Genomic DNA, 57,671 nt, shown 5'->3' on the forward strand with positions numbered 1-57,671 from the left:
TTTAAGGGTGTTTGAGGTAAAATTTATAATAACTTAGCAAATGGGTGGAAAGTTTTTAACCCTTATGAGGTAAGGCTTACAAGGCTTTTTTTGAATAACTTAGCAGACTTAGCAGACTTTTGGGGTGTGTTTTTAAATTCATCCTTGAAAAGGTGTGAATATATTGATAATAAAAACAAGCACGCAAACACCAGCCCCACCACCTAGATATAGCCATCAACAAAGATAGCACCAGTACCGACCGAACCGACCACCAGCACCGAACCGCTCCAGCATGGGCAAGCATACCAGCACCGAACAGCAGGCGTGAGCCGTGCTGGCTGGTATGTGATGGGGTAGGTTTAAAGTAAAAATCCCTTGTCTTTAGAGACCGCCACCCTAATACTTTTTTCGTGTGGGCAAAATTCCATAGGGGTATACCCACCACCGAAACCAGTCGGGGGGTGTGCAAAAAATGCCAAACACCACACCAGCGGACACCACACCCCGAGTCGTGTATAAAAAAATTCTGTTTTGAAAAAAACTTCCGAAAAGACGGAGAAAGTAGGGGCTGTAACAAAGTTACATAAAGTTACATAAAACCGCCCTGCTTTTCGCCAATTTTCGCACGCCATCAAAAGGGGTGATGACCCTACTAAAAATCGCAACCAAACACCCACAGGCGTTGTTATCGGTGTTGTAGAAATTCGCCTATTTGGAATGGTTAAAAAAAGAGCTTTGTGAGCATGATTTTTAGCCAAAAATGGGGGTTACTTTGAATTTTGTTGGTATTATTGTTGGTATTGAAAAAAAATTTAAAAAATAAATATAATAAAATCAATCATTTAAATTACCTGTTTGTAGTACGCCACTTTATAATCTAGGGCTATCCACAATCGTGCGACAGCCCTTGGTTTTATGGGTGGGGTAGCTTTTGAAAGATTTATTTTTCATCTTTATCCTCCCAACTTGCTAAGCGTTTAATCACTTGATAAAACAGCGTGCCTTTTTTGTAACTACCTTTTTTATTTTTGTCATTGACTGGCATATCGGTTAATAATTGCAATGCCTCATAAATATTGTCCACTGCATAAATGGCAAATTCCCCATTTTTGACAGCTGTGATTACATCATCGTTGAGCATCAGATTATTTAGGTTTGCTCTTGGGATAATGACTCCTTGTTTGCCTGTCAAGCCATGCTCTTGGCATACTTCAAAAAAACCGGTAATTTTGGCATTGACCCCACCTATTGCTTGAGCCTCCCCCAGTTGATTCATGGAGCCTGTGATGGCAAGCGATTGATTGATGGGGATATTTGCTAGGGCGGATAGTAATGCACAACACTCAGCAAGGGTGGCACTATCGCCGTCAATCTGCCCATAACTTTGTTCAAAAGCAAGACTTGCTGAAAAATTCATTTGCCCAAACTGGCTAAATACCGACCGCAAAAAACTGGTCATGATCATCATTCCCTTGGCGTGTAAACTACCACCCAGTTCCACATCTCGCTCAATGTCTAAGATTTCGCCTGTTCCAAACTTAGGGGCGATGACAGCGGTTAGGCGAGCTGGCATTCCAAACTCGCTATCAGCATAGCTAACCACAGTTAAAGCGTTAACTTGTCCAACTTTTGTCCCTGTGGTGCTAATGAGTTGCTGTCCATTTTTGATTTCTTGCCAATACAGCTCTTTTAGTAGCCCAAGCCTATCTTTTATGTCATTTAGGGTGCTTTTGATGTGTTTGTCGGTAATGACTTTTTGTTTGTCTAATAATGCGTTACGATGACTTTCTAGTAAAAGTTGGGTTAATCGGTCGCTATGTAAATCTAGTTTATATTGGTCATCGCAATATAATGATAAGATATCAATGAGTTTGGCATGGGCGGTATTATCAAATGGCAATAACTGATGTTTTTGACCAATGTCATTGATTTTAGCAATCATTTGACATTCGTGATCAACATTGCGTGCGACCATATCATTAAAATCGGCTCTAATTTTAAAAACGGCATTAAATTCAGGCTCAAATTCTAATAACTCATAATATAAATCTAGCTCTCCAAGCAAGATAACTTTAACTGATAATGGCACACTCATTGGTTCTAGTGATAAAGAACCTGTCAAGGTGAGCATTTGTTCTAGGCTAGACAATCTAATCTGTCCTGACTGCAAGGCACGCTTTAGCCCCTGCCATGCGTAAGGATGCTCCAATAAACTTAATGCTTCTAAAATCAAATACCCACCATTTGCCTGCATTAATGCACCTGCTCGTATCATGGATACATCGCTATATGCTGTGCCAAGCTCGGTGGTGTACTCAATATGTCCAAGTAGATTAAGATGTGTAGGAAGCTCCTCAAATACAATCGGTGCTCCGCTATCTGGTGTGTGTGATACTAAGACATTAATGCTGTATTTGGCAGGGGTATTAGAGCCACTAAATTCCCCTTCTTTATCTACAATCTCCAAAGAATACATAACCATATCGGCTAGCGTATTTTTTAGGTGGGTTAAAACTTTGTTTTTTTCATTTTTATCTTTAATGATGCCTTGATATTTGCTCAGTAATGGTTCAAATAATGGTATTAATAATTTATTGGCAAGGCTTTCGTTTAGAGCGTCAATTTTATCATTGGTGGTGTTTTCTAGCTCATCTAGGGTAAAATTAAGATTGATGAGTTTTTTGTGTAGTTTATTTTGAGCCTTATCATCTATGGGTTTTTGATGGTCTAGTGGGGCGAAGGCAGGAGTTTTTTCATCATGTAAAATGGCGGAAGTTAATACGATGTTAAAAGGTGCAGCAAGGATATTAAATTCACGAATGAGTGCTTTTTCTTGCTCTTGAGATTGCTCTTTTAGAGTGGCAAGCTGTTTTTGATAATTAAGGCTGTTGAATTTTTGGTAAAGTTTTTTTTGGCAGGCTTGCCAAAGTTTGTTGATGTCGTGATGTAATGTCTTGCCAAGCCCTGTGGGAAGCTGTATGGCAATAGGTAGGCGTGGATTGTCAAAATTATGCACAAATACAAGGTCACATGGGGTCGGTTCGTTTTTGGCTCGTTCACGCAAAAGGCGAGTGATGAGTGTGCGTTTGCCTAGCCCATTCTCGCCCACAGCAAAGATATGATAACCACTGGCTTTAATATCAAGAGCAGTCCGTATGGCTTTGACGGCACGATTCTGTCCAAAATAAGGGTCAAAGACAGGGGGTGTGTCTGGCAGGGTTTGGGGGTTGGTGGTGTGAGTAAGAGCGGTGTGAGGTAAGTGGTAGGGGTATTGATTGGTCATTGGTGCTATTATCTAATCCAAAAAAGTATATTTTAACAGATAATCCTGCGACAAAATAGGGACTTGATGAAATGGGCTAGCAATTGATTGTTATTCCCTGCACTACTGGCGAATATCAATCGCATTTTTTAGCGGTTGTTGTTTGGAATAATGGCAAAGTGGTACAATGATTGTTCATTTAATGTTAAAATAATCAAAAAAAGATTTATGATAATTCAGTTGGGTTTTTCGCTGTGTTGTTAGGCATGTTAATGATGTACTAAGGCTATAATTAACGCACATAAAGGGTAAGGTAAGTAAATATAGGTGTTTTACCTACTGCCTTATTGGGCGAATTGGCGGTCGTTATAGAGACATCAAGGCATGAAAAATTTGCCCTTGTTCGTCAATCGATGGCATAAAACCTGTTTAAAAATTAAAAATTTGATAAACTTCACCTTTTACCACAACCATTTAATGATGTCATGAACAATACCTACCATAAAATATTTAACCATGCTGATGGCTTTATTGCAGAATTGCAGCAAAGTGCCAAGGCTCTTAACTTGACTTTTAGTCAGACACAACTCCATCAGCTTTTGGCATACTTGGATAATTTATTGCTTTGGACGAAGGTGTACAACCTGACCGCCATCACCGTACCAAAAGAAGCCTTTATTAAGCATATATTAGACTGTTTGGCAATCATTGCCGGCTTGCCATTTGCCGACAAATCAGATGTCAGTGTGCTAGATATTGGCACAGGGGCAGGCTTACCAGCGGTAATCATTGCCATCATGCGACCTGATTGGCAGGTTGTTGCACTTGATAGTAATGGCAAAAAAGTGCGTTTTATCCGTCAGATGGCAGGTGAGCTGGGGCTTGATAATATCACGCCTGTGGCAAGGCGTATTGAAGATTTTGAAGGTGTGTTTGATGTTATTACTTCTCGAGCCTTTGCCAGTCTTGATGACTTTACACAGCTTGCCAATCCCTATCTAAAGGTGGGCGGTGTTTTATATGCCATGAAAGGCAAGATGCCAACCGATGATGAGGTGGCACGCTTGGTTGATTGGCAGGTTCAGATTGAGCCCATCAGTGTGCCACAGATGAGCGATGAGCGGTGTGTGGTGTATCTAAGCAGGGTATAATACCAAGTCATTTTAAAGTTGCATCATATCAAAAATTAAACAGCATCAGCTTAATAATACAACAGGTAGATTTTAAGGTATCGTATGGAAATTATCGCAATTGCCAATCAAAAAGGCGGAGTGGGTAAAACCACTACGGCGGTCAATTTGGCAGCGGCATTGTCCGTGATTGGTAAATACAAAGTATTGCTCATTGACTTAGACCCGCAAGGCAATGCCACTACAGGGGCAGGGCTTGATAAGAATGAGTTGGAGGCGAGTATTGTTGATGTGTTGCTTGATGGTGTAAAACTACATAAAGTCATACAAAAAAATGCACCAGCAGGCTTTGATGTCGTGGGATCAAACCGTGATTTGGCAGGTATTGATGTATCGCTTGCTGATGTGGAAGATGCACCGTTTTTATTAAAAAAAGCCTTTAAAGCCGCTAAAAAAAGTGGAAAATTTGGCTATGATTATGTGATTATGGACTGTGCTCCAAGCCTTAGCATGCTGACGATTAACGCCTTTGCTGTCGCTAAGAATGTCATCATTCCCATGCAGTGTGAGTATTATGCTCTTGAGGGTGTGGTGGATTTGATTGACACCATCAAACGACTTAAAGATATCAATCCTGATTTGAAGGTGCGTGGTGTGGTTCGCACCATGTATGATGGGCGAAATACGCTTGCTCAAGATGTTTCTGTAGAACTTGAAAATTATTTTGGTGAGCTTTTATATAAAACGGCAATCCCAAGAAGCGTGCGTCTTGCTGAAGCACCAAGTTTTGGACAGTCAATTTTTGGCTACGAAAAGTCGTCAAAAGGGGCAATCGCTTATCATCATCTGATGAATGAAGTGGTGGAGCAGACACAAGAACCTGAACGGTTCCAAGCTAAAGTACGAGCCCAGTTTGACTGGTAAATGACAAACAGCCAAAAACTGTGCTAGAATATCAACTTTGGGCTGATTTTAGTAGTGGCATCGTAGGCGTGCCATGTGGTTTGACTTGGAAAATAGCATGAAAAAACGCGGACTTAGTACAGGGCGTGGATTAGATGTCCTGATGGGCAAGATTAAGCAAGAACGGCAGATTATTGAATCTGCACCTACTACAGCCACGCCTAATCAAGAGCAAGTTACGGATAAAGTAGATTTTAGCTTGCTTGATGATGAGACGAAGGGCAAATCCGCTGGTTTGAATAAAATCAAAAAATCCAAGAAAAAAGCCAAGGCTAAAAAAAGTGGCATAACCGATGATATTGAGCGAGTCGCCTTAATTCAAATCAACCCTGCTTGTTTGCAATCAGGCAAATATCAGCCACGCCAAAAGATGAACGAAGAGACGCTAAGCGAGCTTACCAATTCTATTCGTCAACATGGTATCATGCAGCCCATTGTCATTCGTCCATTGTTGGCAGGTGAGCAAAAAAAGCAGGGCGTTACCCATGAGATTATTGCAGGCGAACGCCGGTGGCGAGCTTCAAAAATGGCAGGGCTTGATAGCATTCCTGCCATTGAGCGGGTGCTGTCTGATGAGGTGGCGATTGCTTTAGCACTGATTGAAAATATTCAGCGTGAAGACCTAAATGTCCTAGAGCAAGCCGCTGCTTTACAGAGATTTCATACCGAATTTGGCATGAGCCATGCAATGATTGCTGATGTGGTCGGCAAAGCTCGTGCTACTGTATCTAATTTACTGCGATTGAACAACCTGCACGACACAGTCAAAGAATATATGCAAGAAGGTCTGCTTGATATGGGTCATGCACGCACTTTATTGTCATTGTCTGCCAAACAACAGCCCATCATCGCCAAAAAAATTATTGATGCTAAGATGACGGTTCGTGATGCTGAAAGATTAGTCAAATCCATCTTAAACCCAGAGCCTGCTAAGCCTGCCAATGCTGATAATCATGAGATTATCCTACTCAATCAAAAGCTGTCTGAGGTATTAGGGGCAATGGTCAAACTCAAACAAAGCAAAAATGGTGGTGGTAGCGTGGAAATATTTTTCCATGACGATGATGAATTACAAGGATTATTAACCCATTTTGGCTTACAGTAATTGTCATCTTATGCCACTGCCTTAATCGGTCGCCTGCGACTTTTTTATGTTCTTGTCTGGTTGGCTTGGGTCAGCTGAGTTAATAAATTTATCCCAAGCCAGTTGGTCAACCCTACCTAAATCCATCGCCTAATCAAGCAAACATACCATGAATACTGCCTTAGAAAAATCCGCTAAACCGCAAGTTTTTGAGCGTGCTGATAAGTTTGCCATCTTTGTCCGACTGATGTCGTATCTAAAACCATATTGGTGGGCATTTGTTTTGGTGGTGATTGGTTTTGCCATTGGTGCGGGTAGTGAGGTGGCGAGTGCCAAGCTTTTTGAATACATTATTGAGGCGATTAATAACAACGATAATGTACGCAAGTTTTGGTTTCCGTTTTTGGTAATTTTATTGTTTGTATTTCGTGGGGTTGGGGCATTTTTGGGTGGTTATTATGCAGCGGTAATGGCAAGGAGTTTGGTATATAGTCTGCGAGTGGAAGTATTTAAAAAGCTACTCAAGCTACCTGCTGATTTTTATCTAAAAAACCCTGTTGGTACAATTTCTTCTAAACTCATCTTTGATGTGGAACAGGTAACTGCGGCCACCACCGAATCCATCACAACGCTATTAAAAGATGGTCTAACAGTTATTGCTTTGTTTGGCTTTTTATTTTATACCAATTGGCGACTTACGCTGGTGTTAATGGTGATTGTTCCGCCGATTTTTTGGTTGATTAAGCAAGTCTCTAGGCGTTTTGCTACTTTATCTATAGACATTCAAGATACGATGAGTGCAGTCAGCCACATCACCAATGAAGCCATTACAGGTTATCAGGTGGTCAAAAACTATGGCGGTCAGGCTTATGAATCTAAGCGATTTGAGAAGGCTTCTTTAGAAAACTTAAATAAGGGGCTAAAAATCACCATTTTAGCTGCCATTAACACACCGCTTATCCAGTTACTCATGGCGGTGGGTATGTGCTTTGTTATCTGGCTATCCTTGCGTCCACAAGTGTTGGGTGATACCAGTGCAGGTGAGTTTGCATCATACTTAGTAGCAGCAGGACTATTGGCTCGCCCTGTCAAGGCTTTGACTGATGTCAACCAAAAACTTCAGAGGGGTATTGCTGCAGGACTGTCTATCTTTGAATTATTAGATACTCCAGAAGAGCATGATGCAGGGTTATTAACCCCTGCCATTGTGGGTGATATAGATTTTTGTGATGTTAATTTAACTTATGACAGTGGTACGCAGGCGATTAAAAACTTAAATCTATCTATTAAGGCAGGTGAGACGGTGGCGGTTGTGGGGCGGTCAGGTTCTGGCAAAACCACACTGGTGAATTTACTGACTCGTACGCTTAGTCCTACAAGTGGTCAGGTTTTGATAGATGGCATACCCATTGACGAGATTAAGCTGTCTGTTTTGCGCGAGCAGGTTGCGACAGTCAATCAGCAAGTTACGCTATTTTTGGACAGTATCGCTCACAACATTGCTTATGGCTTGCTCGCTGATAAGCCACTTGATGACATAGTGCAGGCGAGTAAAGATGCTTATGCTCATGATTTTATTATGGCACTGCCTAACGGCTACGACAGTTTTATTGGTGCCGATGGTCTTCAGCTCTCTGGTGGTCAGCGTCAACGACTTTCTATCGCACGGGCTTTATTAAAAGATGCTCCGATTCTTATTTTAGATGAAGCGACATCTGCTTTGGATAACGAATCTGAATACTACATCCAAAAGGCACTGCAGACAGTCATGGCAGGGCGGACAACTCTGGTCATTGCCCATCGCTTATCTACCATTGCCAATGCTGACCGCATTGTTGTCATGGATAATGGGCAGATTGTGGAGATGGGTACGCATGATGAGCTGTTTGCTAAAGGTGGTATGTATCGCACCATGTATGAACGCACCTTTGATGAGCAAATAAGCGAAGTGAATCAGGGCGGTCTGGCATGAAAAAAGCCGAACTTCTTATCACGCAGGCGTGGCAGACTCAGTCCCCATGGTTAAATACTCTTGCCCCCCTGTCGTCATTGTATGGCGTGGTGGGTCGTGTGCGTAAGTCCTTGTATGATAATCATACACTTACCAAATATCACGCCCCAATTCCTGTGATGGTGATTGGGAATATCACAGTAGGCGGTAGTGGTAAGACTCCACTGATTATCGCACTTGTGCGTTATTTGCAACAAAAAGGCATAAAGGTGGGTGTGATTAGTCGTGGCTATGGGCGAGAATCTAAGAATCCCACCCTTGTGCAAAAAAACAGCACCCCTAAAGAGGTGGGCGATGAACCATGTTTGATTGTGAATGAAACCTTTGTGCCGATGGTGGTGGGGGCAAATCGTGGACAGGCGATTGACTTACTGATGGAAAGTTATCCTGATTTACAGCTGATTATCAGTGATGATGGCTTACAGCATTATGCCTTACACCGTGATGTGGAATGGATTGTGGTTGATGGCATGCGTGGGTTTGGTAATGGCAAACTCTTTCCACAGGGATTTTTGCGTGAACCGCTTGACCGACTGACAGGAGCGACCATTATCTATCATGATAGCCGAGCCGAGCGGTATGCTGACGATGCTCTACTCATGCACCTAATCTCTGGTCGTCCCATACCACTATTGGCGAGCGATACATCTTTAATGCCCCAAAAAATCTATGCTGTGAGTGGTATTGGTTATCCTGTACGATTTTTTAAAACCTTGTCAGATTTGGGTTTTGAAGTGGTAGAGAAGCCATTTGGTGACCATCACGCCTTTGATATTGATGACCTGTTGGATTTGACTGATTTACCGATTATCACCACCACCAAAGACGCTGTCAAACTGCGTGAACTTGCCAAAGATATCCCCCATGCTATTTTTGATAATATCTGGGTGTTGCCTGTGCAAATGGTGCTATCGGAGAGTGTCTATCGGCAGATGGATGCGGTATTGGATAGATTTGATATTGCATGATTATGATAAAAGGTGGCTTTTAAATCAAAAGTTGTACGCATTTTTATCAAGAGCTGTCATCATAAGTTATCCTTATAAAAAAATACACTGTCTTAAAAACAACGCCCAATTCAATTCATCAAATCTTTTAAAAGATAGCCGTAATACACATGATCAAAAGTTGTTTTAAACAAAATCTAACATGACTTTAAGGAGTTATTCGTGCAAGCCAATCCAAAAACCCATATTGTCATTCCTGCTCGCTATCAATCGACTCGCCTGCCTGCCAAACCTTTACTAGAAATCCATGGTAGACCAATGATTTTGTGGACGGTGGATAAAGCGGTGAAGGCGACTTTTGCTGATAGCGTGTGTGTGGCGACTGATGATGAGCGGATTTATCAAGTGTGTCAAGATGCAGGCGTACCTGTTGTGATGACAGGTGAGCACGCATCAGGCACGGACAGATTAAGCGAGGTGGCAGAGCTTTTGGGTCTGGCAGATGATGACATTGTGGTGAATATGCAAGGTGATGAACCGCTTGTTCCACCTTTACTCTTAGAGCAAACCAAAAATCTTTTATTAAAAAATCCTGATTGTATGATGGCAACTTTGTGCGAGGTCATTGATAATCTTGAGAATTTTTATAAAAATTCAGTGGTTAAAGTGGTTAAGGCGGGTAATCAAGCCTTGTATTTTAGTCGCAGTCCCATTCCGTACGATAGAGATGGTAGTTTGACAGGTGAGCTTGGCAATGTGCCAAAAAACGCCTATCGCCATTTGGGGTTGTATGCCTATCGTGTCAGACTGCTAAAAGAATTTAGCGGATGGGAGCAAGGCAAACTTGAAAAGTTAGAAAGTCTAGAGCAGTTGCGTATTTTAGAAAATGGGGGGCGAATTGCCATTGATGTTGCCAAAGTTGCCCTGCCATTAGGGGTTGATACAAAAGAGGATTTGGACAGGTTAAATGCGATGGCGGTAGATGAGCTTTTGAAGTTTTAAGGAGTGGGGTAATGATGTTTGACTTTAAGAGTGTGATATTAAGATTTCATCAAGAAACCTATATGGATGTCATCTCATGAATGAGCAGGAACAGCTACCTTATTTTACCCCATTACTTGCTTGGCAAAAACAGGCTTGGGAACAAGCTACTCGCCAGTTTTATGATGGTAAACTGCCACACGGACTTTTAGCAAGTGGTATGGCAGGCATTGGTAAGCGTGCATTTGTCTGGCGATTTATGGCATGGCTACTTTGTCAAAATAAGCATGAAAGTGGGGCGTGCGGGCTATGTGAGAGCTGTACTTGGCTTGTTGCTGGTACGCACCCTGATTTGATGGTGCTTCCATCAGGGAGCTTGCCAACAAGTGAGGAGGTGGATGGAGCTTCTATTAAGATTGATGAGGTGCGAGACTTACAAGAGTATAGCCATATCAAAGGTCAAGGTGTGAGACTTATTGTACTTGACCATGCAGAAAGCCTGTCAGTGGGGGCGGCTAATGCCCTGCTTAAAACCTTAGAAGAACCACGAGCTGGCGTACATTTAATGTTAATTAGCGACAATCCTGCCAGATTGCTACCCACCATCAAAAGCCGTGTGCAAAATCTGCCATTAAATCGTATTGATTATGGACAGGCATTGGAGTTTGTAACTGATGAATTGGGTGATGAATCACTCTCACGCTTATGTCTGGATTTGGCAGATGGGGCGGTGTTAAAGGCGGTAAAATTGCCACAGACGGCATGGTTTAATCAACGGACGCTTTGGTTAAAAACTTGGCTTGCTCTTAGAAGTGGAACAAGAACGCCCATTGCAGCAAGTGATTATTGGCAGGGTGTGATGGGTTTTGGTGATTTTGTGGCGCTGACACGACTGATGCTAAATGACTTAGTGCGATTAGGCTTGGGTTTGGACAGTCGCCACACTGATATTGATGTTCAAGCCTTGATGAGTCAGCAGGTGTTAAACTTGCCTGCAATAGAGGTGTTTTTAGCCAGTCTTGATGAGATGATGGTGGCTGTGGGGCAAAATGTGCAAGAAAAGATGGCATATGATACACTGTGTTGTCGGTTGGTGGGGTTGTGATGTTAGAAATTTTATATCAAGATGACGAGTTGGTTGTTGTCAATAAGCCTGCCGGCATGCTTGTGCATCGCTCTTGGTTGGATAAACATGAGACCGTCTTTGTGATGACAACTTTGCGTGATATGTTGGGGCAGTATGTTTATCCTGTGCACCGCCTAGATCGCCCAACATCGGGGGTGTTACTGTTTGCCAAATCTAGCGAGACGGCACGAGTGCTATCGGCACAGTTTGAGACTCATACAGTGGATAAATCCTACTTAGCGGTGGTGCGTGGTCATCTGACGGGTAACGGACGGATTGACTATCCCTTAAAGGTGCGACTGGATAAAATTGCTGATAAATTTGCTAAGATGGATAAAGTCGCAGAGGTGGCAATCACAGATTATGAATGTTTGGCAACCACTCAGATGCCCTTTGTTTCTACGCCACGCTACTCAACTTCTCGCTATTCACTCATGAAACTTTCTCCCATTACGGGGCGTAAGCATCAGCTAAGACGGCACATGACTCACCTATTTCACCCCATTGTGGGCGATACTACGCATGGCGATACCGCCCAAAATCGTGCGGTGGCAGCATTTACTGGCGTATCACGGTTGTTGCTTCACGCTCATCGTTTGGCATTTGATGACATGAGGGGAAATAGGGTAGAAGTGGTCGCTCCACTTGATGATGGATTTGGTAGGGTACTAGTGGATTTTGGGTGGAATTGCCCTTAATAAAAACAAAAATTCATAATAATGATAATTTTTTAACAAAAAATAACCTAATAAACTCTCATGAACCGCTTTAATTCATGAGTGCTGATACCCATTTATGGTAATAAGTAATCATCTTGTATCGCACAGGTATGTATCAAGTGATGACGATGGTGCAATGATAATAATAAAATTTCAAATATCAAACATAACATAATTTTTAGTTCAGCAATTAGAATAATAGCCAATAAATCCATGAATCATATCCGTATCGAAGAAAAATTATCCATTCTTGCCGATGCTGCCAAATATGATGTCTCATGCTCATCAAGTGGTGGCAATCGTAAAAATCAAGGTGGCTTGGGAAATGCTTCAAAGTCAGGTATTTGCCACAGCTATACAGAAGATGGGCGATGTGTGTCTTTATTAAAAATTTTGTTCACTAATTACTGCATATATGACTGTGCCTACTGCACTTCTAGGCGTAGCCATGACACCCCTAGAGCTGCTTTTACGGTGGAGGAGGTTGTAGATTTAACCATGCAGTTTTATCGGCGAAATTATATCGAAGGGCTATTTTTAAGTTCTGGTATTTTTAAGAGTGCGGATTATACAATGGAGCGGTTGGTGCGTGTCGCCAAGACTTTGCGTACCGAGCATGGCTTTCATGGATATATTCATTTAAAGACCATTCCAGGGGCATCTGATGAATTGATGAAAGAGGCTGGGTTGTATGCCGATAGATTGTCAGTGAATATGGAAATCCCCACCAAGTCAGGCTTGGCATTGCTTGCTCCTGAAAAAAACCATGACGACATGAAAGCACCCATGCAAACCGTCCAAGAACAAATCGTACAGTTCAAGGATTCACGCAAGGTACATAAACATGCCCCAAAATTCACCCCAGCAGGGCAGTCCACACAGTTCATCATCGGAGCAACAGGCGAGACAGACCATCAAATCATCCGACTATCAAGCCATTTTTATCAAAAATATGATTTAAAACGAGTGTACTACTCAGGTTATGTACCGATGCTTGCTGATGACAGATTGCCTGCTGTCAATACGCCTGTACCATTGGTTCGGGAAAATCGTCTGTATCAGGCAGATTGGCTCATGCGATTTTATGGCTTTGAGGCAGATGAGATTGTTGATGCCGGTCAGCCTTTTTTGGATTTACAATTTGACCCAAAGCTGGCATGGGCAATTCGTCATCGTGAACACTTCCCTGTCAATATCCAAACAGCACCCTATCAGATGGTTGTGCGTGTGCCAGGCATTGGGGTGTGTACCGCCAAAAAAATCATTAAGGCTCGTAAGTTTACTTCGCTTACCCTTGAACATCTCAAACAAATGGGAGCGTCGGTCAATCGTGCCAGATATTTTGTGGCATTAAATACGCCCAATCCTTATTTAAACGAACTGACTCGTGAGAATTTTCGAGAGATTCTGATGGGGCAGACCACCACAAAATTTGGTGAACAGCGTACTGGGCAGTTGTCTTTATTTTAAGGTGTGGCTGTGGTTGATTTGTTCGGTGATGATGGCGTAGCGTTGGTCTTTGATGGGAGTTTTGAGGGTTGGCTGTCGGTGGTGTTTTATGCTTATGAGCATAGATTGATTGGGCGACATATTACTGTTGTTGCAAAGCATGATGAGATACCCCATCTTTTTTTGACCACGCTACAAGTACCAAGAGATGAAAAGAAAGCTTTGCGTGTACTGGATAAAATTCGGCAAATTTTAGATTTAAGGCAAGTGATTTGGGCATTTTTATCAGAAGATGCGACAATCTACACACATCTTTTATCAGTGGTAGTGCATCAGCTTGACCATCCCAACAAAAATGTCATGCAAAATTATGCTCACCCAGATGTCTTGGCGGTTCATCAGTGCATCAAGAAAGTTGGGCGGGAGAGGCATCGTATGCAAGCATTCGTACGATTTGAATGTACGGATAATGATGTGTATTTTGCTAAGGTTAATCCTGATTTTAATGTCTTGCCGTTAATTGGGGATTTTTTTGCTAAACGGTTTGCTGATCAAAGCTGGCTAATCTTTGATGTGGTGAGAGGCTATGGGATATTTTATGACCACACCAATCCTAAGGCAGGTGTGCGTGAGGTGGTAGATATTGATCAAAGGCTTTTAGACGATTCAAGCACCATTCATGGCGAAAAAGAGCCAATTTACCAAAGGTTATGGCAGGCATATTTTCGCCATGTTACCATCAAAGAGCGTATCAACACCAAGCACCACATCGCCCAAATGCCACGCCGTTATTGGCAGTATCTTACCGAGAAAAAAGGGTTTTGACTACAACCATCCGGCACGGCGGAATTTAGAGTAAAGATAAATACAGATGAGTAAAATCGCCCCAATGACGATAAAATAACCATATTGCCAAGTCAATTCAGGCATGAACTTAAAGTTCATGCCATAGATGCCTGCCACTGCTGTTGGTACGGCAGCGATACCCGCCCATGCAGCAAGTTTACGCACGACATCGTTCTGTCCCATGGTTACCATCGTGGTATAGGTATTCATGGCGACAGAGAGCATTTCATTTAATCCGTTTACCGCATCAAGTGAGCGTAGTAGGTGGTCGTTGACATCACGAAAATAGGGCTGAGCAGCAACAGGGAATGCTGAGATAAGTTCGTTTTTTTTGTGATTGATAAAAAAGTTGCAGACATCTTGCACGGGCAAAATGACCGCACGCATATGGACGAGCTGAGATTTTAATTCGTATAAACTTTTTAGTGTTTCTCGGCTAAATTCTGATGAAAAAATATTTCTTTCTTGTTCACGCAAATAATTCCCCAGTCGGTCAGTGATTGGTAAATAATTATCAACAATGAAGTCTAAGATGGCGTGCAAGACGAAAATCGGTCCTAATCTTAGGCGTTCTGGGCGGCGATGATAATGCTCACGCACAGGTGCGTAAGAGTTGGAAGCACCACGGCGAATACTAATGATGAAATTTTTTCCCATAAATATGGCTGTTGTGCCATAGCGGATTTGATTGTCCTCAAGTTTTGCGGTACGCACCACCACAAAAATCATATCATGACCATAGCTTTCAACCTTTGGGCGTTGGTGTTCAGCAAGGGCGTCTTCTAAGGCAAGTTCGTGTAAGTCAAAGGCATCTTTGACTTCTTGAACGGTCTCAATGCTAGGATCATACAGACCAAGCCAGATGAATTGATTGTTGTTGGTTAAGGCACGGCTGACATCATCAATGTGCAACTGCTCTATGGGCTCGCCTGTTTTTCTAGAATAAGAATAGCAGACAATGGTTTCATTATCGCCAGAGTCTTCTAGGTCTTCAAAGCGATCGGCATCTGGGTCGTACACCGTCATGATTTCGATGGTGTCTTCATCGGTGGCATCAGCATCGCCATAGATGTAGCTGTCTTGGCTGTCTAATGACAACTCTTCATCATACTCTTCGGTCAGTTCATCATCGGTTGGTGTAGTAGGGTGTCTTGATGGTTCATTTGGTGCATTGAGATACTCTTCAATGGTATCGCATTTGGGGGTGTTCATATCGTCCGTGTGGTGCTTATTCGGCATGGCTACTCCCCTTGGTGTAAAATAATGTGATGCAAATCGGCGTATTATAGCAATATTTACGCCACTTTTCATCATAAATTAACGAATTGGTAATGATGATTAAAGGTGGGTATTGTATAAATACCATAGAATTACCCAGTGGTTGATTGGGCTGTATGTTTAGAAAGATTCTAAAAAATCGTTGTTTGAGTGATACTTTGTTAAAATAATTTATAATTTAGCCTAGTCGTATTAGTAATTTAATGATAAACTAAGGAGGAAAAAACCAATCAAAATCCTAATGGTCTTTTTATAAGCGTAGGGTGTTTTTTCTAGCAAGTGATGACTTGCTATTTTTATTTATTCATCCATCACTAATGAATAGGGGTTTGTTGTGCCGACCTGCACGATGGCGACTAGCCTACAGCGTACTGATGCCAAAAACTGGCTTTTGCCAGATGGCGTGGTAGATGTATTATTTAAAGATGCTCAAAAACAAGAAAGTCTGCGAGATGCACTACTATTTGTTCTAACTGCCAATGGTTATCAGTTGGTTTCACCGCCTTTGATTGAATATACCGAGACTTTGCTTGGTGGTGCTGATGAGGATTTAAAGCGTCAGACTTTCAAGATGGTGGATCAGCTCACAGGTCGCATGATGGGCGTGCGAGCGGATATTACACCACAGATTACTCGTATTGACGCACAGCATGGCGATGGAGTGAGTCGTTACTGCTATATTGGTCAGGTGGTTAAGACGCTGCCTAATGGACTGTTTGGACTGCGTACACCACTTCAGCTAGGGGCGGAGATTTTTGGGATAAGCCATGTCAATGCCGAGATGGCACTCATTGATCTATTGGTGGCATTGACCGATGAGATTGGCATGAGCCGTGATAATCTGCATATTGATGTTGGTCATGTGGTGATTTTTGATGCGTTATGCACGCTACATCATACCGAAGAGTCGGTCATTGATACGCTTATGTCGTTGTATATCAAAAAAGATTTGCCCGAACTTGAGACATTGTGCCTATCTATTGAAGGTGGGGCAGATTTTTTGGTGCTTGCTCAGCACACGCTTGCCCAAGATGCCATACCTGATGCAAACAATCTATTGTCAAAATTATCCAAAAAGGCTCAAGATAGCACGCCGATTGTTGAAGCGGCGACTGAGATTGCCACTTTGTCATCGCACATCAAAGCACTGGGCATGAGCGTTAGTGTTGATATTACTGAGCTGTCTGGTTATCACTACCATACAGGACTTGTGTTTAATGTTTATTTGAATCGTTCGGTCATCGCACAGACACAACCTTTGGTGCGTGGTGGGCGTTTTTGTGCACGAGCAGGGCGACAGGCAACAGGTTTTAGTATGGATATGAATCGCCTGCTTGAATATGTTGAACTACAAGAAGATACTGTGATTGTAGTGGATTATGATGATTTGTGCCGTGCCGATAATGACCAAAAAGACGACCTAGACAAACAAATTGCTACACTTCAAGATGAGGGCTGTATCGTTATCAAGCCACTATCCTTTGATGACAAACCGCAAATGATTGATGGCGTATTACACCTTGATGATGGAGTGTGGGTGGTACAGTTGGTTGGTAATGACTAGTGGCTTGATGGCACCGATTGAATAATTTTTTATTATTGCTATGATTGGCGATACAACAGAATTAAAATGATTGTTAACTGAGGAAGAAAGATTATGGGTAAAAATGTCGTAGTATTGGGTAGCCAATGGGGCGATGAAGGCAAGGGTAAGATTGTTGACCTTTTGACCGAAAAAGCAACAGCAGTCTCACGCTATCAAGGTGGTCATAATGCAGGTCATACATTGGTTGTTGGTGGCGAGAAGACTGTACTTCACTTAATCCCGTCTGGCATCTTGCGTGAGGGGGTTACTTGTTTTATTGGTAACGGTGTTGTGCTTGCCCCTGATGCATTGTTAAAAGAGATGAACGGCTTGATTGAAAAAGGCGTGCCTGTGCGTGAGCGTCTGCGTATCTCGCCTGCTTGCCCACTCATCATGCCATATCATACCGCACTAGACCAAGCTCGTGAGCTAAAGCGTGGCGATGCCAAAATCGGCACAACAGGTCGTGGCATCGGCCCTGCTTATGAAGACAGAGTGGCTCGCCGTGCCTTAAAAGTGGCTGACCTATTTAGAGCGGATTTGCCCCAAAAGCTAGAAGCACTGTTAGAATATCATAACTTTTCCTTAACTCAATATTATCAGGTGGAGGCCATCGATTATGATGCAACGCTTGAGCTGTGCAAAGTGTGGGCAGATGAACTTAGGGATTTGGTTGTTGATGTGACTGATGAACTAGAAAAACGCCGTAATGCTGGTGAAAACTTAATGTTTGAGGGAGCACAAGGCACGCTACTTGACATTGATCATGGTACTTACCCATTTGTTACCAGCTCAAATACGACAGCAGGCGGTGTAGCGACAGGTACAGGCTTAGGCCCTTTGTATTTTGATTATGTGCTTGGCATTACCAAGGCATATACCACTCGTGTGGGTTCAGGTCCTTTCCCAACCGAGCTATTTGATGAAGTGGGTGTGCACCTAGCAAAAGTAGGTCATGAGTTTGGTGCGACCACAGGTCGTGCTCGCCGATGCGGTTGGTTTGATGCAGTCAGCCTGCGTCGTGCGGTGGTGCTAAACTCAATGTCGGGCATCTGCTTAACCAAGCTAGATGTGTTAGATGGTCTTGATGAGATTAAGATTGCTGCTAAATACCGTGTGCCAGAGAGTGAATGTGCAGGGGCTTATGATGCAGAGTTCTATGAGAAAGTTGAGCCTGTGTATGAAACTTTAGCAGGCTGGAGCGAATCAACCATTGGAATTACCAAGTTTGAAGATTTACCAGAGAATGCCAAGATTTATATCAAGCGTATTGAAGAGTTGGTTGGTTGTCCTGTAGATATCATCTCAACAGGTCCTGACCGTGCGGAGACGATTGTGCTAAGAGACCCTTATGACGCATAATTGCCTTTTTTAACCATACCAATAATAAAAAACACATCTTAATGGTGTGTTTTTTATTATTGGTATGGTTAATGAGTATGGCGGTTATTGTTGTAGTTGGTTCATGCCTGCCCAATGGCGACTAAACTGATAAGCAATGCGACCAGAACGACCGCCACGAGTGCTTGCCCACTTTAGGGCTTCTTGCTGTGCCACCTCGTCAAATGCCAAGCCATGTTTGGTAAGATAGTTTGCAACAATGTTTAAATAGGTGTCTTGATTCATTGGATAAAATGATAGCCATAGACCAAATCTATCTGATAATGAGACGGTCTCATCAATGGTCTCGTAGGGATTAACCTCATCAGTCTGACCGTTGTAGATATTGATGTTGTCTTTCATCATCTGTGGCAGTAGGTGGCGGCGATTGCTGGTGGCGTACACAAGCAGTCTTTCTTGTTCACTATCTAAAGCACCATCAAGTACACTTTTTAGGGTGCGGTAGTTTTCATCTTGAGTATTAAATGCCAAATCATCACAGTACACGATGTAGTGGTTGGTATTGTCTGCTTGTTGTGATGTTTTGATGGCTTGACGGATTTGATCCAGATGTACCAAATCATCACGAGCTACTTCGATGACTCGCAGTCCTGCACTATGATAGCGTTTGAGTAGAGCTCGCACCAATGATGATTTACCTGCTCCACGAGAGCCTGTCATTAACACATGATTGGCAGGCAGCCCTGATAGAAACTGGCGTGTGTTGGTAATTAGCTTGTCTTTTTGGGTCTCAATGCCCATAAGGTCATCTAAGTCCACTCCAAAAACCACATCAAGTGGTATTAATTGCCCATGCTTGCTACCAACCCAACGATAAGCTAAAATATTTGGATCAATGACGATGGGCGAGTTGGTATGCTGAGTTAAAAACTGGGTTAATAGTGAACTTAGTGGTTCAGGTAAGGTTAGTATATTCATGTTTATCCAAGTCTTTTAACAGCTGAACTAAAATTGATGGGGTTTAATAATGAAATCATGGTATTTAGGGATTAAAGAGTATATGCAAAGACAAAAGATGCAATCTGACAAAGTGCAACAACAAGTTAAAATACTATCTGAGCAATTACTAAGTGTACATTTAAAATATGTAGAAATCATGATATTGAAATCTATCTTAATGGCACAAATATTAAATATATAATTAAACCATTTGCATTTCAGATACCGGCAGATGGTAGTACTACTTATCTGGTTTTTAAACACAAAAGAGCTGGTGGTATACTACCATTTTATTGTTCAACTGGTAAACAAAATACGATATTGTATCATGGTTTGCGTGAAGCAGTTGATTCTATCAGGGGGCAATTAGATAATCATCAAAGAGTACAGTTTTGCCAAAGTATTCTTTAAGGAATACGCTATATATTGTCAATTTTATGAACTACATGACTAAAAGCATAAAAACGCTATCAAAACAAGTTGATGGCGTTTTTATAATTATAATTGGCGAGTAGCGAAAGTGTCGCACTGCTTAATGTCGCCAGACTCAAAACCACGATAGAACCAACGCTGACGCTGTTTGCTTGTGCCATGTGTAAAACTATCTGGTACGGCGTGCCCATGTGATTTGTGTTGTAAATAGTCATCGCCGATTTTTTCGGCGGCATCTAAAGCTTCCTCAATGTCGCCTTTTTGTAGAAATTGCGTGCGTTCATGATTATGTCTTGCCCACAGCCCAGCAAAACAGTCTGCTTGTAGTTCTTGGCGTACTGACAGATTATTGGCGGTTGCTTGATCTGTTTGACTTTGAGCTTGGCGTACTTGATTTGATATGCCCAGTAAGGTTTGTACATGATGACCGACCTCATGGGCAATGACATAAGCCTGAGCGAAATCAGCTGCTTGGTCTTTTTGGCTAAGCTCGGTGGCGTTTTTCTCGCCAGAGATGCCCATTTGTGTACGCATTGCTTTAAAAAAGCTGGTATCTAAATAGACTTTTTGATCGGCAGGGCAATAAAAAGGACCGCTGGCTGAAGTTGCAGAACCGCAAGCAGACTGGACCGTGCCACTAAACATGACAAGTTTGGGCGGTTGATAAGTACCACCAAGCTGATTAAAAATCGGTATCCAGACATCTTCGGTATCCGCCAAGACGGTGGCAACGAAAGCACGAGTCTCAGCTTGTTCAGCGGTTTCTTGGGTGGGGGCTTGGGTGATTTGGCTGTTTTGAGTGATTTGTTCGGTAATGCCCAAGGTGGTCTCTGGACTGATACCAAAAATTTTCCAAACAATGAGTGCTAAAATCAAGCCAATAATACTCACACCACCGACTTTTCGTGTACTACCACGGCGGTCTTCAATATTACTGCTTTGTCTGCGACCTTTCCACTGCATGATGTTTGACCTTAAAAATAAAATGAAATATAAGGTGCTTATTATAACGATTTTTTGTTGAAAATGGGGAAAATTCACCACCTGCCATGTGGTTTTTGCAAATCTGGATAAATATGATGACTTTGTGATATGATGGTGCGGTATTTACTACCTACTGATGAGTGGGTACTGTACGACTAAAATTGTTTTAGTGTGCATTGGTTAAGATAAAATTAGGATAATAAAATGAACAAATCGGTCAAGCATCAGCCTTTATCATGCGTCATGGTGGAACACAATCCCACAAATTCCCCCATCCGCCACAGCGTGATTTGGCTACATGGGCTTGGGGCAAGTGGTCATGACTTTGAACCTGTGGTGCCTGAGCTTGACTTAGGCGATTTATCAGTGCGTTTTGTATTTCCGCACGCACCACAAATCCCTGTAACGGTCAATGGTGGCTATGTGATGCCTGCTTGGTATGATATCATCGAGATGAGTTTGGATAGAAAGGTGGATATAGCACAGATTGAATCGTCTGCTCGTGCTATTGATGATTTGATTGAGCAAGAGATTAAAAAAGGTGTGCCTAGTCAAAATATCATCATTGCAGGCTTTTCGCAAGGTGGTGCGGTGGCGTATCACCATGCTTTTACCACACCATACCAGATTGCAGGCTTACTGGCGTTATCCACCTATTTTGCCACCAAAGACAGCATCAAAGATGCAGGTGTGAACGGCGATATTTTGGTAAAAATTGATCATGGTGATTATGATAATATTGTTCCAAAAATCTTAGGCGAGCAGGCAAAAAATTCGCTAGATAACTTGGGTCTAACCCCTGTTTTTAGCACCTATCCAATGACACATCAGGTGTGTTTGCCACAAATTAAGTCAATTGGTGCATGGATAAAAGAGATGTTTATGGTGTGTACTTAAAAGTCAGTGTTGCCCAATACAAGAAACCACCGAAGTTGAACTACACCCCAAGGGTTGGAGTTAGATATCTAAACTCTAACCTTTGGGGTGGTTTTTAATGGCAAAGCCTTCTGTTTGGGGTGGTACAATGATGTGCTAAATGTTTGGCAAGGTTTGCCAAACATACGGCTAGCGACCAACTCACTTAAGCCATACTCAACCAAGTTCACAGACAAGCCATCGTGATTGATAAAGAAAACCCAGTCAAAAGACTGGGTTTTGATCATTTACCACGATAGGTGATGCGACCTTTAGATAGGTCGTATGGGGTCATCTCAACCTTCACCTTATCGCCTGTTAAGATGCGAATGTAGTGCTTACGCATTTTACCAGAGATGTGGGCAATGATTTCATGTCCGTTATCTAGGCGGACTTTAAATAGAGTGTTTGGCAAGGTGTCAATTACCTCGCCTTCAAATTCGATGATGTCGTCTTTTTTTGCCATAAGTCAAATTAAGTTAAAAAATAAAGGGGTATTATAGCTGATATTTTCATGAAAAGCTAGGTTTTACCCTTGCTTTCTTAATGCGATGGTTGGTATCTGCTAGAGATGTGCAGTGCGGTCTGATGGGCTAGGCAAGCGATAAAATAACATGACTGGTCCATCTTTATATGACCTTATCTTTGGTTGATGTGAAAATCATCTAAAAGCCCAAGCCATAATGGTGTCAATGGTGCATTTGGTAGTAACTCCTGAAAGTGCTTGGGGTAGTAGGCATTGATGAAATACAGCCCATCAGCAGGGGCGGTTGGTGGGGCAAGACAGCGATTTTTGGCGTGAATCAATCGTGTAACATCATCTGCCTTAAGCTCGCCTTTGCCAATGGCAAACAGTACTCCCATGATGTTTCGCACCATGTGATGCAAGAAGCCATCAGCTTGTATATCTAGCACCAGATATGCTCCATGCTGAAATAGATGGGTATGACTGACTGTGCGTACAGGTTGATTGGATTGGCACTGTGCTGCTCTAAAGCTAGTAAAGTCATGCGTGCCGACCAAAAGTCTACTGGCTTTTATCATCTGATCTATATCAAGTGGCTCAAAAACATGGGTTACCTGATGACGCAAGATAGCAGGGCGGTAAGGCTGATTGAGTGTGATGTAGCGATAGCGACGAGCAATCGCCTTAAAGCGTGCGTGGAAATCGGACGGCATGGGGGTAATCCAGCGTAAGGCGATGTCATCAGGTAGCAGGGTGTTTACCCCACGCATCCAGTTGTACTCAGTACGGTTTGCAGTGGTGGTAAAGTGTGCAATCATATTGCCTGCATGAACGCCAGCATCGGTACGACCTGCAGCGATAACTTCTACAGTTTCGTTGGCGATGGTGGATATGGCGGATTCTAGGCGTGCTTGTACGCTGTCTACTTCTTGCTGTCTTTGCCAGCCACGATAATTTGTACCGATGAACTCAATGCCAATGGCATAAGTTTGCACCTGTTTTTGGGTAGGTTGTCCGACCAATACCGTTGGTGCAGTTTGTTTTAGATTGTCTGTCATGGTTGTAAAACCTGCCAAAGTGTCTGACCATAGATACCGGCAATGCTTTTATCGCTTGCCTCAACCCCATATTCATACTGCCAAGCCCCCGATGCGTAGTCGGCGGTCGTGCCACCAAAAGCACACATGGTGGTGCAGATGATTCGGATATTTTGCTGAGTAAGTTTTACTATTTGGTCAATTAGTGTGGGTGATGATGGCACATTGCCTGCACCAAAGCCGATTAAAATGACTGACTTGGTATTACCGCTTAGATGCCTTAGTTGATGTTCTAAGTTGGCAACATCATTGGGGAGACAGTATATGGCAGTGATGTGCGTATGCTTGGCGTTGGCGATTAGCTTTGGCAGGTGAGCCAATCTGTCATCAAGCACTGACTGTATGCTGAATGGTTTCTGATTAAAAACCGTTTGGTCGGTTTTTTTATTATTTACCAATTTGCCAATAAATGCATCGTGATTTTGGCTATTTAACTTTTGGGTGTCAAGGGCATACATGAGCTTGTGATAAAATTGCACAAATACCCCTGTGTGTTCGGTTGTAGCCATGATGCTTGCTGATAAATTTACCCAAGCATCTGAACTCTCATTGATGGTGTAGATGGGATTGTCAGCGATGAACAATGGTTGCATACTGCCTGTAATAATCAGGCTAATGTCTTTAAAATCACTAAAGGCATTGGCTAAAAATGCCGCCAAAAAACTTAGGCTGTCTGTGCCTGTAATTAGTACAAAACGCCGACCACCGACCGCATAAGCCTGCAAGATTAAGCTGTATAAATGCACAAAATCACTTGGAGTGAGTGTACTACTGTCTTTGATGAGTAAATTGGGTAAAATATCAATGGTGATGTCTGGTAATTTATCGGAGAATTGTGTTTTTAAAATTGGCAAAAATTCGTCCGCAGGCAAGGGCGATAATGGTGTGCCATGACTACCAAAAGTTCCGCCAGCATAGATGATGTGGGTGGTGTGATTCATGATGGTTTTGATAAGACAACAAAGCTAAAATCATGCATATCATAACATAAAAAGCACGCTAAAATAGCATGCTTTTTTGTATTCTTTACAAGGATTAAATGCGACCTTGAATGATGGCGAGCATACGACGAAGTGGCTCAGCAGCACCCCACAATAGCTGGTCGCCTACGGTGAATGCTGTTAGGTACTCACCACCCATATTCATTTTACGCAAACGACCAACCGCTACATTTAGTGTGCCAGTAACTGCTACAGGGGTTAGGCGTTCCATGCTAGCAGTTTTGTCGTTTTCAACCACATCAAGCCAAGGATTATCGCTTTCACGCAAGGCTTGTTCGATTTGTTCTAGTGGAATGTCTTGGGTTAGTTTGATGGTTAGGGCTTGGCTATGGCAACGCATCGCACCGATACGCACACAGATGCCGTCAATATTGATGAGTTCATTACCTGATTTTCCTAGGATTTTGTTGGTTTCGGCTTGACCTTTCCACTCTTCACGAGATTGACCATTATCAAGCTGACTATCAATATAAGGAATTAGGCTACCTGCTAAGACTGCACCAAAGTTTTGTTTTGGAAAGTCGTCCGAACGCTGAGTGGTAGCAATGGTGCGGTCGATGTCCAAAATGGCAGAAGCAGGGTTGGCAAGCTCGTCAGCAACACTATCACGCAGTACACCCATACCTGTGATTAACTCACGCATATTGGCGGCACCTGCACCAGAGGCGGCTTGATAAGTCATGGCAGACACCCATTCAACCCATCCACGGCGGAAAAGTTCACCAATTGCCATGAGCATCAGGCTCACTGTGCAGTTGCCACCAATGAAATCTTTTTGACCGTTGGCTAGAGCTTGATCAATCACATCACGATTCACAGGATCTAAGATGATGACTGCATCATCGTCCATGCGTAGAGAGCTTGCTGCGTCAATCCAGTAGCCACGCCAACCGCTTTGGCGTAGGGCAGGGTGAATGGCTTTGGTGTAGTCGCCACCTTGACAGGTAATGATGGCATCGCATTTGGCAAGTTCGTTAATGTCGTTAGCGTCTTTTAGTGTACCTGCATCAACCCCGAAGTTCGGTGCTTGACCACCGGCGTTGCTGGTTGAAAAAAATACAGGTGTGATATGCTCAAAATCACCCTCTTGAGTCATGCGAGACATCAGCACAGAACCTACCATGCCACGCCAACCCACTAAGCCTACGACTAATTTTTCTGCCATTGCATTTACCTTTAATGGAGTGTGATTATTAGCCTAAGCCGACCAATCATCACACTGGTTAAGTTGTTAAAAATAAGCCTATAACTATGCACTTTTATTCATAAAAAATCAAGTGCTTTTTGTGATTTTTATGAATAAAGTTATCTGTCGGCGATTTCTTACATTTTGTGGCGGTAATGGCTGATGGTATGTCTGCATGTATCGTTTTATAATATGCACATGGATAGATGATAAGGAGATTGGGTGGCTTTAGCCACGGCAATGATTGCCAAAGGACTGTTTGCTATGGATGGTATTTACCCACACGCCCAGCTTAGATAAGCTGGGTTATTTTTTTGTGTTTGGTTGTGTTTGGTTGTGTTTGGTTGTGTTTGTATCGGTTGATGTGCCAGATTGAGTGGTAGCCCATAAATGGCTGAACAAATAGGATTAGTCATCAATGCGAATACAAACCAAGTTGTCATGACGGTCATTTTTTACCAGTTTGCATTCAGGCATAAGCGACTGATACACTGCCAAAGTCTCAGCAGTCATCTGCTCGATGGTGTATTCGTGTGTCATGGTGGGGCGTAGGCGATTTTGTAGGTGTGATTTGACTGCTTTGCATAAAGCGGTAGCGGTCTGCTCTTTGACCAAACCTTGTGGGTAGGTGGCGGATAAAATATCAGCAAATGCCCCCTTTGCCCAACCGATGACAGGCGTACCTAGATGAATGGCTTGCAAGGCGGTGATGCCGATACTCTCTGGATGATTAGCAAGAGCAAGAGCGATGTTGGCGGATGACAGCCACTCTCTCATATCGGGCGGTCGTCTGCCGATGAAAGTAACTTTATCATCTAGTCCTAATGCATGAATTCTTTGAATGAATTCTTCGTGGGATACATCTTGGTCGGTTAAGTTGAACTCTAAGTCTTCAGCAATGATGGCGTGAATGTCAGGGAATTTGTCTTGCAGATTTCCCAGAATATCTACCAGCCATTCTTGACCATACTGTGTGCCAATGGGTGTGGGAAATAGTAGCCATTTTTTGTGTTCAAGTTCTGGATACTGAGCAAAAACATTATGCAGCCAGTACACCGAAGCATGATGGCGGTAGGGATAGGTGCGAACATCAATGCCTCGCTTGACGCATATGATATCAAAGGGTAATTGTTGTAAATCTTCTTCTTTGTCGGTAAGTTTGTCTTTTAGGTATTTATCTATGCTTTTTGAAGCGGTGATAATAATATCGGCATTAAATAGTGCTCTAGAGTATGAATTGAGCGGGTAAAATCCATACATGGTGGCGACTATTTTGGGGTGTTTGTCCTTAGCGATGAGTTTTAATGACCAGTGTAGCACCCATGCAGGTGTTCGAGAGTGTACATGAATGATGTCTGGCTGATATTCACAGATGAGCTGTCTTAGTTTGTAGACATGCTTTAATGCCCACCATGATTTTTTTGGCATGGGCAAGCGGTGATAAATCGTGCCATCACGCAAAAGACGAGTAACCAACTCCTCATCTTCGTGAGCAGCACCAATGACAACAGATTCATGACCTGCTCGCATGAGTGCGTGCGTGATGGCGTAGATGCCACGCTCGGATTCATCATGCTTTAATGATGACGATAAATGTAGAACTTTCATGGGTTTTGCATGAATTTATAGCATATCTAGTAGCGTTTGGGCGTGATCTTTAGCCTTAATGTTGCGATAGCTGGCAATCATCTGCCCTGCACTATCAAACACAAAGGTTGAACGAACAATGCCTAAATGCGTCTTGCCATACATCATCTTTTCTTTGATGACATCAAAGTGCTGACAGAGCATTTCGTTGCTATCGCTAACAAGAGCGATGGATAGCTCTTTTTTGTTGATAAAATTGTGGTGCGACTTGATGCCATCACGAGATACGCCAATGACCTGATAGCCTTTGTTGGCGAATGCTTGTTTTAACTGACTAAAATCAACCGCCTGTACTGAACAGCCTTGTGTGTTGTCTTTTGGGTAAAAATACAAGATCAATCCTTGATTGTATTCTTGTAACCAATTTGGTAAGCTGATGGTGTGTTCATCATCGCCTACCACTAGATTGACCAGAAAAGTAGGTAGGGTGATATTTTCTTGAGTATTTTTCATGGATGATACTAAATGTTCTGTTGCTATAAAAGAAAAATAAGATTGAGATAAGGTGCTAGGTATAAAGTGCTAGGCTTTATCATCTTTCATTAAGGCATACCATTTTACCTAAAAAACTTGCAAAAGTCCGCATAATTTCTCCGTGTTTTTTCTAAATTTTTAAAAAATTATCTAAAATTACAAAAATCTATTCGTTAAAAATTGTAAAAAAACTCACCATCAAGTAAAATTAGTAAATTTTTTCTTCTTTATTGTTACTTTGGCAAACTCAATAGGCGTTTTATGTCTTTGCTTTCTTTTTTTAAAATCGAAGAGCGTGGCTCTTCTGTGCGTCAAGAGATCATTGCAGGCTTGACGACATTTTTGGCGATGGTGTACTCGGTCATCGTTGTTCCTAATATGCTGTCGCAAGCGGGCTTTCCTGCTGAGTCAGTATTCATTGCTGCTTGCTTGGTTGCAGGTCTTGGCTCAATTTTAATTGGTCTGTGGGCAAATGTGCCGATGGCGATTGGTTGTGCAATCAGCTTGACTGCCTTTACGGCGTTTAGTCTTGTTTTGGGTCAAGGTATTAGCATTCCTGTGGCATTGGGTGCGATATTCTTGATGGGTGTGGTGTTTACGCTGATTTCGGTAACGGGCATTCGTGCTTGGATTTTGAGAAATTTGCCAAGTGCCATCGCTCATGGTGCAGGTATTGGTATCGGTTTGTTTTTGCTACTCATTGCTGCTAATGGCGTGGGTTTGGTCATTAAAAATGATGCAGGCTTGCCTGTCAAGATGGGCGAATTTGCTTCATTCCCTGTGCTGATGTCATTGCTTGGTTTGGCTGCCATCATTGGTCTTGAACGCAAGCGAGTCAAGGGCAGTATTCTTTGGGTGATTATCGCCATCACGGCGATTGGGCTGATTATTGATCCGAATGTGCAATTTAGCGGCTCTATCTTTAAATTACCAGTGATTGATGGTGAGTCGCAGTTTTTCAATCTAGATATCATGGGTGCATTAAATGCGGTAGTGTTGCCTGCGGTATTTGCTTTAGTGATGACAGCGGTGTTTGATGCCACAGGTACGATTCGTGCGGTGGCAGGGCAGGCAGGCTTGATAGATAAAGATGGTCAAATCATCAATGGTGGCAAGGCATTGACTGCTGATTCGGTGTCAAGTATTTTCTCAGGTCTGTTTGGTACAGCACCTGCTGCTGTGTACATTGAATCGGCGGCAGGTACGGCAGTTGGTGGCAAGACGGGACTGACTGCTGTTGTGGTGGGTGCATTGTTCTTGCTTATGCTGTTTTTTGGTCCTTTGGCGTTCTTAGTGCCAAGCTATGCAACAGCACCTGCGTTGATGTATGTGGGTTTGCTTATGCTAAGCAATGTTTCAAAGCTTGACTTTGAAGACTTTGTGGGTGCGATGAGTGGCCTGGTTTGTGCAGTGTTCATTGTGCTAACAGCAAACATTGTAACTGGTATCATGCTTGGTTTTGCGTCATTGGTACTTGGACGCATCATTGCAGGCGAGTTTCATAAACTAAACATTGGTACAGTGATTATCGCTGTGGTATTGGTGGCGTTCTATGCGTTGGGTTATGCCATCTAGGCTGTATCCATCAAGCTGATCGCTTATTTTAAAAACACCGCTTAACGAAGGCGGTGTTTTTTATGTTTTAACAAGCACTTAAAATAACCCAATGTACAACTTGGTGTATTTTATGCCACAATATCATCAATCAGCTTGTTTAGGTAAGCATGAATCTTGGGCAGATTGTCATCAGATAGGTCATTTAACCAAGCCCCGTCAACTGCATGGCGGATGCTAGCAAGACGCACATCATCATCGGTATGGGCGTAGGTTTTTAGTTTGTGATTTAGCCAATTTGACCATAGTACAACAAGTTTGCTCTCGGCATTCATGGCACGAATCAAGCCTGCCCAGTCGCTAGATAGACCAATGCTATCATTGCAAAAAAATACATTCACATAAGCACGAGTAAACACACCTTTACTTTCGCCAAGCTGCTCAATCTCTTCTAAAATGGCGGTGTTTACTTGAGCGATGAATAGCTCAAATACAGAAGCAATCAGCATTTCTTTATTCTTAAAGTGATGAAACAACCCACCTTTACTTATCCCTGCCAAAGTGGCGACTTTTTGAATGGAAAGGTTGGCAATGCCATCTTCTAGCATGAGTGTCTTGGCGGCAATAAGTAGATTGTGCTTTAGTAGCTCAGGGTTGTTTTTGCGTTTTGTTTGGGTATTGTTAAATAAATCAAGTAATTGATTTTCCATGGTTTTCCTGTATTTTTGGGTGGCTAATCGTGAATGAATCATTGATTTTAAAAAGCCATTGGCTATTATGCTTATGATGAGCTGATACCATTTCGGTGGGTAAATTCGGTGCTTTTTTTGGATATAATAGCACGGTTAAGATGGTATAAAGCGGTAATGGACAGTTGTACAAGAAGCCAAAGTTTTTAAAAACCAACTGGTCGGTATTTTATTGAAAAGGTATAGAAAAGTTAATCATTAAATAAAATCAAAGATTAAAAAGCACCAAAGCCATAGGCAATCACTGTGGCTTTGGTGCTTTAAAAACAGTTAATCTACCGAGTGCCGATAGCGAGTAGGGTCGGCAATGCCTGCATGAGCAAAGCCCTGCTGGCGTAGTGCACAGCTGTCGCACATACCGCAGGCACGACCGTCATCATCTGCTTGATAGCAAGATACTGTTTTGGCATAATCCACGCCCAAAGACAGACCAAGCTCTAGGGTTTGAGATTTTGAGAGATACTGCAATGGGGCAAGGACGCTTAGATGATTGCCTGCACGCCCTGCAACGGTGGCAAGGTTTGCAAGGTTTTCAAATGCTTCGATAAAATCAGGGCGACAGTCAGGGTAGCCCGAAAAATCTACCGAACTGACGCCGATGACGATGTGATTTGCCTGCATGACCTCAGCTGCTGCCAGTGCATAAGATAAAAAAATGGTATTTCTGGCAGGTACATAAGTAATGGGTACGGCATTGGAGTGGGCGTCATAATCAGGCACGCTGATGTTTTGATCTGTTAAAGCAGAGCCACCAAGTTGAGCGATGTCAATATCAATAATGCGATGATCAACGCCTAGATTTTCGGTGATTTTTTTGGCAGCAATAAGTTCGCTAGAATGTCGTTGTCCATATCGAAAACTGATGGCGGTGATGCTTTTAAATTGTGATTTTGCCCAGTAAAGACAAGTGGTTGAATCAAGTCCGCCTGAGAATAGAACGATGGCGTGCTTATCTTGAAAATCGTTATTATCAATCGTGTTTTGCATACTGGTAAGGTGCTTTTGCTGATAAAAAGAAAGTAAAATTTTACCATAAAGTGCGGATTTTGGTAAGTATTTCATCTGCCTTATGTTACAATAGGTGTTTATTGCGAGTTGTTTATTAAAGATTAACAATGGTAGTTAAGAAAAATTATGGATATTGAACTGATTAAGATTATTTTGGCTTTTGTGGTGCTTATCAACCCTTTTAGTGCATTGGGGTTGTTTTTAAATATCACCAATGGTTACACCCCTAAAGACCGAAAGAAAGTCGCTCAAATTGCCTGCTTGACCATATTTGCGACTGTGGCATTCTTTGCATTCATGGGCGATCATCTGCTGAAATTTTTGGGGATTTCGGTGGGGTCGTTTCAGATTGCAGGTGGGATTTTGGTATTTTTGATTGCCATTAGCATGATGAATGGTGGCGGCAACCCTGTTAAGCCTGATGGCGATAGTATTAGTGTGCATAGCCCACTGGCGGCGATGGCGGTTGTGCCACTTGCCATTCCGATGATGATAGGACCTGGTGGGATTTCTACTGTGATTATCTATGCTGGTCAAATGCCATCGGTTTCACAAAAATTATCAATTGTAGGGGCAGGATTTTTGATTTCGGTGTTCTGCTATATTTCTTTGTTAACCTCGTCTAAGATTAGCCGATTTTTGGGTGATACAGGGCTTAGTATCATGAGTCGTGTGATGGGTATGCTCTTGGCAGCAGTGGCGGTTGAGATTGTCATTAGTGGTATCAAGGCGGTGTTGCCTGTGATTTATGCCGCCACCAGTTTGTGATAATCCATTGATAGGCTTGACAATTGACGAATTGTTTTTGCTTCTTGAATGAAGATGTTTTTAAATGAACGATGTCTTTTGCAAAAGATGAATGATGGTTGTGGAAATTGATATAGTTAAAATTACGCTGGCATTTGTGGTATTAATCAATCCAATTGGGGGCATTGATGCTGTTTTTGCATTTTACCAATGGTCATTCGGATAATGCTAAGAAAAAAGTGGCACGCACTGCTTGCTTGACCGTATTTATTACGATTTTGTTTTTTGTATTGCTTGGCGAGCTATTATTGCAGGTATTGGGCATTTCTTTAGGGTCATTTCGTATGGCGGGCGGTTTGTTGCTATTGCTGATTGCTCTTAATATGATGAGTGCTGGTAACAATCCTGCCAAGCCCCAAGAAAAAGATGTCGATGACGAGATCAGTGAACGAAGTCAAGTGGGCGGTCTTGCAAGCGTGGCAGTTGTGCCAATTGCCATTCCGATGATGATAGGTCCTGGTGGGATTTCTACTGTGATTATCTATGCTGCTGAGTATAACAGTCTTGCAGGTATTTTGATGATTTTGGCATCAGGACTTGCCATCAGTCTGTTTTGCTATGCATGCTTGATGGGGGCAGGGCGGATTAGTAAGGTGTTGGGTAATACAGGTCTTAATGTCATCAATCGTGTGATGAGTATTATTTTGGCGGCGTTGTCCATTGAGATTATGGTCAATGGTCTTAGAACGCTATTTCCACAACTTGGATAATTGCTCTGTTAATGGGTTGATAACAAAAAAGCGAATGAATTCATTCGCTTTTTTGTTATCTGGCATCAGTTGGTTAATCAAACTGGTAGATAATTTTGGTGATAAAAACTTGTATCAAAATATCAATGATGGGTTAGATACTAGATAATAGCTTGGCTAGAGCATCGCCAGCATTATCGGTTTTCATAAACTGCTCGCCAATTAAGAAATGGTGAATGCGGTTATTTTGCATAAGATGAATGTCATCTGCATCATTAATGCCACTTTCACTCACCACTAACGCATCATCACCAAGCACCTCAAACAAACGCTCGCACAGGCGAATACTGTGTGCTAAATCCACTTTAAAAGTATTTAAATCTCGGTTGTTGATACCATAGATATTATGCTTGCTTTTGGGAAGTTTTAAGGCACGCTCAAGCTCATCTTGAGTGTGAATCTCAATCAATACATCCATGCCCAATTCAATGGCAAGTGCGTGCAGGCGAAACACTGTTTCATCATCAAGGCATGTCATGATGAGTAAAATGCAATCTGCTCCTAAGGCACGAGATTCGTAGATGTGATAGTCGTCCACCATAAAATCTTTACGAAGCACAGGTAATGCGCAGGCATCTTTGGCGGCTTTCATGTAGTTGTCATGACCCAAAAAGTACTCACGGTCGGTCAGAACCGATAGGCAGGTAGCACCTGCTTTGGCATAATCTTGAGCAATGGCAGTGGGGTCAAAATTTTGGCAGATAATGCCCTTTGATGGGCTAGCCTTTTTGATTTCGCTGATGACGCCGATGTTGCCACGCTTGGTATCAATGGCACGCAAGGCATCAGCAAAACCCCTTGGTGTATCTTTGTTTTGATGAATGATGTCAAGCAGGGCTTCTTGACTAAGTTGTTGTTTTGCATTGATGATTTCTTGGTGCTTTGTTGCGACTATTTTTTGTAGAATGCTTGGTGTGTTTGGGTGAGTCATGGCGTCTTCCGATGATATTGTTAAGATGGCGAAGTCTTGTTTATTTAGGGTAAATGTCAGTTAGGTGGATTTTAGCGATTGAGTAAAAGCGGCGAATTTTTGTAATTTTTGGTAGCCTTGACCATGATTGATGAGCTGTTTGGCAAGCTCAACCCCATGTCTTAAGCTATCGGCCTTGCCTGCCACATAAATTGCCGCCCCTGCATTAAAGGCGATGATGTCTTGAGCTTTTTTGATGCGTGCGTCATCTGATGTACCCTGTAGGGCTTGTTTTATTAGAGACAAACTGTCTTCTGGGGAGCTAACGGTCAATCCTTCTAAAGATTGTGTGGCTAAATTAACATCATCAGGTCGAACAATATAATCGGTGATAACCCCATCTTTTAGTTCGCTAACAAAGTTATCACCTGCCAAGCTAAATTCATCTAAACCATCGGTAGAATGCACCACGATGACATGGCGACTGCCTAAGTTTTTTAGGACCTGTGCCAATGGGTGGCATAAAGATTTATCAAACACACCGATGACCGAATTGACCACGCCAGCTGGGTTGGTCAGTGGACCTAATACATTAAAGATAGTGCGTGCCTTTAATTGGGCTCTGACACCGATGGCGTGCTTCATTGCCTTATGGTGATTGGGAGCGAATAAAAAACCCAGTTGTTGTTCATGAAGGCAGGCGTGGATTTGCTGATTATCTAAATCTAAGCGAACTCCTGCCGATTGTAATAAATCTGAAGAACCTGATTTGGTAGAAACGCCACGATTGCCATGTTTGGCAACAATAGCACCGCTTGATGCGACCACAAAAGCAGCAGCGGTTGAGACATTAAAGAGACTTGCTCCATCGCCACCTGTACCGACAATATCCACCACACCAGTCAAATCATCAAGCACCACCTTATCTGCCAGTTGTCGCATGACATCAGCAGCAACACTGATTTCGTTAATGCTCTCACCTTTAAGACGCAGAGCAATCAAAATCGCTCCCATCAAGGCATCAGGACAGCGTCCATGCATGATGGCAAGCATGACCGCACGCATGGTAGTGGCATCTAGGTCTTGATGTTTTAATAATTGATTAAGGCTTTGGCTTAAAAAACTGTGAATCTCATCATCGTCAAGTAAGTGGATGTTATCAAGTGTAATCATGTCAATCCTTGCAGGTTGGTTTGGTTGGTGGCTATAGGTGGCTGATTGCAATTAACTTAAGCAACCTGAGGTAGGGCGTTGTGTTCTAATTTTGATAGTCCATGCCGTGCCAAAAAGTTATTAAAAATGCGATAGCCATGTTCACTTAAGATGGATTCTGGGTGAAATTGTACGCCTTCTACTGCTAGTGTTTTGTGTCGTACGCCCATGATTTCTTCAATGTTGCCATCGGTGTTTTTTGTCCATGCAGTCAGCTCTAGGCAGTCAGGCAGGGTATTTTTATCAATCACAAGTGAATGATAGCGAATGGCATTAAACGGGCTAGGTAGTCCCTCAAAAACGCCTGTGTTGTGATGATGAATGGGGGAGAGTCTGCCGTGCATGACCTCACCTGCTCGCACGACTTGACCACCAAAGGCTTGCCCGATTGCTTGATGACCTAAGCATACGCCCAAGATGGGGATTTCGCCTGATAGTTCATTTAAGATGGGCAAGGTAACACCTGCTTCTGTTGGACTACAAGGACCAGGGCCTAAGATGATGGCTTTGGGGGCGAGTGTGCGGATTTCATCAAGCGTGGTTTCGTTATTACGAAGTACTTGGATATTTTGTTGCAATTCGCCAAAATATTGCACAATATTGTAGGTAAAGCTGCAGTAGTTATCAATCATTAAAAGCATTTTATGTCCTTGTGCGTATTTTGATTATTAAGATGAAGTGATGAATATCTAATCGTGGATATGGGTGGTATTTTAACATTATTTTGACATCTGTCAAAGCAACAACGGCAGTGGTGTTTATGTCGCTACTGATGACAACACCGATGCACTGAGATTTTCGCTTTAGGTGATTTAAATATTCTACTCCATATGCCATAACAATACCAATACATGCTGTCTGTTCGGTGGTGGCTGTGATGGGCTTTTCTGATCAGACAGTGGGAGAAAAAATAGACTAATTTTGTGAGTAAATAGAGGTTTATCGCTATATTTTGGGTTATTTTTTCGGCGGAGATTTGATAGATAAAATCAAATTTTCCCAAAATTATGCTATAATGCTAAGTTAATTTTAAAAAATTTTAAAGAGAAACTCATGCGTTTTATTGATGAAGCTGTAATCAGTGTAAAGGCGGGCGATGGTGGCAATGGTATCGTCAGCTTTCGCCGTGAAAAATTCATCCCAAAAGGTGGTCCTGATGGCGGAGATGGCGGTAAGGGCGGCAGTGTTTATGTCGTTGCTGATGACAACACCAATACGCTGGTAGATTTTCGCTATACTCGTAAATTTGAAGCCAAGCGAGGCGAAAATGGTCGCTCAAAAAACTGCTCTGGCAAAGGTGCAGATGACATTTATCTAAAAGTGCCAGTTGGCACAACCATCATTGACACCGACCTTGATGTGGTGATTGGTGATTTGACAGAAGTTGGGCAGATGGTATTGGTTGCCAAAGGTGGTGATGGCGGTTTTGGCAACACTCGTTTTAAGACCTCCACCAACCAAGCCCCTAGAAAAGCCATTCCAGGTTTTACTGGGGAAGCTAAGAATATCAAATTAGAACTAAAAGTTGTGGCGGATGTGGGTTTGATTGGATTGCCCAATGCTGGAAAATCCACCTTTATCCGCCAAGTGTCATCAGCTCGCCCTAAGGTTGCTGATTACCCATTTACTACGCTTGTGCCTAATTTGGGCGTGGTGGATGTTGGCACGCACCAATCTTTTGTGATGGCAGATATTCCAGGCTTGATCGCAGGGGCATCTGATGGAGCAGGACTTGGTATTCGTTTTTTAAAGCATGTTGCTCGTACTCGCAGATTGCTACATATTGTAGATGTCAAGCCTATTGATGGCTCTGATCCTGTGGATAACGCCAAAATCATTTTGCATGAGCTTGAAAAATTTTCAAAAAGCCTTAGTGAATTACCACAAATTTTGGTGTTAAATAAAATTGACCAATTAGATGATGGCGAGGTGAATGATGTGTGCGAGCACATCATCAAAGAGCTAGACTGGCAGGGTGAGTTTTTTTGCACTTCAACCATCAGTGGACAAGGTGTTGATGAGATTAAATATCACCTGATGAGCGAAATTGAGGCAGAACAAGAACGAGAAGCGGAAGATGGTGATTTTGCCAAAGCACAAGCTGAACGCTTTGCTCGTCTAGAAGAAGAGGTTCGTCACAATACCGAAATCCAAAAAGAGGCTTATCGTGCCCGCCGTAAAGCCGAGCGAGAAGGCTTGTCGGATGACGATGATGATTGGAATGATGACGATTATGATGTGGCGGTGGAATACGCTCCTTATTAATCAAGGGTTTTGTTGGCAATATTGAGAGAGTTTTATGAATAATCAACCAAAGCGTATTGTCATTAAAATCGGTTCGTCTTTATTGACGAATAATGGTCGTGGGCTTGACCGCACTGCCATTTATGAGTGGGCAAGGCAAATCGCCACAATCCACGCTCGTGGCATTGAGGTGATACTGGTTTCTAGCGGAGCAGTTGCTGAAGGGGTGGTTCGGATGAACTTGCCTGAACGCCCCAAAAAACTGTCCGCCTTGCAGGCTTGTGCGTCTATTGGGCAAATGGGGCTGATTGAGACATGGTGGCAGGCTCTTATCCAAAAAGGCGTGCAGTCATCACAGATTTTGCTTACTCATGATGATTTGGCTCATCGTTCTCGTTATCTAAATATTAGCCAAACTTTAAGCCAGCTGATTGAGTGGCGTGTCGTGCCTGTTATCAATGAAAATGATACGGTAAGTTTTGGTGAGATAAAATTTGGGGATAATGATACTTTAGGGGCGATGAGTGCCACGCTGGTGGGGGCGGATTTATACATCATCTTGACTGACCAAGAGGGTGTATTTACCGATAATCCACGCACCAACCCCAATGCTACGCTCATACAAAACGAACGAGCCATGGCGGATTATTTGCTTGATGTGGCAGGTGATGGCGGTAAATGGGGTAGTGGTGGTATGCTAACCAAAATCCGTGCAGGTAGATTGGCCGCAATGGCAAACTGTCCAACCATCATCGCTAATGGCAAGGTAGAAAATGTCATCACAAGATTGGTGGACGGCGAATCTATTGGCACACGACTGACCACCGATCATGCCGACCGCCTGATTGCAAAAAAACAATGGCTTGCTACCCACATTCGTATGGTGGGTACGCTCGTGATTGATGATGGGGCGATGAATGCCATTACCGAGCAAGGAAAATCTTTGCTTCCTGTGGGTGTTGTGGAGGTTCAAGGCGATTTTGATGCAGGTGATGTGGTGGAAATTGTCAATACCCAAAAAGTGCGTTTAGCGGTGGGGCAAGTAGGTTTTGGTAGCAAAGATGCCAAAGCCATCATTCAAAAGCACACCGATGAAGTTGTACGAATTTTGAATTTAAATAATGACAAAGTCATTATGGTGCATCGTGATGACATGGCGGTTCTTTGATGATACGCTAAGTGTTTATTTTATACATCTTAAATCATTTGATTTCAATAATTTGATGGATATTTTATGACAAATAATAATTTCCCAACTCTAAAAAATGATCGACTATTAAGAGCATTGCGTTTTGAAGAGGTGGATACTACACCTGTTTGGATGATGCGTCAGGCAGGGCGTTATCTACCAGAATATAAGGCAACTCGTGCTGAAGCAGGTGACTTTTTGAGCTTGTGCAAAGACACGGCTCGTGCTACTGAAGTAACTTTACAACCTTTGCGTCGTTTTGAGTTGGATGCGGCAATTTTATTTAGTGATATTTTGACTGTACCTGATGCTTTAGATTTGGGTCTGTACTTTGAAGCAGGCGAGGGTCCTAGATTTCAAAAAACCATCCGCACCGAAGCTGATATAGCTAACCTACCTAAGCTAAACATGGCAGATCTAAGCTATGTTACTGATGCGGTAACGAGTATTCGTCATGCTTTGGGTGGGCAAGTGCCATTATTTGGTTTTAGTGGTTCGCCTTGGACGCTGGCGACTTATATGATAGAAGGTGGTGGTTCAAAAGAATATCGCCATGCCAAAGAAATGATGTATGCACGCCCAGAGTTGTTGCACGCATTATTGGATAAAATCGCTGATGCAGTAGCTGAGTATTTGGGTGCTCAGATTGTTGCAGGGGCGAACCTTGTGCAGATTTTTGATAGTTGGGGTGGGGCGTTAGGTCATCGCCAGTTTATTGAATTTAGCCATCAATATAACCGCCGTATCATCGATGTCCTAAAAGCTAAATATCCTGATGTACCTGTGGTTATGTTTACCAAAGGTGGCGGTTTATGGGTTGATGTGCAAGCAGATAGCAAGGCAGATGCGTTAGGTTTTGACTGGACCATGCCATTAGATAAGGCTCGTGTGGCATTGGGTCGTACCAAGGCGATTCAAGGCAATCTAGACCCTGCTACCCTATACGGAACGCCTGAGAGTATCCGCCAAGCGGTGCAACATATGCTAAGCGATGTCTATGGTAGCGGTATCCATACAGGTTATGTAGCGAACTTTGGCCATGGTATCACTCAGTGGGCAAATCCAGATCATGCCAAAGTATTTGTTGATGCGGTGCATGAATTTCAACTGTAAAGCATTAACTGCATTATAATAAAAAAACCGACCGAGTGGACGGTTTTTTTATTGGGTGAGTGGCTGTACCAATTATTTGATGGTTGTCTATCCAAATTAGTCTTGATGAGCAACAAAAAATTCTGTTTCTGTGCAGATGCCCAAAAACAGAATTTTCTATAAAGCATTATTTTATAAGCAATCTTATGCCAATCAAAAATACTTGATTACTACTTAACAGGTTTGATATTAAGTGGCTTGTCATCAGAACGCCAAATATAGTAACCACCTTCATTGATGATTTTGATTTGATTGGCGATTTGAGCGTTGTCAGGATGCTTGGCTTGCAATGCCTTTAGTCGTGACAAGGCAGCATCTTTTTTGTCATTTAATAGGTCTGCTTGAGCAAGGCTTTGCTCTGCTTCAATGTAGCCTAGCGAGACTGATTTGTCTAGATATTTTTTACCTTCATTAAAACCACCTGCTTCACTAATCATCATGCCCAACAGAAAATTGGCTTCAGGGTGGTTTGGTTTTAGACGCAAGGCCTTTTGCATATGATTTGATGCGCGCACAGAATAGTCGGTGCCGACATTTAGGTTGCGAGCGATGCCGTTTAGTTTGGCGGCACGCAAGACAATATCAAAAGATGCGTCCGAAGCATTGGCAAAAGGTTCAATCCAGTCTGACAAGTGTTTGACATTTTGAGTGGCTAGATATTCGGCGGTTACCGTTGGGAAACTTGGCGGATAGTGGCGTGCATTTGGTGAGACTGTTGCAATAAACTCATCCATCAAGGTGGTATCCATTAGGATATTACCTGCTTGATTGGCAGGGGTTAATACCGTTGGGACATTTTGAATGTTGGATATGGTTGCTGCTGGTGTGGGCAGACCTGCAATGGGGGTGGCTAGAAGATTGGCGGCGTTGTTATTGATGATGGTGGTGGTAATCTCACTACGCATTTGTGGGGCTAGCGGAGAGATTGTACCTGCGGTTAGCTCTTGAATGGTTGGTGCTGAGGTGGTTTTTGAGGTTTTTTTATTGGTTTTGGATTTGGCTGAAGGTTTTGCTTTTGCAGATGTTTTGGTGGTGGTTGTTTTGGTATTTTTTGGGGCTGCGTGAACAGTTGCACTGCTTAGACCCAGTATGCTTAGGCTAAGTGCTAATACGGTAAGTTTTTTCATGATAAGTTCCTTAAATACAACTTTGATATCAAGTGGAATATTTTTTTAATGATAACAGATTTATCTTAATGGGTTGATAGATTTTTTCAAGTATTTGGTCGCAAAATGTTGCGTTGTTGTAACATTAGTACTAACAATCACAAATATCGCAATGTACTTGTGTTATCATCATTCATGACCATGGTGTGGCGATACTTCATGAGTTTGCGATATAAGCATATGCCAAACAAGGCGTTTAGTATCCCTGAGACAAAAAACAGCATGGGTAAACTCAACCCTAGTTGAGATAACATGATGATGGAAAAAATTGCTGAGCCAACCATAAAGATGGCATTAAAAATATTATTTGTCCCTACGATTCTTGAGCGATGGCTGATGGGGGCGTAAGCCTGCATGAATGCGTACATCGGCACGATATACACGCCACCAAAAAACCCCAAACAAAACAAATCGGCAAATACTCGCCATGCCCCTTGTACGCCAAATATTGAGCTGATGTCATGTATGCTACCACTGGATATATTGATGGCTGATAATGAAAAATACAAATCAATGGCAAATAGACTAAGTCCAATCATACCAAAGGGCAGTAGCTTTAGACTGACTTGATTTTTGGTCAAGGTTTTGCATAGCAAAGAGCCTAAAGAAACCCCAACAGAAAACAGTATTAACAGCAAAATCACCACTGATTCATCACTATGTAAAATCATCTTGCTAAGTTCAGGCATCTGGGTTAAAAAAGTCGCTCCATAGAACCAAAACCAACTATTGCCAATAATGACAAAAAACAATAAAGGCAGTGAATATAAGTACTTGATGAGTGAAAAACTGGTGCTAAAGATATTCCAATTGATTGCTAAATCTGTGGTACGAGCAGGCGTATAAGGTAAAAATTTAGCAGAGATATATCCTAAAATAGCAACAATGAGAGTAACACCAATCAGCCATATATTGGCGTGATTTAGCTGTGTGAGTAGACCTGCTACTATCATGCCTATTAAGATGGCAAGGCTAGTACCTGTTTGGAACAATCCATTGGCTCCGACCAATTCGTTTTTGTGCATGACTTCTGGTAGGTAGGCGTATTTAACTGGACCAAAAAAAGTGGATTGTGCACCCATTAAAAATAACGCCAAAAATAGCAACCAATACAGCTCAAACCAAAAACCAATCGCTGCAATCGCCATGATGATGATTTCTAGTAGCTTGATGCTTTGTGTTAGCATGGATTTTTCGTATTTGTCAGCGATTTGTCCTGCTAATGCCGAGAATAAAAAATAAGGTAGAATAAAAAGCAGTGCCGCCAAATTATTCAGTTGGCTGATTTTCATGCCCATTTTGGTCGCAGCGGTATAGGTTAATATTAAAATAAGAGCCTGTTTAAAGATATTGTCATTAAATGCCCCTAAAAATTGGGTAAAAAACATTGCACTAAAATGACGACGCTTAAAAAGGGAGAATTGTGATGCCATAAATAAAGGATTGTTAATATGAATTAGTTTGTTATAATAGCAGGTATTTTTATTTTAGTGTTTATTTTATATTATATATTTATTGTATTATCTTTTTAAAAGAATTGGTGTTTTTGGTGGGCGGTGGCATGAAAAAGCGGTTGCAGGCAGATGATAAAATAACTCAAGGCGGTCAGGGTAGATTGTTACGCACCACTCTATCTTTAGCGATGCTTGGTCTGTCGTACGAAGCGTGGGCAAGCAAGGACACCCAAGATGTGCTGCCAAACTCCACGCCCATTGCTGATATTTATGATGATAGCATATCTAAAACCTTAAAAGATGGTAAATCTTTACTGAATGAGCAAATCGAGCAGTCCGCCCAAAGCATCGCTGATATATCGTTGTATACCCCAGCCCAAATCCAAGCACGATTAGAAAATGCCGCCCAAGAAAACCCACTATTGGTGGCACAAGCAGAAGCCGATTTCATCTCACGCCTTGATGATGATAAAACACCTGTCGGTCTTGATGTGGATAGTATTACTAAGATTCCCACTCCAGATACCTTACAAACTCTTGGATTGACAACAGAAGATGGACAAAGTGTTGGCATTGACCCAAGAGCCTATATCCCACAAAGACAGCCTCAGCTTGATGACGCCATGCAAGTGGTGATAGAAGAAGATGAGATTAAACAACCTAATATTGTAAAACGACTATATAGCAGGCTGTTCAATGATGGTGTAGAGGCGGTAGTACGCCTTGATACTGAGTTTTATCATAGCCAAAATCACAGTCTGCAAACACCCATCAAGCTAAAAAAAGGCGAACTAAAACAAGAGCCGTTTGCTAACATTAAGGCCGCCCTTGAAGACATAACCGCCGAGAGCGTCAGAGATTTTAATAGTGCCTTGCCACGCCTAAGGCAGACAGTACAGTCAGCAGCAAGAGCGGTGGGCTACTATGAAGTGGATTTTGGCATCACCAAGAGAGAAGTTGGCAAAGTTGCTGTGATTATCCACGAGCTTGGTGAGCCAGTACGCATTGCATCTCAAGTATTAGAAGTGCGTGGTGAAGGAGTAAAAAACCCTGCCTATCAAAAAGCGACCGAAAAAGCCAATCTATCCTTTGATGACACCTTTCATCATGGTCATTACGAAGCGGCAAAAGGTGCTATTACCGAAGTGAGTGCTGAACAGGGTTATTTTGATGGTAGGTGGCTGAGTAACTCAGCAGATGTCATCTTGCCAGATAATCTGGCTGATGTGAACTTAATCTATGATAGTGGTGAGCAGTATGAGTTTGATGAGGTGGTGTTTTTCACTTTTGATGAAGAAACCAAGCAATTAACCACCGACCCTAGCAAACTGCCTGTCAAAGCTGAACTACTAAAAAAGCTGGTAACTTTTAAGATGGGTGATGCCTATAATCGTACAGCTGTGCGTAACTTAAGCAACAATCTGCTAGCAACTGGTTATTTTAATGCAGTGAATACTGAGCTTGTACTACCTACCGCCAATTCTGCTAGTACGGATGACGACCAAAATATCTCCCTTGAGGCTGAAAGTGGCGAAGTGGGACAAAGCGAGCTTGTGGATATGGGAGATGGCGTTGTATTAGAGGTTTCTCCAATTGAGTTTACCGCTTCACAGGTAGTCCAAGATAAGCTGGCGTTAGTTACTCAAAAGGCAGAAAGGCTATATAGTATGCCTGAGGATAGGTTATTGGTTACAGACACGCATAGGCAATCAAAAAGTATCTTGGGGCGGATTAGTGATGCGGTGAGTAGTGTGGCAAAGATGATTTTGCCTGATGAGAGTCGTGATGTGGCAGATTCTTTTCAAGGAGCAGGCATACCAACGCTTGCTCATCGAAAAACCCCACAGCAAGTACACACTGATAAAAAAGTACCACTTTATATCTTTGTGGGTAGTGATAAGCCTCGTGATGCCCAAATCGGTTTAGGTTGGGGTTCAGATGGTGGTGCTAGCTTGATTGCTAAGTTTGAGCATAATCTCATCAATAAAGATGGGTATCAAGCAGGGGCGGATGTGCGTTTATCCCAAGAGAAAAAAGGGGTTGGGCTGTATGTTACCAGACCTTTGACCCACCCATTAAACGACAAACTGCGTGCGTCACTAAGCTATAATGAAGAAGTGGTTGGTGGCAGTGTAGGGACTTTTGATTTGCGTGCTAAGACATTGCAACAGAGTATCAGTCGCAATATCATTAATGAATCAGGTTGGAATAGGAGCTACTCTCTTCGTTATCGTTTAGATGGGCTTGAGACGGGCGTGCCGATTGGTCTGTGGTCGGATTTACCGGTGAGATTTATTGATGGCAAGCCAAGACAGGAGGCATTGTTGGCAGGTTATGCCATCAATAAAAACACCTTTGACAATCCTGTCAATCCAATGCGTGGTTACAGTCAAAACTATTCGGTTGAAGTGGGTGCAAAAGGACTGGTTACAGATACAAACATGGCGATTGTGCGAGCAGGCGTGGGCGGTATTTATAGCTTTGGGGATAATGCTTATGGCAAAGACCGTGCCCATCAGCTGATTGGTAGTCTCAATGCGGGCTATCTATGGGCAAATGACTTTGAGTCTGTACCTTATAAACTTAGGTTTTTTGCGGGGGGTGATCACAGCATTCGTGGCTATAGCTACGAAAGTTTATCTCCCATCTCGGATAAGGGTTATTTGACAGGTGGTCAGGCGTTGGCAGTGGCAAGTGGTGAGTACAACTATGAAGTAATGAATGGTCTTAGGTTGGCTGCATTTGCCGATGTTGGTAATGCTTATGATAAGAATTTTAGCAATGCAACCAAGATTGGTGCTGGGGTCGGTGTGCGTTGGGCGTCTCCTGTGGGTCAGGTGCGTGTTGATGTAGCGACAGGAGTGGGTGAAAAAGGCAATCCAATTAAGCTACACTTCTTTATTGGTACGCCGTTTTAATTGAGCTGTGTGTTTTAACTTTTGTGATAGTAATATAATATTTGATAAATTTTTGATAATTTTGCCATGACTGATAATTTTTCTCATCAATCCAATAGTGATACAACAACAAATCATGCCGACGCTTTAAAATCGTCTGTGCAAAATTCTCATGGTCAAAATCCAACCGAGCAATTAGGCAGTCACCCAAATCAGCCTAATAATGGCTCAAACCATCAATCAAATAACAAGCCAAAATGGCTCATTTATCTGATTCGTGCCATTGTTACATTACTTGTTGCAATGGTATTGATGTTTGTCATCTTATTTTATGCGATGGGAACACAATCAGGCACCAAGTTTTTATTAGAAAAAATTGCCCTAGAAACTGGCACTAGCCTAAAGTATTCTGAAGGTAATCTAAGGCAGGGTGTGTGGGTGTCTGATATTGTCATTGCTCATGGCGAAGATATGCAGATTCAGATTGATCGTGCCTATGTTCAGTTAGGCTTTCGTGCGGTGTTGGCACGCCAAGTGCATTTGGTGAACAGCCAGATTGACACTTTGCAGGTTGTCAATAAACAGCCACCAACAGACGAGCCTTTTGATTATGCTACCATTGATTTGCCTGTTGCGTTAAAACTTGAAAATACTCAAGTTAAGCACATTGTTTATCATCAAGCTACCAAAGAGTCTATTTATTTACATGACATTCGCATCAATGATGGTCTGTGGACAGGCACCAAAATTAAGCTTAATGGAGCGGCAATCCGCTACGATGACAGCGTAACGGTCAGTAATATTGATGGTCAAATTGAGCTGACTGGTGATTATCCACTGAATGTATCAGCAGATGTGGAAGTGCAGGCGATTAAAAACGCTTATTTTGGTGTGTTGAACACCCATGCTACAGGTACGCTAAAACGAACGGTTGGAACGTTGACCTCCAAATATCATGGTTATGACATTCAAGGGGAGTTTATTGCACAAGGTCTAGATGAGAATTCGCCATTTAGTGCTAAGATTGGCTTTGATAAAGTGGTCTTGCCTTATGCGACCGAACAAAGCATTACTTTAACAGATGGCGTCATCACCGCCGATGGGGTCATCAGCGATATTGAACTTAGAATCAATACAGACTTATCGGCTAAAGACATACCGTCTGGTCGTTATCGTGGTCGTGGTGTGGTGCGTGATGGTGGCATGGCGATTCCGTTTTTGCGTGCTGACACACCAAGTGGTGCATTGACCGCCAAAGCTGATATGTCATGGAAAGATGAGTTTGAGTTGCACGCTACTTTAACGGGTAATAACTACAAGATTCGTGAAATTATACCCAGTGAATACCAAGACTATCAAGCGTATCTGCCAAAGACCTTGACGGGTGATTTGAGCATTGATTATTTTTATTTAGATGAAGATGGCAAGACTCGTTTTGACTTTGATTTAAATCAAAAAGATGGCGAGCAGATACAAGTTTCATTAAGTCAATCTCAAGATATACCTAATGCCCCTTGGAAAATTCATGCCGATTGGCAAAACCTGATTCGCCAAGATGTGCCAAATTTAGGCAATATTCGCTCACCACAAGGCATGGCAGATATCCGTTTAGAAAAAGGGCGGGTTTTTATTGATGTACAAGGACGCATCAATGAGCTGTCTGTCGCCCCTATGGGGGATTATACGGTCAAAGCAAGGATTGATGGGGGCGAACGCATCCATTTAAGTAATTTTGTCTATGATGGAGCAATGGGCAATTTGTCAGGGGCTGGCTATGTTGAGCTTGCTAGCACCCAAAAACCACTATCATGGCAGATAGATGCCAAGACCACTGGACTGTTACCCAATGCTTATTTTGATGAGCCAAATAAAACACCACTTCAAAGCATCGTAGGTACACTAAAAGCATCAGGCAGAATGCGTCAAGATCCTAAGCGTAAAGGACTAAGCACTCATGATGTCAATATTGAGCAGTCGGATTTGACCGCCAAACTTAATGATGGGCAGATGGTTGCTATTGCAGGCTTGGGTCGTGCCAGTGTGCGTGTGTCTGATGGCGAGCTGAGTCATTTTGATGCGTTGTTTGATGGCAAAGTAAATCAGTCTTTTGTGCCGAGTATGACACAGACGGCGCTTAACACGCATATCTCTGGCAACCTTAAAGCCATTGATATTCATAAACTTCACGCCAGTTCAAATGCAGGTCAGGTCAAGTTATCAGGCAAGGTCGGTCTTGATGATGGCGTCAGTTGGGATGTCTTGGCGGATTTAGATGAGCTTGATACACATCATTTCAACCAAGAAAATCTGAATGCTGTGATAACAGGTAGGTTAAATAGCACAGGACACTACAATAATGAGCAGCTGTCTAATGTGGCGGTGCGATTTGATGGTGAGGTAGGTCATGACAAGTTGCCTAAGGGTCGCTTTAATATAGATGTTGCTGGCGAGGGGCAAAAATATCATATCAATAGGCTTGCTTATCATGGGGTGGCAGGCGAGTTTGATGCCAAAGGATATTTGGATATCACGCATGGCTATTCTTGGGATATGATGGCGAATATGAACCACTTTGATCTTGGGGCATTCTTTAAAGAAGTGCCAAGTGATTTGACAGGAAGTGTGGCGGTGCGTGGGGATTGGCAGGAGCATCAGCAGACCATCTATGTTGATAAGCTAGACCTTGTGGGCATGGTACGAAATCAGCCTTTTGATGCCAAAGGATCTTTATCGGCTGAACTGTCTTTGCCTAAGGATTTAAAGGCGTATTTTGGACAACTAAAAACCCAAACCCCTAAAAATATTGATGAAATCCTAGTTCTAAGAGGGCAAATTGATAGTCGTGCTAAGATGGCACAAAATATCATCAAACGCTTAGATGCCAATCAGCTTGATGTACGCTGGGGTGAGAATGGTATTCGTCTAGATGGCGACAAATCCAACCTGACCACTACTATTTCTATCACGGATTTAAGCCAGATTTTACCAGATGCTCAAGGAGCGATTAAAGGCGGTATCATTTTGATGGATGATGGCAACTCTTTGCCAACTTTGTACATTGATGTGTCGGCAGGTGGTGTGCGTACAGCCAATGTGGTTATTCAAGAGGCAAGGGCATTGGGCAGGATTATCAATCTTGGCAGTGCCGACAGTCAGCTACTTATTGATGTTAAAGATATCATTGCAATGGGTCGTGTGGTGAAGTCTGCTCGTCTTGATTTTTATGGACAAGAACAGAATCATACGCTTGCTATTAGTACGCAATCTGCCCAAAACCAAGTGAATGCTAAAATTGAAGGCAGTCTTGATAGAGCAAGTGGTCGCTATCGTGGTGTGCTAAGTAATGGGGCATTGCATAGTAAGTTTGGCATACTGACTCAAAAACAGCCAACCGAATTTAGCTACGGCATTAATGATAAGAGTATCTCGGTGGCGGCTCATTGTTGGCAGTCAATGGGGCATAACCACGAACAACAAGGTTCGCTGTGCTTGCAAGATACGCTTCACTATACTCAGACGGCAGGCAGTGTTAATTTGGTGGTGCAAAATCTCAATACTTCGGTATTTTCAGCGGTGCTACCTAGCGACATTCATTGGCAATCGGTATTAAGCGGTAAAATACAAGCAGACTGGCAGCAGGGCGATAAGCCAAGCGTTAATGCTGTTTTGTATTCAGACAATGGGCGTGTGGGACTTGACCAAGATGGTGCTTATGTTGAGATGCCTTATGAGCGAGTATCTGTCATTGCCCAAAGTGTTGCTGATGGGTTAAAGCTGCGTGCTGATGTGGCAGGGGTGGCAGCTCGTGGTTATGCTGATGTGATTGTTGATCCTTATGGTGAGAATAAGCCCATCTCTGGAGCATTGCTTATTAATGACATCAATCTTGCGGTGTTGCGTCCATTCTTTCCGAATATTCAGCGTCTGTCTGGCATTGCCAACATTGGTGGTGGTCTGGGTGGTACGCTTACACAACCACTGTTTTATGGTAATGCTCATCTGTCTGATGCGAATTTGGCGTTGGTCGGTGTACCGCTTAGCCTATCTAGCATAAATGCCAATATGCAGGTGCGTGGCACGAATGCACAGCTGTTGGGTGAGTTTATGGCAGGCTCAGGCAAAGGCGAACTAAAGGGTGAGTTGGACTGGTCAAAGACCTTGCAAGCTCATATGAGAGTACGAGGCGAGAATCTTGAACTCAATCAACCACCCCTTTTGACCGCCAAAGCGACACCAGATATTGAAATCATCGCTCGACCTTCTGAAAGATATGTCCAGATTCAAGGTGTGGTATCTGTACCATCTGCCATCATCAGACCGCCAGAGTCAACCGCCAGTATCGTGAGTGAATCGAGTGATGTTACTGTGCTTGACCGCCGTGCGACAGGTGATATTGAGCAGGTATTAGCCGTTGTTGAGCCTTGGGATATCAATGCTGACATCGGCTTGGATTTGGGAGATGATGTGGTATTTCGTGGCTTGGGAGCAAAACTTCCTTTAGCGGGGGCGTTGCATCTTACTCAGTCAGGACAGGGGCGAATGCGTGCCAAAGGTGTTATTCAGGTATCTGAGCGTACAAAGATTGATGGCATTGGGCAAAATCTTGAACTTAACTATGCTCAGGTTCGCTTTAACGGAGATGTGCTAAACCCACGCCTATCTATTGAAGGTGAAAAACAAATTGAAGGTCAGACGGTGGGTGTGCGTGTTAAAGGCACAATCAGCAGTCCTGAAATCACGGTATTTAATGACGCAGGTCTGACCGAACAGCAGGCAATGAATGCTTTGGTAACAGGGCGTATCACAGAATCGGCAGACAGCCAAATCTCCGAACAAGGTTTTCGCTCAAAAGTAACCAACAGTCTAGCGGCGGCCGGTTTAAGCTTAGGGCTGACTGGCACAAGAAATATCACCAATCAAATCGGTCAAGCATTTGGACTTGAGAGCTTAACCATTGATGCGTCAGGTAGCTCAAATGACACCATCGTGAGTGTAACCGGTCATCTTAGCCCTGATTTGTATATTCGCTATGGCGTGGGTCTGTTTAATGCCGAGTCTGAGTTGTCCATGCGATATCAGCTGACCCGTCGTATTTATATTGAGGCGGTCAGTGCTGCACAAAACACGGTTGATGTGATTTATCGATGGAAGTTTTAAGCATGGCTAAAATGGGTCTTAAGAATGATTGACATGCCTTAAACATAAATAAAAAATCAATAACACCGCCATATGAAGCGGTGTTATTGATTTGGAGAAAACTGATAATAACCATAAATTAAATTTTGCTTGAGTGGCTGAATAATATGTGTCTTATATGTGTTTTGCCACCCAAAAACTTATGGTGTCTTTTATTGCTTATTTGGTTAAAATCAGGCGATTGTTGCGAGTTAAGCGTAAGCGGTATTCTTCGCCTTGATGTTCAATACGCACTTCTTTGGTCATTGCAAATAAATTTTGTGAGTGCAGGGTTGGTAGGCGAGTGGTTTCACGATTGCTAAAATAGCGAGCGATTGTCATAGTCATGGCGATATTCCTTTTGTTGGTGGGTTGCGGGTTTTTTCCCGAGCCACTTTTGGCTTAAACTTTGAACAAAAAAAGCACAAATTTACTAAAGATTAAATGTATTAACTGTGCTAATTAAAATGATAATTTTTATAAGTTGATTTTAACTTACACCTGCTAAATATTTTTAAATAGCAATAATTATCATTTGTTGTTATCATAGCAAAAATTTCTAAGATTGCAAATATTAATTGCAAATATTAAGAATTTTTATCAAATTTCAGATAAACGGTATATAAAAAATGACAAACGGTAGCATTCAACCAGCTTTAGTAGAAAATGCCAACAAACCAACCATTGAAGTGGCGATAGCGGTTTTACAATACAACGCAGGTGAGGGTAAAAAGTATTTACTTGCTACTCGCCATGCCCATCAACATCAAGGTGGAAAACTGGAATTTGTTGGGGGTAAGATTGAGATTGGCGAGACGGCAATGACGGCATTGGTTCGTGAGGTTCAAGAGGAGATAGGGTTTGACATCACAGATAATCTCATCACTAAGATGGGTAGGATTTATCATGATTATGCCAGCAGGAGTGTGTGCCTGCATGTATATTTGGTAAAAATGACCAAAAGTCAATACGATGTATGTCGTCATCAATCAGTGGGCTTGGATGGACAACAATTGGGTTTTTATGATGAAGGTTTTGTTCTTAGTCAGTCAAAGAGATTTCCTGATGCTAATAGAGCGATTTTGATGTGGTTGACCTTACCGGAGGTGCTTATCGTTAGTCATGCTTTGACATATTTTAAGCAGTCTAATAATAAGACCGACTGGTTGGATTGTTATACAACTTTGCCTAAAAACAGCACGCTGGTTGTGCGTAGTCAGGCTGGTGTACAGATTGATGATGAGCTGATTGATGTTTTAAAATCGGTACGGAAAGATTTACGCTTTGTTGTGCCATTTGGTACATCACATGGTATGGGTGGCACTACAGTCTTGGCACATAGATTGACCCAAGAGCAGTTGATGAACCTTGATTTGTTTCACTCATCAACATTAGATTTGCCCAACGCTCCCATCATCGCAAGCTGTCATGACAAGCAAAGCCTGCAAAAAGCCAATGCATTGGCACGAGTTCATCCTGTGCTAGCGGTGTTGTTGTCGCCTGTTAAGCCAACCCAAAGCCATCCAAACGAGCCTGCCTTAGGGTGGGGGGATTTTTGGGCATTGGCAGAGTTATCTGATGTGCCTGTGATTGCCTTAGGTGGGTTATCACCCGATGATTTGGGTGATGCGTGGGCCAGTGGTGCGGTGGCAGTGGCAGGCATTCGTGGATTTATTTAAAAAATACACCTATTTTTGCAATAAATAATTCTAGACAATCAGGGTGTTTTATTTTAAAATTCATCTATTTGTTATTGTCTATATTCCATTCGTTTATTAAAGGAAACCATCATGAGCATCTATCAAGATCATCTTGCTAAGCGTCAAGCGGACGAATCATCAGCGGTTGAGCTGATTGTTGCACTTGCTAAATTGACCAATAAAAATGTCAGCGTATTGTTTTTTGGTGAGTGTCTGTCGCTGTCGGTGGCAGATATTCTGACCAAGCATACTAACGCAGGTTTAAAGGTGGCTGACACTTTGGCGTTGGCTCAAAGCCTAGATGTCTCAAATACTACTATTGATCTAGGACAAGCCATCAAGGCAGATAAAACAGCGGACGACTTTGTAAGTGGTCAAGAAGTGCCAGCAACAGATGTGGTGCTATATGGCTTTGGTCGCATTGGTCGCATTCTGGCCCGCTTGTTAATGAGCCGTCCTGCTTCTGATAAAGGATTGCAATTAAAAGCCATCGTAGTGCGTCCTGCTGGCGAAGGCGACCTTGCTAAGCGTGGCTCGCTTCTTGAGCGTGATAGTGTGCATGGTTGGTTTGATGGGTCTGTTGAGATTGATACTGCTAACGGCGGCATCATTGTGGGTGGTCGCTTTATTAAAGTTATCTACGCATCTGACCCAAGCGAAGTGGATTACACTGCACATGGTATCAATAATGCCATCGTTATTGACAACACAGGCAAATGGAAAGATGAAGCAGGTCTAGGTAAACACCTAGCAAGTAAGGGCGTAAAAAAAGTACTATTAACCGCTCCTGCTAAAGGCGAGATTAAGAATGTGGTCTATGGTGTAAACCACGATACCATCGGTTCTGATTCTATCGTATCAGCAGCAAGTTGCACTACCAACGCCATCACACCAACCTTAAAAGTATTGCATGATTATTATGGTATCGTCAATGGTCATATGGAAACTGTCCATGCGTTTACTAACGACCAAAATCTAGTGGATAACCATCATAAAGCTGACCGCCGTGGTCGTGCTGCACCACTTAATATGGTGATGACCTCAACAGGTGCGGCTTCTGCAGTATCCAAAGCCATTCCAGAGCTTAAGGGTAAACTGACTGGCAATGCTATTCGTGTACCAACGCCTAATGTATCTTTGGCGATTTTAAATCTCAACTTTGAAAAAGCGGTGGGTTCTGCTGATGAGCTTAATGCTTTCATCAAAGACAAGTCGCAAAGCCAACAGTGGCAAGAACAAATTGATTATTCAGACAGTAGCGAAGCGGTTTCTACTGATTTTGTTGGTTCTAAAAAAGTTGCAATCTTTGATGCTAAAGCAACCATCGCCACCGATAACCGTGCCACCCTTTATGTGTGGTATGATAATGAGATGGGTTATAGTACTCAGGTCATTCGTGTGGCAGAGGTTATGGCAAACAACGGCTAACCTTGCCAACCAAGACAATAAAAAAACACTCAAAAAATTTTGGGTGTTTTTTTATTATTTAAAGCAGATGTAAAGTATCTATCAAAGAACCTTAACAATCTATAGGTAGTGTTTAAGCCATGATTTTTGATGAATTTTTGTGATTAAACCCTTATGGGCTTATTTAGGTATATCAATACGCCGCACACTTCAACAATAAGCCAGTCATCATAAGTTAGTGATAACTTGCAAACAGATCGTACTCACTGGCTTCATCAATGACAACACGAAGCCATTGACCGATTTTTACGCTATGGTCAATGTTATCCACATAGACATGGCCATCAATCTCTGGTGCGTCAGCATGACTACGACAAATGGCGATATTCTCTTTGGTATCAATGTCATCGACCAGTACAACCATGCTTTTACCAACCTTTTCTTGTAGCTTTTCAGCACTGATGGTCTGAGCAACTGTCATCAATCGCTCGTAGCGGTCTTGTTTTATGTGTTCTGGTATGGGATTGGGTAAAGTGTTAGCAACAGCACCTTCAACTTCGGAGTAAGTAAAGCAACCAACTCGGTCAAGGCGAGCTTGTTTGAGCCAATCTAGTAGATATTCAAAATCTTCTTCGGTCTCACTAGGAAAGCCTACCACAAAACTCGAACGAATGGTAATATCTGGGCAGATTTCTCGCCATTTAGCGATGCGTTCTAGTACATTCTCACTGTGAGCAGGGCGTTTCATTGCTTTTAGAACAGATGGCGAAGCGTGTTGGAAAGGAATATCTAGGTAGGGGAGTAGTCCACCCATGTCATCACTTGCTGTCATGCTATCTGCCATAATTTGTACCACATCATCAACATGCGGATAAGGATAAACATAATGTAGCCGCACCCAAATGCCGAGTTTGGCTAAGGCTTGGCACATATCAAAGAATTTACTCCGAATGGGCTCGCCTTGCCAAAAGCTCATTTTGTATTTTAAATCCACGCCATAAGCAGAGGTGTCTTGGCTGATAATGAGTAGCTCTTTTACGCCTGCTTTTTTTAGGGCGTGTGCCTCCTTTAGAACATCGTCTATCGTGCGAGATACCAAATCTCCACGCAATGACGGAATGATACAAAAGGTACAGCGATGATTACAGCCTTCACTGATTTTTAAATAGGCATAATGAGCGGGTGTCAACTTGATGCCAGCTTCGTTGATTAGGTCAATTTTTGGGTCGTAGGATTTGTTCTTAATGGGTTTTGGCACATGATGAGTAACAGCCTGAACGACCTCTTGATAGGCATGAGCACCTGTTACTGCTAGTACAGCAGGGTGCATGGTGCGAATTTTTTCGGCGTCTTTGCCTAGACAGCCTGTAACAATAACTTTGCCGTTTTGGGTGATTGCCTCACCGATGGCATCAAGGCTTTCTTGAACAGCACCTTCAATGAATCCGCAAGTATTCACTACCACTAAATCAGCACCATCATAATCTTTGGCAACTTGATATCCTTCACGACTAAGCTCGGTAATAATGCGTTCGCTATCAACCAAAGCTTTGGGGCAACCCAATGAGATAAAGCCAATCTTGGGGGCTGATGTATTGATATCGCCATGAGTAAATTGTTGGCTTTCGGCAATATTGCGGTTTTGATTATGATTGGCTTTATGGTGGTAGCCAGTCTCAGTAGGGTTTGGCTGATTGGGATTAAAAGTCTGAACGGTCATTGTGTGTCTTAGGTTCTCTAAAATGGCTGTCTATAAAGATGGCGGACGCATCTGATGCGTTATAAGGCGTCATTATAGCATAATATTGGTGGTGTCATCTTGTCTTATGAGCTAAAAATCCATCAAATTTTAATGAAACACCATCAATAAAAAACTCCAAATCTAATGATTTGGAGTTTTATTAAAAATGGCGCAGCGGACGGGACTCGAACCCGCGACCCCCGGCGTGACAGGCCGGTATTCTAACCAACTGAACTACCGCTGCTAAGGTCTATTATCTTTTTTACCATAAAAGATTAAATGGTGGGCGGTAACGGATTCGAACCGCTGACCCTCTGCTTGTAAGGCAGACGCTCTACCAACTGAGCTAACCGCCCAAACTGAACTGACCAAACAATTTTTGTTTTGTATGTCGTTCGTTGTGATGCGTATTATATAGATTTTTTGGAAAGTGTCAAATGATTTTTTATAAAAATTTAAAATATTTTGTAAGATACTGATTTTTCTAATAAAAATTATTAAGCTATGGGTGTTTTTAAATGTATTGACTAATCTATCACACTTGAGATTTTTGCCATGAAGCCACAACTAACCACAAAACAATACGGGCAACTGCTTAAATGTTGATTTGTTGTATTATTACAATTATTGCTGTTCAATCTTTGATTGTCGTTTGTATCATTATTCATGGTGCCGCATTTAGTCTTTTATTCTTTAGGTCTGTGATAAGGTGGTGCATTTTAAGTTATAATCTTTGTTGGCAATGATTAAAAATCAAAACCTGCACTTACTCCAATAATTGTTTCTTTCTTCATAAAAGTGGGTACTTTAAGGCCTTTGCCAACAAAGATGTCTAGATGTGCTGTGAGGGGCTGGTTGTTTAAGCTAAGGTTTGACAAGGGATTGCTTAGAGTATCCTGTTTTTCTTGATCGACTTGTGTTGGTTTGCTTTGAAAGTGGTATCTCATGCCGATAGCACCGGCTAGAATATAGCGTTGGTTCTTGATGGTATTTTGTCCATAAACATATCCTTGATCAATGCTTGCGTATAGCTCTGCACTGTGTAATTGCTTACTCAAGTGGTGCGTGGTTTTTTGTGATGGCAGTTGCCAAGTAAGTTCTTGAGATAAGCTAAAACCATGTTCTCCTGATAAATAATTCCCCTCTTTAATGCCTTTAATGCTGTTTCTACCACCTAAATAGAACAAGTTGGATGGTGTAGGTGGTTGCTTGGCATATTGTGCTTGTATTTTGGTAATATAGGATAGTGAGATGGGTGTGTAAGTAGTTTGTTGGTCTGAGTTTTGGTTTGTATTTAGGAGTTGTCTGTTGCTATTTGAGTTAATTGTAAACGGCTTGTGAAAGCTGGTGTATAGTGACCAGATGGGTGCTCTAGAATATCCTTCGCTGGGCAGCTGCTGACCAAAAGCGTTATAGATACGCTCTTCGGGAGCAGGCTTTGCTTTTAGTGCTCCAGTGCCTTGCTGATAATCTAGATTTGCGTAAAGATACCCACCGTGACGGAAATAATGCTGATGGGTAATGCCGAGATTGTAGCCTGTGGTGCGACGATTCTGAACTTCAATATTGACATCATCAATATAATTATTGCTTTGTTTATGATTGGCTTTAATATAGCCTTCGGTTTTTTGAGTGCCACTACGATAAAGTAAACGAAACAATCCAAGAGTGTTGGTTTGACTGGTACCGTGATAAGTCAAGGGTGCATTCAATCCTTCAATAAATTGTTTATATTGATGATAACTGTGTGTGATGGAGAATTTGAAAGGACCGTAAGTGGTGGATGACGATACATGGTAATTAATCTGCCTATCTTTGTTGACCTGTACACCAAGATTATTTTGGGTGAGGTCTATAAGGCGTATCAGTGGATAATTGGCAGAAAAATTCCATTCATCGTTCATGTGGAATAAATTATTAGCACGAACATTGGCAGCAATCATATATTTGCCATAATCTTTGGATAAGCTATTATCAATATTAATGCCGAACACTGCACTTTGACTGCGATTCATATTAATGACAAGATCACTAAACCCAAGAGTATTCTTTGAAACTAAGCTTGGGTTGTCAATGTCGCTATTACCTAAACCCGAACTGCTTGGTATAATTTGCACTGTCGCGGTCGGATCAATGCGTTTTAGAGTGTCTAACCCATGCTCTAAATCTGCTAAACGAAAAGCTTGGTTGGGTTTGGTAGAAATAGCACTGTGAATATAAAAGGGTGTTTTTATTGAATGAGTTAACACAACATCTCGCACTTTGCCCAGATTGACTGTTAGGATGAGTTTCTTTGTGAGCAAATCTTGCTCGCCAACACTAATATTACTGGTCAAATAACCACGCTTGAGTAATTCGTTATGTGCAATGTCAACAATAATGGATAGGTTGTGATTGTTGATGCAACGACCAATAGCGTAGGTTGGTTTTTTCCAATCCAGTAAGGGTGACAATAGGGTGGATAAATCATTGTATGCCAACCCAGAGCCATCAATTACAAAATCAATCTCATCAACCATAAAACATGAATCATCACCATTGGGGTTTTGCCAATCTGGATGGGTAATATCGGTTCGTTTATCCTGACCGTCATTTGCATTAATGCTGGTGGGGATTTGTAGGTTCTGTTGTGCCAAATGTGCTAATGCTGCC

At 42.4% G+C, this 57,671-nt stretch carries 43 protein-coding genes, 2 tRNA genes and 1 pseudogene (1 of these 46 running past the window's edge); 23 read left to right on the forward strand and 23 right to left on the reverse strand.

The annotated features are described in order from the left end of the window. Positions 1 to 76 precede the first annotated feature (76 nt). Both ACERC6_RS02965 and ACERC6_RS02970 read right to left on the reverse strand, forming a co-directional pair. Positions 77 to 451 (reverse strand): hypothetical protein, encoded by a 375-nt coding sequence (locus ACERC6_RS02965; protein ID WP_373628711.1) that lies wholly within the window; start codon positions 449 to 451, stop codon positions 77 to 79. A gap of 471 nt (positions 452 to 922) precedes the next feature. After that, on the reverse strand, positions 923 to 3,265 hold the full coding sequence (locus tag ACERC6_RS02970; RefSeq protein WP_373628710.1) for an AAA family ATPase: 2,343 nt from the start codon (positions 3,263 to 3,265) through the stop codon (positions 923 to 925). Positions 3,266 to 3,729: 464 nt separating this feature from the next. Here ACERC6_RS02970 and rsmG point away from each other — a divergent pair, with 464 nt between their 5' ends. From rsmG to ACERC6_RS03020, 10 genes are all read left to right on the forward strand, one after another. Further along, a complete protein-coding gene (rsmG, locus tag ACERC6_RS02975) occupies positions 3,730 to 4,395 on the forward strand; it encodes a 16S rRNA (guanine(527)-N(7))-methyltransferase RsmG (RefSeq protein WP_373628709.1) in 666 nt (221 codons plus the stop codon). Between the two features lie 84 nt (positions 4,396 to 4,479). Then, entirely contained in the window at positions 4,480 to 5,298 is an 819-nt protein-coding gene (locus ACERC6_RS02980; RefSeq protein ID WP_373628708.1) for a ParA family protein, read from the forward strand. 97 nt (positions 5,299 to 5,395) lie between these two features. Beyond that, complete coding sequence (locus ACERC6_RS02985; RefSeq protein WP_373628707.1) at positions 5,396 to 6,442, forward strand: ParB/RepB/Spo0J family partition protein; 1,047 nt, start codon at positions 5,396 to 5,398, stop codon at positions 6,440 to 6,442. 148 nt (positions 6,443 to 6,590) lie between these two features. Next, entirely contained in the window at positions 6,591 to 8,393 is a 1,803-nt protein-coding gene (msbA, locus tag ACERC6_RS02990) for a lipid A export permease/ATP-binding protein MsbA (RefSeq protein WP_373628706.1), read from the forward strand. Next, positions 8,390 to 9,400, forward strand: coding sequence for a tetraacyldisaccharide 4'-kinase (gene lpxK, locus ACERC6_RS02995; protein WP_373628705.1), 1,011 nt, complete (start codon positions 8,390 to 8,392; stop codon positions 9,398 to 9,400). Before msbA ends, lpxK begins: the two co-directional genes overlap by 4 nt. Before the next feature lie 201 nt (positions 9,401 to 9,601). Beyond that, complete coding sequence (kdsB, locus tag ACERC6_RS03000) at positions 9,602 to 10,381, forward strand: 3-deoxy-manno-octulosonate cytidylyltransferase (protein ID WP_373628704.1); 780 nt, start codon at positions 9,602 to 9,604, stop codon at positions 10,379 to 10,381. A 76-nt stretch (positions 10,382 to 10,457) separates the two neighbouring features. Next, positions 10,458 to 11,465 carry a DNA polymerase III subunit delta' gene (locus ACERC6_RS03005; protein WP_373628703.1) on the forward strand — a complete coding sequence of 336 codons (1,008 nt, stop codon included), beginning with the start codon at positions 10,458 to 10,460 and terminating at the stop codon, positions 11,463 to 11,465. After that, a complete protein-coding gene (gene truC, locus ACERC6_RS03010; RefSeq protein WP_373628701.1) occupies positions 11,465 to 12,184 on the forward strand; it encodes a tRNA pseudouridine(65) synthase TruC in 720 nt (239 codons plus the stop codon). Before ACERC6_RS03005 ends, truC begins: the two co-directional genes overlap by 1 nt. A 234-nt stretch (positions 12,185 to 12,418) precedes the next feature. Continuing rightward, the gene (locus tag ACERC6_RS03015) at positions 12,419 to 13,675 is read left to right on the forward strand and encodes a putative DNA modification/repair radical SAM protein (RefSeq protein WP_373628700.1); all 1,257 of its coding nucleotides are present in this window, start codon (positions 12,419 to 12,421) and stop codon (positions 13,673 to 13,675) included. A 9-nt stretch (positions 13,676 to 13,684) separates the two neighbouring features. Further along, positions 13,685 to 14,479 carry a TIGR03915 family putative DNA repair protein gene (locus tag ACERC6_RS03020; protein WP_373628699.1) on the forward strand — a complete coding sequence of 265 codons (795 nt, stop codon included), beginning with the start codon at positions 13,685 to 13,687 and terminating at the stop codon, positions 14,477 to 14,479. Here ACERC6_RS03020 and corA read toward each other — a convergent pair whose 3' ends face one another. Next, entirely contained in the window at positions 14,480 to 15,739 is a 1,260-nt protein-coding gene (gene corA, locus ACERC6_RS03025; RefSeq protein WP_373628698.1) for a magnesium/cobalt transporter CorA, read from the reverse strand. A gap of 373 nt (positions 15,740 to 16,112) precedes the next feature. Here corA and ACERC6_RS03030 point away from each other — a divergent pair, with 373 nt between their 5' ends. After that, complete coding sequence (locus tag ACERC6_RS03030; RefSeq protein ID WP_373628697.1) at positions 16,113 to 17,342, forward strand: ATP phosphoribosyltransferase regulatory subunit; 1,230 nt, start codon at positions 16,113 to 16,115, stop codon at positions 17,340 to 17,342. Positions 17,343 to 17,435: 93 nt separating this feature from the next. Further along, complete coding sequence (locus tag ACERC6_RS03035; RefSeq protein ID WP_373628696.1) at positions 17,436 to 18,725, forward strand: adenylosuccinate synthase; 1,290 nt, start codon at positions 17,436 to 17,438, stop codon at positions 18,723 to 18,725. Between the two features lie 84 nt (positions 18,726 to 18,809). Here ACERC6_RS03035 and ACERC6_RS03040 read toward each other — a convergent pair whose 3' ends face one another. Next, positions 18,810 to 19,682: an ATP-binding protein gene (locus ACERC6_RS03040; protein WP_373628695.1), complete on the reverse strand. Its 873-nt coding sequence runs from the start codon at positions 19,680 to 19,682 to the stop codon at positions 18,810 to 18,812. Positions 19,683 to 20,201: 519 nt separating this feature from the next. After that, positions 20,202 to 21,098 (reverse strand): neutral zinc metallopeptidase, encoded by an 897-nt coding sequence (locus ACERC6_RS03045; RefSeq protein WP_284672941.1) that lies wholly within the window; start codon positions 21,096 to 21,098, stop codon positions 20,202 to 20,204. 225 nt (positions 21,099 to 21,323) lie between these two features. Here ACERC6_RS03045 and ACERC6_RS03050 point away from each other — a divergent pair, with 225 nt between their 5' ends. After that, a complete protein-coding gene (locus ACERC6_RS03050) occupies positions 21,324 to 22,016 on the forward strand; it encodes an alpha/beta hydrolase (protein WP_373628694.1) in 693 nt (230 codons plus the stop codon). A gap of 262 nt (positions 22,017 to 22,278) precedes the next feature. Here the strand turns inward: ACERC6_RS03050 and infA are convergent, their stop codons facing one another. The 6 genes from infA to ACERC6_RS03080 form a co-directional block, all read right to left on the reverse strand. Then, positions 22,279 to 22,500: a translation initiation factor IF-1 gene (infA, locus tag ACERC6_RS03055; protein WP_029102801.1), complete on the reverse strand. Its 222-nt coding sequence runs from the start codon at positions 22,498 to 22,500 to the stop codon at positions 22,279 to 22,281. A 173-nt stretch (positions 22,501 to 22,673) separates the two neighbouring features. Continuing rightward, positions 22,674 to 23,558, reverse strand: coding sequence for a tRNA pseudouridine(38-40) synthase TruA (gene truA, locus ACERC6_RS03060; RefSeq protein ID WP_373628693.1), 885 nt, complete (start codon positions 23,556 to 23,558; stop codon positions 22,674 to 22,676). Next, complete coding sequence (locus ACERC6_RS03065; protein WP_373628692.1) at positions 23,555 to 24,538, reverse strand: asparaginase domain-containing protein; 984 nt, start codon at positions 24,536 to 24,538, stop codon at positions 23,555 to 23,557. Before ACERC6_RS03065 ends, truA begins: the two co-directional genes overlap by 4 nt. 94 nt (positions 24,539 to 24,632) lie before the next feature. Continuing rightward, on the reverse strand, positions 24,633 to 25,763 hold the full coding sequence (asd, locus tag ACERC6_RS03070) for an aspartate-semialdehyde dehydrogenase (protein ID WP_373628691.1): 1,131 nt from the start codon (positions 25,761 to 25,763) through the stop codon (positions 24,633 to 24,635). Positions 25,764 to 26,192: 429 nt separating this feature from the next. After that, the gene (locus ACERC6_RS03075; RefSeq protein ID WP_284672936.1) at positions 26,193 to 27,392 is read right to left on the reverse strand and encodes a glycosyltransferase family 4 protein; all 1,200 of its coding nucleotides are present in this window, start codon (positions 27,390 to 27,392) and stop codon (positions 26,193 to 26,195) included. 15 nt (positions 27,393 to 27,407) lie between these two features. Continuing rightward, the gene (locus ACERC6_RS03080) at positions 27,408 to 27,884 is read right to left on the reverse strand and encodes a peroxiredoxin (RefSeq protein ID WP_373628690.1); all 477 of its coding nucleotides are present in this window, start codon (positions 27,882 to 27,884) and stop codon (positions 27,408 to 27,410) included. 282 nt (positions 27,885 to 28,166) lie between these two features. Here ACERC6_RS03080 and ACERC6_RS03085 point away from each other — a divergent pair, with 282 nt between their 5' ends. Continuing rightward, the gene (locus ACERC6_RS03085; protein ID WP_373628688.1) at positions 28,167 to 29,480 is read left to right on the forward strand and encodes an NCS2 family permease; all 1,314 of its coding nucleotides are present in this window, start codon (positions 28,167 to 28,169) and stop codon (positions 29,478 to 29,480) included. A 110-nt stretch (positions 29,481 to 29,590) separates the two neighbouring features. On the opposite strand, the gene ACERC6_RS03090 is transcribed toward ACERC6_RS03085, so the two are convergent. Beyond that, positions 29,591 to 30,169 (reverse strand): TetR/AcrR family transcriptional regulator, encoded by a 579-nt coding sequence (locus ACERC6_RS03090; protein ID WP_284672933.1) that lies wholly within the window; start codon positions 30,167 to 30,169, stop codon positions 29,591 to 29,593. A 309-nt stretch (positions 30,170 to 30,478) separates the two neighbouring features. Beyond that, a complete protein-coding gene (gene queC, locus ACERC6_RS03095) occupies positions 30,479 to 31,195 on the reverse strand; it encodes a 7-cyano-7-deazaguanine synthase QueC (RefSeq protein WP_373628712.1) in 717 nt (238 codons plus the stop codon). 147 nt (positions 31,196 to 31,342) lie between these two features. Between queC and ACERC6_RS03100 the strand changes: the two genes are divergently transcribed. Both ACERC6_RS03100 and ACERC6_RS03105 read left to right on the forward strand, forming a co-directional pair. Continuing rightward, the gene (locus tag ACERC6_RS03100) at positions 31,343 to 31,984 is read left to right on the forward strand and encodes a MarC family protein (RefSeq protein WP_284672932.1); all 642 of its coding nucleotides are present in this window, start codon (positions 31,343 to 31,345) and stop codon (positions 31,982 to 31,984) included. A 100-nt stretch (positions 31,985 to 32,084) separates the two neighbouring features. Then, positions 32,085 to 32,733, forward strand: a pseudogene (locus tag ACERC6_RS03105) (MarC family protein). Between the two features lie 133 nt (positions 32,734 to 32,866). On the opposite strand, the gene trpC reads toward ACERC6_RS03105, so the two are convergent. From trpC to ACERC6_RS03120, 3 genes are read right to left on the reverse strand one after another with little or no spacing between them, the layout of a single operon-like run. After that, on the reverse strand, positions 32,867 to 33,703 hold the full coding sequence (trpC, locus tag ACERC6_RS03110; protein ID WP_373628687.1) for an indole-3-glycerol phosphate synthase TrpC: 837 nt from the start codon (positions 33,701 to 33,703) through the stop codon (positions 32,867 to 32,869). 60 nt (positions 33,704 to 33,763) lie between these two features. Then, positions 33,764 to 34,855 (reverse strand): anthranilate phosphoribosyltransferase, encoded by a 1,092-nt coding sequence (trpD, locus tag ACERC6_RS03115; protein WP_373628686.1) that lies wholly within the window; start codon positions 34,853 to 34,855, stop codon positions 33,764 to 33,766. A gap of 56 nt (positions 34,856 to 34,911) precedes the next feature. Next, on the reverse strand, positions 34,912 to 35,535 hold the full coding sequence (locus ACERC6_RS03120) for an aminodeoxychorismate/anthranilate synthase component II (protein WP_284672929.1): 624 nt from the start codon (positions 35,533 to 35,535) through the stop codon (positions 34,912 to 34,914). A 412-nt stretch (positions 35,536 to 35,947) separates the two neighbouring features. On the opposite strand from ACERC6_RS03120, the gene cgtA reads away from it, so the two are divergent. The 3 genes from cgtA to hemE all read left to right on the forward strand — a co-directional run bounded on the left by cgtA (position 35,948) and on the right by hemE (position 39,440). Beyond that, a complete protein-coding gene (gene cgtA, locus ACERC6_RS03125; RefSeq protein ID WP_373628685.1) occupies positions 35,948 to 37,159 on the forward strand; it encodes an Obg family GTPase CgtA in 1,212 nt (403 codons plus the stop codon). 34 nt (positions 37,160 to 37,193) lie between these two features. Further along, on the forward strand, positions 37,194 to 38,306 hold the full coding sequence (proB, locus tag ACERC6_RS03130; RefSeq protein WP_373628684.1) for a glutamate 5-kinase: 1,113 nt from the start codon (positions 37,194 to 37,196) through the stop codon (positions 38,304 to 38,306). A 66-nt stretch (positions 38,307 to 38,372) separates the two neighbouring features. Next, positions 38,373 to 39,440 carry a uroporphyrinogen decarboxylase gene (gene hemE / locus ACERC6_RS03135; protein WP_373628683.1) on the forward strand — a complete coding sequence of 356 codons (1,068 nt, stop codon included), beginning with the start codon at positions 38,373 to 38,375 and terminating at the stop codon, positions 39,438 to 39,440. 209 nt (positions 39,441 to 39,649) lie between these two features. On the opposite strand, the gene ACERC6_RS03140 is transcribed toward hemE, so the two are convergent. Both ACERC6_RS03140 and ACERC6_RS03145 read right to left on the reverse strand, forming a co-directional pair. Then, positions 39,650 to 40,606, reverse strand: coding sequence for a tetratricopeptide repeat protein (locus ACERC6_RS03140; RefSeq protein ID WP_373628682.1), 957 nt, complete (start codon positions 40,604 to 40,606; stop codon positions 39,650 to 39,652). 137 nt (positions 40,607 to 40,743) lie between these two features. Further along, positions 40,744 to 42,078 (reverse strand): MFS transporter, encoded by a 1,335-nt coding sequence (locus ACERC6_RS03145; protein WP_373628681.1) that lies wholly within the window; start codon positions 42,076 to 42,078, stop codon positions 40,744 to 40,746. Positions 42,079 to 42,206: 128 nt separating this feature from the next. Here ACERC6_RS03145 and ACERC6_RS03150 point away from each other — a divergent pair, with 128 nt between their 5' ends. Both ACERC6_RS03150 and ACERC6_RS03155 read left to right on the forward strand, forming a co-directional pair. Continuing rightward, the gene (locus ACERC6_RS03150; protein WP_373628680.1) at positions 42,207 to 45,017 is read left to right on the forward strand and encodes an autotransporter assembly complex family protein; all 2,811 of its coding nucleotides are present in this window, start codon (positions 42,207 to 42,209) and stop codon (positions 45,015 to 45,017) included. A gap of 66 nt (positions 45,018 to 45,083) precedes the next feature. Continuing rightward, positions 45,084 to 50,153, forward strand: a complete 5,070-nt coding sequence (locus ACERC6_RS03155) for a translocation/assembly module TamB domain-containing protein (protein ID WP_373628679.1) — start codon at positions 45,084 to 45,086, stop codon at positions 50,151 to 50,153. Positions 50,154 to 50,351: 198 nt separating this feature from the next. Here the strand turns inward: ACERC6_RS03155 and hemP are convergent, their stop codons facing one another. Further along, on the reverse strand, positions 50,352 to 50,513 hold the full coding sequence (gene hemP / locus ACERC6_RS03160) for a hemin uptake protein HemP (RefSeq protein ID WP_284674596.1): 162 nt from the start codon (positions 50,511 to 50,513) through the stop codon (positions 50,352 to 50,354). A gap of 287 nt (positions 50,514 to 50,800) precedes the next feature. On the opposite strand from hemP, the gene ACERC6_RS03165 reads away from it, so the two are divergent. Beyond that, complete coding sequence (locus ACERC6_RS03165; protein WP_373628678.1) at positions 50,801 to 51,850, forward strand: NUDIX domain-containing protein; 1,050 nt, start codon at positions 50,801 to 50,803, stop codon at positions 51,848 to 51,850. Positions 51,851 to 51,961: 111 nt separating this feature from the next. Continuing rightward, entirely contained in the window at positions 51,962 to 53,299 is a 1,338-nt protein-coding gene (locus tag ACERC6_RS03170; protein ID WP_373628677.1) for a glyceraldehyde-3-phosphate dehydrogenase, read from the forward strand. Between the two features lie 214 nt (positions 53,300 to 53,513). On the opposite strand, the gene rimO is transcribed toward ACERC6_RS03170, so the two are convergent. From rimO to ACERC6_RS03190, 4 genes are all read right to left on the reverse strand, one after another. Then, positions 53,514 to 54,998: a 30S ribosomal protein S12 methylthiotransferase RimO gene (gene rimO / locus ACERC6_RS03175; protein WP_373628676.1), complete on the reverse strand. Its 1,485-nt coding sequence runs from the start codon at positions 54,996 to 54,998 to the stop codon at positions 53,514 to 53,516. A 188-nt stretch (positions 54,999 to 55,186) separates the two neighbouring features. Then, positions 55,187 to 55,263 (reverse strand) — tRNA-Asp (locus ACERC6_RS03180). A gap of 36 nt (positions 55,264 to 55,299) precedes the next feature. Further along, positions 55,300 to 55,375 (reverse strand) — tRNA-Val (locus ACERC6_RS03185). A 390-nt stretch (positions 55,376 to 55,765) separates the two neighbouring features. Then, positions 55,766 to 57,671: the 3' portion of a ShlB/FhaC/HecB family hemolysin secretion/activation protein gene (locus ACERC6_RS03190; protein WP_373628675.1), read on the reverse strand. The gene runs 125 nt beyond the window's last position; only the last 1,906 of its 2,031 coding nucleotides appear in the window; its start codon lies beyond the right edge, outside the window; it ends in the stop codon at positions 55,766 to 55,768.

The organism is Moraxella sp. E33BD, from assembly GCF_041807865.1.
Classification (GTDB): domain Bacteria; phylum Pseudomonadota; class Gammaproteobacteria; order Pseudomonadales; family Moraxellaceae; genus Moraxella; species Moraxella haemolytica.

Bases quoted from the DNA above. Each gene is read 5' to 3' on its own strand.
- ACERC6_RS02970 (WP_373628710.1), bottom strand. From the start codon at position 3,265: ATGACCAATCAATACCCCTACCACTTACCTCACACCGCTCTTACTCAC.
- rsmG (WP_373628709.1), top strand. From the start codon at position 3,730: ATGAACAATACCTACCATAAAATATTTAACCATGCTGATGGCTTTATT.
- ACERC6_RS02980 (WP_373628708.1), top strand. From the start codon at position 4,480: ATGGAAATTATCGCAATTGCCAATCAAAAAGGCGGAGTGGGTAAAACC.
- ACERC6_RS02985 (WP_373628707.1), top strand. From the start codon at position 5,396: ATGAAAAAACGCGGACTTAGTACAGGGCGTGGATTAGATGTCCTGATG.
- msbA (WP_373628706.1), top strand. From the start codon at position 6,591: ATGAATACTGCCTTAGAAAAATCCGCTAAACCGCAAGTTTTTGAGCGT.
- lpxK (WP_373628705.1), top strand. From the start codon at position 8,390: ATGAAAAAAGCCGAACTTCTTATCACGCAGGCGTGGCAGACTCAGTCC.
- ACERC6_RS03005 (WP_373628703.1), top strand. From the start codon at position 10,458: ATGAATGAGCAGGAACAGCTACCTTATTTTACCCCATTACTTGCTTGG.
- truC (WP_373628701.1), top strand. From the start codon at position 11,465: ATGTTAGAAATTTTATATCAAGATGACGAGTTGGTTGTTGTCAATAAG.
- ACERC6_RS03015 (WP_373628700.1), top strand. From the start codon at position 12,419: ATGAATCATATCCGTATCGAAGAAAAATTATCCATTCTTGCCGATGCT.
- corA (WP_373628698.1), bottom strand. From the start codon at position 15,739: ATGCCGAATAAGCACCACACGGACGATATGAACACCCCCAAATGCGAT.
- ACERC6_RS03035 (WP_373628696.1), top strand. From the start codon at position 17,436: ATGGGTAAAAATGTCGTAGTATTGGGTAGCCAATGGGGCGATGAAGGC.
- ACERC6_RS03040 (WP_373628695.1), bottom strand. From the start codon at position 19,682: ATGAATATACTAACCTTACCTGAACCACTAAGTTCACTATTAACCCAG.
- ACERC6_RS03045 (WP_284672941.1), bottom strand. From the start codon at position 21,098: ATGCAGTGGAAAGGTCGCAGACAAAGCAGTAATATTGAAGACCGCCGT.
- ACERC6_RS03050 (WP_373628694.1), top strand. From the start codon at position 21,324: ATGAACAAATCGGTCAAGCATCAGCCTTTATCATGCGTCATGGTGGAA.
- infA (WP_029102801.1), bottom strand. From the start codon at position 22,500: ATGGCAAAAAAAGACGACATCATCGAATTTGAAGGCGAGGTAATTGAC.
- truA (WP_373628693.1), bottom strand. From the start codon at position 23,558: ATGACAGACAATCTAAAACAAACTGCACCAACGGTATTGGTCGGACAA.
- ACERC6_RS03065 (WP_373628692.1), bottom strand. From the start codon at position 24,538: ATGAATCACACCACCCACATCATCTATGCTGGCGGAACTTTTGGTAGT.
- asd (WP_373628691.1), bottom strand. From the start codon at position 25,763: ATGGCAGAAAAATTAGTCGTAGGCTTAGTGGGTTGGCGTGGCATGGTA.
- ACERC6_RS03075 (WP_284672936.1), bottom strand. From the start codon at position 27,392: ATGAAAGTTCTACATTTATCGTCATCATTAAAGCATGATGAATCCGAG.
- ACERC6_RS03080 (WP_373628690.1), bottom strand. From the start codon at position 27,884: ATGAAAAATACTCAAGAAAATATCACCCTACCTACTTTTCTGGTCAAT.
- ACERC6_RS03085 (WP_373628688.1), top strand. From the start codon at position 28,167: ATGTCTTTGCTTTCTTTTTTTAAAATCGAAGAGCGTGGCTCTTCTGTG.
- ACERC6_RS03090 (WP_284672933.1), bottom strand. From the start codon at position 30,169: ATGGAAAATCAATTACTTGATTTATTTAACAATACCCAAACAAAACGC.
- queC (WP_373628712.1), bottom strand. From the start codon at position 31,195: ATGCAAAACACGATTGATAATAACGATTTTCAAGATAAGCACGCCATC.
- ACERC6_RS03100 (WP_284672932.1), top strand. From the start codon at position 31,343: ATGGATATTGAACTGATTAAGATTATTTTGGCTTTTGTGGTGCTTATC.
- trpC (WP_373628687.1), bottom strand. From the start codon at position 33,703: ATGACTCACCCAAACACACCAAGCATTCTACAAAAAATAGTCGCAACA.
- trpD (WP_373628686.1), bottom strand. From the start codon at position 34,855: ATGATTACACTTGATAACATCCACTTACTTGACGATGATGAGATTCAC.
- ACERC6_RS03120 (WP_284672929.1), bottom strand. From the start codon at position 35,535: ATGCTTTTAATGATTGATAACTACTGCAGCTTTACCTACAATATTGTG.
- cgtA (WP_373628685.1), top strand. From the start codon at position 35,948: ATGCGTTTTATTGATGAAGCTGTAATCAGTGTAAAGGCGGGCGATGGT.
- proB (WP_373628684.1), top strand. From the start codon at position 37,194: ATGAATAATCAACCAAAGCGTATTGTCATTAAAATCGGTTCGTCTTTA.
- hemE (WP_373628683.1), top strand. From the start codon at position 38,373: ATGACAAATAATAATTTCCCAACTCTAAAAAATGATCGACTATTAAGA.
- ACERC6_RS03140 (WP_373628682.1), bottom strand. From the start codon at position 40,606: ATGAAAAAACTTACCGTATTAGCACTTAGCCTAAGCATACTGGGTCTA.
- ACERC6_RS03145 (WP_373628681.1), bottom strand. From the start codon at position 42,078: ATGGCATCACAATTCTCCCTTTTTAAGCGTCGTCATTTTAGTGCAATG.
- ACERC6_RS03150 (WP_373628680.1), top strand. From the start codon at position 42,207: ATGAAAAAGCGGTTGCAGGCAGATGATAAAATAACTCAAGGCGGTCAG.
- ACERC6_RS03155 (WP_373628679.1), top strand. From the start codon at position 45,084: ATGACTGATAATTTTTCTCATCAATCCAATAGTGATACAACAACAAAT.
- hemP (WP_284674596.1), bottom strand. From the start codon at position 50,513: ATGACAATCGCTCGCTATTTTAGCAATCGTGAAACCACTCGCCTACCA.
- ACERC6_RS03165 (WP_373628678.1), top strand. From the start codon at position 50,801: ATGACAAACGGTAGCATTCAACCAGCTTTAGTAGAAAATGCCAACAAA.
- ACERC6_RS03170 (WP_373628677.1), top strand. From the start codon at position 51,962: ATGAGCATCTATCAAGATCATCTTGCTAAGCGTCAAGCGGACGAATCA.
- rimO (WP_373628676.1), bottom strand. From the start codon at position 54,998: ATGACCGTTCAGACTTTTAATCCCAATCAGCCAAACCCTACTGAGACT.